Origin of the sequence: Pseudosulfitobacter pseudonitzschiae, from assembly GCF_900129395.1 — a bacterium.
Taxonomy (GTDB): Bacteria; Pseudomonadota; Alphaproteobacteria; order Rhodobacterales; family Rhodobacteraceae; genus Pseudosulfitobacter; species Pseudosulfitobacter pseudonitzschiae.
Genome location: NZ_FQVP01000002.1, coordinates 229,797 through 286,942 on the forward strand (window position 1 = coordinate 229,797; position 57,146 = coordinate 286,942).

Consider the following 57,146-nt stretch of genomic DNA (forward strand, 5'->3'; position numbering starts at 1 on the left):
GATCAAGGCAGACGAGACCGGGTTCTACGACCCCGCGCTGATTGCCGCCACGGTTGAGACGCTGCGCGCCTATGATCTGGTATCACGCACGGTTCTGCACAGTTTCGACACCGGCGTGTTGCGCATGATCCGCGACACGGCACCGGAATGTGCGCGCAAGATCTCGGTCAACCGCGATTGGGTCGACCGTCAGGGTGGCGTCGCGGCGTTCTTTGACGGGCTGGGTGATCTTGCCGGTTTGGTGGCCGTGCATCACGCGCTGTTCGAGGCTGAATTCGACCTGATCACCCGCTTGTTTCCGTTGGAGCAGCTGGGCGTCTGGACGTTGAACAATCCTGACCTGATTGCACGTTGGTTGGGCCGCGGTGTCGGGTTTCTGACCACCGATGACCCGCGACTGGCGCACAGGATCATGGCGCAGGAGATGGCGATATGACTGCCATAGAGCTGGTCATTTTCGACTGTGACGGTGTGCTGATCGACAGCGAGGCCATGGGGGCCACTGCCTTGGCCGGCGCCATTTCCGATGCGGGCGTGCCGATGACGACGCAAACCGCCGAGCGGACGTTTTCCGGCGCAGGACGGGATGAAACCCACGCATTGATCGCCGGACTGGGGCTGAATGCCACGCACGTCCTGACCGACGCGGGCGCACGGCTTGAGGCCTTGTTCGCCCAAGGCGTTCCGCCCGTGCCCGGGATGCACCGCCTTCTGGCCGCGCTGGATGTGCCGGTTTGTGTCGCGTCCAACAGCGGCGTTGACCGTTTGCGCGCAAGCCTTGGCCGTACCCCGCTGGCCGCTTTTTTCGGCCCTCATATCTACAGCGCCGACCACGTCGCGCACAGCAAGCCGGCGCCCGATCTGGCCCTGCATTGTCTGGCGCAGATGCACACCGCCGCAGATTGCGCGGTGTTCATCGATGACAACATTCACGGCATCCGCTGTGCCCGCGCGGCCGGTGTTCTGGCCATCGGCTTTGTCGGGCCGGCTGACCATCGCGCGAACCATGCCGACACGCTGCGCGCGGCAGGGGCCGACCACGTGGTGCACGGTGCCGAACAGCTTGGCAGTCTGCTGGCCCGCCTGACCCAACCCAGCGTCGCTGCCACTGTTTAAGCTTTCCCCTTCACTCAACACGCAAGGACCACACCATGACCGATCTTCCGCTGCTGGGCGCCGCTATGCCGACGGCCACGCTTGAAACGCTTCAGGATTTCATCCTGTCCGAAAACCGCGATCTGGAAATTCAGGATTTCTGCGACGGCGATCTGCTGAACGACGACTGGAAAACAGTCGCCGACCACGCCCGAAACCTGCTGACCGGATACACCGGACGGCTGGGCATTCACGGGCCGTTCTGGGGCCTGAACATCGCCAGCCCGGACACCGAAATGCGCGCGCTGAACAAGCGCAAGCATTTGCAGGGCATCGAGGTGTGCGAATATCTGGGGGCCACCCAGATGGTCATTCACAGCCCCTACACCACGTGGAGCTTCAACAACCTGGACAACGCGCCCGCGCGCAAGGAATACGACCGGCTGGTGGAAAACTGCCATGACACCATGGACGAAGTCGTGAAACGCGCCGAGGATTGCGGTGTGACCATGGTGATCGAAAACATCGAGGACATCGACGCCGACATCCGCTGCGCGCTGGCCGACAGCTTTAATTCGCCCGCCATGGCCGTGTCGATTGACACCGGGCACGCGCATTACGCACACGGCACGAATGGTGCGGCACCGGTGGATTTCTACGTGCGCCGTGCCGGTGACCGGTTGCAGCACATCCACCTTCAGGACGCGGACGGATACGCCGACCGTCACTGGTCCATCGGGCAGGGCACCATCCGCTGGGAGGCCGTCTTTCGCGCGCTGGGCGAGTTGGGCAGCAACCCGCGCCTGATCCTGGAACTGCGCGACAAGGACGGCATTCTGCCTTCGGTGGAGTATCTGCAATCGCTCGGCCTGGCCCGCTGAGCATTGACCGCCCCCCGCCGCCGCAGCGCGGGGGGCATCGTTTTTCAGGTCTCCGGTCTGGTTCTGACTTCCGCAGGTCCTACCGACAGCCGAACTCTGCCTTCAGGTCCTGCACCCGCGCCAGCGACGCAGGCGTGCTTTGACCGCAAAGCTTTTCACAAGGCACCCCGTCGTGATCGCCATCTGCACGGGCATAGCCGCAGACGCACCATTGATAGACAGCCTCGCGGCAACTGCCGACCTGACCACAGGTTCGCCCGCAGGAATAGGATTGTGCCACCTGATATGCCTCAGGAAGAGGCGTCGAAAGCTGTTGTGCAAAACAACAGACAGGCAACAGCATCACCAGACATGCGATTGCGGCATATGCTTTGGCGGGCACGGCTGTTGTCCTTTGATGGTCACGCTTGCACGGGCATAATTGTCGCCTGCATTTACCATCTGTTAACGCTTTTGCGCCTAAATGAAAGGGCGGGATGCGTTCGTACAGGCAATTCAGGCCACCCTGTCCGGGCAGCCCGCAAACCTTGGCACCTGGGGTCGGCCGTCTAAACCGCGGTTGCCTGATCCCATGACACGGCGGAACTGACGTTCATGATCGCGGCCTGCGTGTTGTCGCCGCTGATGTTCAGCTTGGGGCCCATCGGGACTGCGCTGAACCCCAGACGCGTCATCCACCGCTGGAAAATGGCGGGGACAATGCCGATGACGAACTTTGCGCCCTGGGCATTGGCCGAACTGGCCATCGCCTGCATCAGCTTGGTTTGCACAAGCATCCGCCGCTCTGCCGAAACATCGGGCGTGATGAAAAGCCGGGTCGCCTCGATCACATGGGGCGCAACGGGCGCTTCCTGGTACAGAACCGTTTCCGGGATGTCCTGCAACAGCCCTCGCTGCGCGTCCTTCAGCATGTAGGTATAGCACCCGCAATAGGCCGTGGTCGGCAGCAACCGCACACCGGCCAGCACCCGCCCGAACTCATGCACCACCACGGCCGAGCTTTGTGGCGTATCGTATTGGTCGAATTCCATGCCGTCGGTGTTCGGCAGGTCCCATTTCTTGTGATCGATAAAGACACGTTTCCTGGCCCGCAGGAAATCAACATACAACTCGCCAAACCGGTGCTGGTTGGCGACGGACACCGTCGTCGCCATGATCCGGTTGGCCGGCGCGTTCACGGCTTCGACGTTCAGATATTCGGACCGAGGCTTGAAAGACCGATCATTTCGGGCAGGTTTCTCTGGAGCCTGCGGACGTAGACCGGGAAAGTGAGCGGCCGCGGTTCCGTTGTGTGCAGAGGATTCCATCGTCTCGTTTGCCTTTTAGGTTGAGTGGTTCTACCAAGAACAACTAATACGATTAGACCCATATTTTGCCACTTTACTGACAATATTTCCCGTTAGGGTGGTTTTGTTGATCTTTTTGCAACAATAGTGGGCGCGCTCCGGCGCATTAATCGAATATGGAAATGACAAAAATTGTTGTTCCTGACACGCCGCTCGGCCTGAAAGCACACGTGACCTGGGCCGATAGGCACCGGCTGCGGGACTATGCTCAGATCGGCCAAAAGCTGTTCATCCAGCGTTTTGTTATCTATTCGGCGGCCATTCTGCTCACGGGTTTTTACTATGACTGGGGCACGGCAGCGTTCTATTTTGCTGCCGTAATTCTGTGTGAACTCTTTGATTTCAAAGTGTTTAACACCGTTCTAAAGCGCAAGTCCCTGACGCCGCGCGTGTTCCGCAGGGACATGGTAAAAGTCTATATCGGCACTTTCTTAAGCGCCCTGACGATCTCGATGTTCTGCATCTCGATCGCCCGGCTTCAGGGTCTGGGCGGCGGGCACTTTTTCCCGCTGTTCATGCTGGTCTCGGCTTCGATTTTCGCGGCCATGAACAATCATCACTTTCTCTTGGTACTCGCCTTGCGATTGTTCATTTACGTGGCGGCAATCTTGTACATACCGATTCGGGATGTCGTCATCGTTCAACCTCCCCTGAACTCGGAAATCTGGATGAGCCTGTTCACGGTGCTCTTTGTCTTGGGGTTCATCGTGGAACTGGCGCGAAATTTTCTGGTCGGCTATTCGGTCCAACTGGCCAGCCGGATCGAGCTTGAGAACGAACACAAACGGGCGCTGTCCGCCGTCGACGCAAAAACCCGCTTTCTGGCGACGGTCAGCCACGAATTGCGCACGCCCCTGACCTCGATCAAGGGGGCGCTGGACATGATCAATTCGGGCGTTCTGGGCAAACCACCCGACAAGATGGGGCGCCTGCTGGAAATGGCGGGGCGCAACAGCGACCGTTTGGGAGATCTGGTGGGTGACCTGCTGTTCCTGCAATCTTCGGATGCAGGTCACATGACTCTGAACAAGGAACGGCTGGACCTTGGCCGCCTCGCGCATGAGGCGGTCGAGCAGACCTTGCCTTATGCCCAGCGGGTCAACGTGACCATCCGCGTCGATGCCACGCCGGATGAACATTGGATCGAGGGCGACAAGAAGCGGATTGAACAGGTGCTGCTGAACCTTCTGTCCAATGCCGCCAAGTTTTCCAATGTCGGTGGCGACGTGCGCGTCACTGTCGAAACGCTGGACGATCAAGTGTACCTGCGGGTCAGGGATGAGGGCATCGGAATTCCCAAGGGGACCGAAACCCATATCTTCGAAGAATTCTTCCAGATCGACAGCCAGGACGACCGTCAGTTCGAAGGCTCGGGCCTGGGGCTCAGCATTTCCAAGCGCATCGTCGAGGCGCATGGCGGCGAGATCACCTATGACAGCGAACTTGGCGTCGGCACCACATTCGTCGTGGTCTTTGATGCGGCTGATACTGCGCCGTAAACCTGTCCATCGCACCCCCTCCAGTTTCATACATTTAAGTAAGCTTCGGACAAACTGGAGGCCGGACCTCTCCGTCATACCAAACTCAAGAAGTATCGCCGTTTCACGCGATACCGGATGGAGTTTGATGCGATGGCAGAAATCAAGGAACATATCGTCCTGGTCTTGCAGGGCGGCGGGGCGCTGGGTGCTTATCAGGCCGGGGCCTATCAGGCGCTGGCCGACTCCGGTCTCAGGCCGGATTGGGTTGCAGGCATTTCCATCGGTGCAATCAACGCCGCTCTGATCTGCGGCAATGAACCGGAAAAGCGGCTCGCGGCCCTCCAGGGGTTCTGGGATCGTGTCACGTCGCGGCTGGCCATCGCCCCGTGGTTTGTCGGCCCGTTCGGCCGCATGATCTATGGCGAGGCGGCCGCAGCCACCGTCATGGCGACGGGGGTTCCGGGCTTTTTCAAACCGCGCCCGCCCGCTGCGTTCCTGCCGCTTTCCCACCACTCCGCAATCAGCGTCTATGACACCACGCCGCTGCGCGACACGCTGCTGGAGTTTGTGGACTTCGACCACCTGAACACCACTGGCCCGCGCCTCAGCGTCGGGGCCGTGGATGTCGAAACCGCAAACTTCGTCTACTTCGACAGTGCGAAAACGCGCATCACCCCCGAACACATCATGGCCAGCGGTGCCTTGCCGCCGGGGTTCGCCCCGGTCGAGATCGACGGGCGGTTTTACTGGGATGGCGGGCTGGTCTCGAACACGCCGCTGCAGTTCGTCATGGACAACCTCGGTGTGGACCCGGCGCTGATCTTCCAGATCGACCTGTTCAGCGCCCGCGACACGGTGCCCGCCGCGATGACCGATGTGGCACAGCGTCAAAAGGACATCCAGTATTCCAGCCGCACCCGCCTGACCACCGACCGCTATCGCCAATTGCACGACATCCGCATGACCGCGAACCGACTGGCCGCCGCGCTGCCGCAGGATCTGCGTGACAACCCCGACCTGCGCGCCCTGCAGGCCACTGGCCCCGATTGCCCGATCACATTGGTCGAGCTGATCCACCGCAAGCAAAGCTTCGAGGGCGGTGCCAAGGACTATGAATTCTCACGCCTGTCCATGACCCAGCACTGGAACGAGGGCCAGCAGGACGTGGACCGCACCCTGAACCACAAAGACTGGAAATCGCGCGTTGCAGGGCAGGACGGCTTGCAACTGTTCGACCTCGGCGCGCCTGACACACCGACCAAAGGAAAATCGAAATGAAAGTTACAGATGTCACCGCCCGGGCCTTCTCGATGCCACTCACCAGCCCGTCGTACCCGCGCGGCCCCTACCGTTTCGTGAACCGTGAATTCCTGACCATCACCTATCGCACCGATATGGACGCCCTGCGCGCCGTGGTGCCCGAACCGCTTGAGGTCACCGACCCGCTGGTCAAGTTCGAGTTCATCCGAATGCCGGATTCCACCGGCTTTGGCGACTACACCGAAGCGGGACAGGTGATCCCGGTCACCTACAAGGGCCAAAAGGGCGGCTACGTGCATGGCATGTACCTGAACGACGACGCCCCCATCGCCGGGGGCCGCGAGATCTGGGGCTTTCCCAAAAAGCTGGCCGAACCCGCGCTGCGCGTCGAAAGCGAAACGCTGGTGGGCACGCTGGACATGGGGTCGGTGCGGGTGGCCACAGGCACCATGGGCTATAAACACCGCTCACTGGACCATGACGCGGTGTTGGAAAACCTGACCGCCCCCAGCTTCCTGCTCAAGATCATCCCCCATGTCGATTGCACGCCGCGCATCTGCGAACTGGTCCGCTACTACATGACGGACATCACGCTGAAAGGCGCATGGGAAGGGCCCGCCGCATTGGACCTGCATGCCCACGCACTCGCCCCGGTCGCTGACCTTCCGGTGCGCGACGTCGTCAACGCCGTGCATCTGGTGGCCGACCTGACGCTGGGTCTGGGCGAAGTCGTCCACGACTACCTGGCCAAACCCTAAGACCTGGAACCAACAAGACAAAGGCACATACCCATGTTCGAACTCATTCAACCCACACCGCAAAACCTCATCGCCGTCAAAGCCGTCGGCAAGATCGAGGACGCGGATTACAAAACCGTCCTGGCCCTGGCCGTGGACAGGATGGTGGCCGAGCAAGGCAAGGCGCGACTGGTCTTTGAAATCGGCTACGAATTTGACGGCTTCACGGCCCATGCCGCTTTGGACGACGCGGTGCTGGGCATCGAACATTGGCGCGATTTCGAAAAGATCGCGCTTGTGACGGACCACTCATGGATCGCGGGCGCAGTGCGGATGTTCGCGCCCTACATGCCCGCCCAGGTAAAGCTCTTCGGCTTGCACCAGCGCGATGACGCGCTGGCGTGGGCTTCCAACTGATCAACATGCAACCGAAAGGAACCAGATCATGAACCTCAAAGACAAAGTCTGCATCATCACCGGCGCGGCCAGCGGCATCGGCCTTGGCATCGCCAAACGCTACGTGGCCGACGGCGCGCGCGTCGTCATCGCCGACCTCAAGCTGGACGCGGCTGAAAAAGTGGCCAAGGACCTGACCGCCCAGGGCCCGGGCAAGGCGATGGCCGTGGAAATGAACGTCACGGACGAAAAACAGGTGAACGACGGCGTGGCGCAGGTGGTCAAGGCCTGGGGTGGCGTCGATGTGCTGGTCTCCAACGCCGGCATCCAGATCGTGCATCCCTTGCAGGACTTCCCCTATGACGAATGGAAAAAGCTGCTGTCGATCCATCTCGACGGCGCCTTCCTGACCTCCAAGGCGTGCCTGCCGCATATGTACAAGGCGGGCAGCGGTTCGATCATCTTTATGGGGTCGGTCCACTCGAAAGAGGCATCGCCGCTGAAGGCGGCCTATGTCACCGCCAAACACGGCCTGTTGGGACTGGCCCGCGTCATCTCGAAAGAGGGCGGCGATAAAGGCGTGCGCGCCAACGTGATCTGCCCCGGCTTTGTGAAAACCCCGCTGGTCGAAAAACAGATTCCCGAACAGGCCCGCGACCTTGGCATTTCCGAAGAGGATGTCGTGAACAAGGTCATGCTGGGTGAAACCGTGGACAAGGAATTCACCACAGTCGAGGACGTGGCGAACGTCGCCTGGGTCTTTGCCGCCTTCCCGACCAATGCGCTGACCGGGCAATCGCTGAACGTCAGCCACGGCTGGTCGATGACCTGACCGCGCTGGCCTGACACTGCATCGGAAACCGCAATCTGAACACGAATGGAGAGAGAAAATGAATGAACTGATCGTCATTGGGTACGACACCCCCGACGCCGCCGAAGCGGCCCGTGCCGAACTGTTTGGCATGTCCAAGGAATATCTTGTCGAAGTGGCCGACGCTGTCGTCGCCACCGCCGATGCGGATGGCAGGATCAAGCTGAACCAGATGGTCAACACCTGGACCGTCGGTGCCACCGGCGGTGCCTTCTGGGGGCTTCTGGTGGGCCTGCTGTTCTTCAACCCGCTGCTGGGCGTCGCCGTGGGGGCAGGGGCCGGTGCGCTGTCGGGCGCGCTGACCGACTATGGCATCAACGACGACTTCATGAAGGACGTATCCAAGGTGCTGCAACCGGGGCAGGCGGCCTTGTTCATGATGATGCGCACCGACGCCAGCGACCGCGTGATCAAACGTCTGGGCATCAAGGGCGGGCATATCCTGCGCACCAACCTTGACCGCAGCAAGGAAGAGCACCTGCGCCGCGCCTTCAACGAGACCCACGCAGGGATCAGCGTAGAAACCGCGGCCTGATCCGCTCATGCGGGGCGCAGCAGGCCTCCCGCCAGACAGCAAAAAGCCCGGGCGAGCCGGGCTTTTCCTTGGGCAATTCGCTTATCAGGCCCGGCGGACCAGCCGCAGCAGCAACAACAGGATCACTGCCCCGATGGTGGCATGAATGATCGACGCCAGAATACCGCCGCCCAGCGCCAGCCCGAACATCGGGAACAACAGCCCCGCGATAAACGCCCCAAGGATACCGACCGCGATATTGCCGATCAGGCCAAAGCCGTAGCCGTCCACCAGCAAACCGGCCAGCCAGCCCGCGATTGCGCCGATCAGCGCGATGATAAGAAGTGATTGCAGTGCCATGACGAACCCCTTTCAAGGATGTGTTGCAATGGCTTGAATGCTACACCCGCCCGCGTGCCTGCAACTGTCCCAAATCTTACAAATCGGACAATTTTCCCGCACCCTTGCGCGGAAACACCACCCGCACCCGCAGCCCCGGGTCATTGTCGGCCAGCGTGACCGTCGCCCTGTGCCGGTCCGCCACGCTTTTGACCAGGGTCAGGCCCAGCCCGTTGCCATCCGTGCTGCGGGCCTCTTCGGCGCGGAAAAAGGCGTCGAACACCCGTGCCTGATCGGCCTTGGCGATGCCGGGTCCGGTGTCGGCAACCTCGATGGCGGGGCCTTGATCCGTGTCGCTCAGGCTCAGCGTGATCTGGTTGCCGTCCTGCCCGTGGGTCACGGCGTTCTGCAGCAGGTTGGCCAGCATCTGCGCCACCATGCGCGCGTCGCCCTGTATCACCAGCCTGGGCACATGCGGCAGCGACAGCGTCATCGCCTGTCCGCTCTCCTCGGCCACCACCTGATAGGTCTCGGCAATGTCGCGCACCACCTCGACCAGATCCACATCCCTTGGCTGCGCCATCCCATGATCCGCGTCAATGCGCGCGATCCGCAGGATTGCGTCGAAAATGCCGTTCAGGTTGGTCAGCTCGTGCAGGCTGTCCTCCAGCGCCTCCTGCGGTACATGTCCTTGCTCGGCCAGCGTCAGCGCATGTTCCATCCCCAGCAGCGCCCGCGCCAGCGGCCGCTTCAGGTCGTGGGAAATGGCAACGGCGCTGGTGCGTGTCTCGGTCATCAGCACCGACAGCCGGTCCAGTTGCGCGTTCATCGTCTGCGCGATCCGGTCCACCTGGTCGTTGCTGGTGGCCACAGGCAACCGCGCATCGGTGTCGCCACCGGCAAAGGCGCGCAAGGCCTGCCCCATCCGCTCCAGCTTGCGCTGCACGCTGCGGCTGGTAAGATATCCCAGCGCGATAAAGGCCAGCGACAGCACACCCCCGATGATCATCAGCGTGCGGATGAAAATGATCTCGACCCGCTCCAGCGGCGCCAGCGCCTCGCCGATGACAAAGCGCAACCCGCCGATCTGCTCAACGCTCAGGTAGTAAGAGGCGTGCCCCCCATCGGTGGGGACGTCCTGCACCTGCCAGCCGCCGGGGGACAGCGACAGATCGAACTGCCCGGCAATCTGCGCGCCGCTTGCACCGCGCACGCTCAGCAGCCGGTCGGTCGTTCCTGCCAGCCCCGCCGTCTCGTTCAGATGTGAGACCACCGCGGCGTCCCCACCGCGCGCCTGAATGTCACGGTACATCTCGATCACCGGTGCGGCGCGGGCGCGAACCTGTTCGTATTGTTCGTCCTGAAGATAGGTGTATCCGGCAATCGCCGTGGCGACAAAGACGATGGCCAGCACCAGCGTTGCATAGACCGTGACCCGGAACGCCCCGCCCGAAAAGACGTTACCGCGGTCCATGCATCGAATACCCGGTGTTGCGAATGGTGTGGATCAGGGGCACGTCAAACGGCTTGTCCACCTTGGACCGCAGGCGGCTGATGTGGGTTTCGACCACGCTGGTGTTGGGATCAAAGTTGAAATTCCACACCTTCTCCAACAGCATGGTGCGGGTCACGATCCGCCCCGCATTGCGCATCAGGATTTCCAGCAACGCGAATTCCTTGGTCTGCAACTCGATCAGCTGATGTTGCCTGCGGGCGGTGCGTGCCAGCAGGTCCAGCGTCAGGTCATGCACCTCAAGCTCGGTCTGGGTGACATGATCCGTCCGCCGCCGCGTCAGCGCCAGAACCCGCGCCATCAGTTCGGAGAAATGGAACGGCTTGGCCAGATAGTCATCCGCACCCGCCTGCAACCCCTCAACCCGGTTGTCCACATCGCCAAGCGCCGTCAGCATCAGCACCGGCATGTTCTGGCCCGCCGCCCGCAAGGCCTTGAGCACGTTCAACCCGTCCATGCCCGGCATCATCCGGTCCAGAACCGCAACTTCGCAGTCGTTGTACATGCAATAGCTCAGCGCGTCGCGCCCGTCGGTGACGTGATCGACACTGTGGCCGCTTTCCTCGAACCCGGCGATGATGAATTTCGCGACCTCGGCATCGTCCTCGGCCAACAGGATTTTCATATGGTGTCGCTCCTAATTCAGCCCGGCCCTTGGTGTCGCCCATAGCCCCGCACCCCGATCATCCGTGGCAGGGAACCCCCTGACAACCCCGCATGACGTTTCTGAAAAATATGTAAGGTTCGCACAAGGGTGGGGCGGGACAGCGCGCCTAAATACACTGCAAGAACCACAACCCCGTCAAAGGACAGTTTCATGATCCGCCGAACCCACACCCCGACCACCCCCGCCAGATCCTTTCGCACGGTCGGCATCGTCTTTGCCGGTCTGGGTGCCTTTGCCATCCTGGTCCCTGCCGCCGCCACGGTGATCGTCGAACAGCTGGTGGCTTGGCTGATGCTGTTCTGGGGCATCGCGGGGCTTTTGTTCGCACGGTCGTTCCGCGCCTTTTCAGAGTGGAAAATCGTCGCCGCAGGCTTTGCCGTCGTGGCGCTGATCGGGCTGTTCTTCGTGGTCTATCCGGGCACGGGGGCGGCGTTCATGACGGCAATCCTGATCGCCGTGTTCCTGATGGAGGGCATCCTGTCGATCCTGCTGGGCCTGCGGATGAGCGGTCAGGTCACCCACTGGCAATGGATCGTGGCCAGCGGCGCCTGTTCGTTCATCCTGGGCGCTGTGATCCTGTCGCAATGGCCGCAAACGGCGAATTGGGTCGTGGGCTTTCTCGTTGGCCTGAACTTCCTCAGCACCGGCATCGCGATGCTGCTGGTGTCGCGGGCGGCACGCAGGTGACGCCGCACCGCGCCCGCGCCAAACCACTTGGCCGCAGACTGCAAAAGCGGTGATACTGGCGCGACCGGCTCGAAAGCAACGCAGGGGGACACCATGATCGAACGCTATTCGGAACACGCCTCGAACGAACGCACCTTCCTGTCGTGGGTGCGCACGGTGATCGCCATCGTGGGCTTTGGTCTGGGGGCTGCACGCCTCAGCCAGACCCGCGCCGACATCTGGTCCGAGGTGGTGATGCTGGCCGCCGGCGCTCTGGTGATCCTGCTGGCTTTCCTGCGTATGCGCCACGTGCGCCGCAACATCGCCTCGGCCGAACCGATCGACGACACCGCCCTGACCGCCGATGCCTTCCTGCTGGTGCTGGTCGCGGCCCTGTTCGGGCTGATCGCGGCCTTTGGCATCCACGTCACCCCGCAATAGGAACCACCTGGCCCGAAGCCGCTAGTCAAAGGCCAAAGGTTTCGACATCTGGAAGTTGGTCAGCCGGACGCCATCCTTGACCACGGTCTGTTCGGCGTCCACCTGCCACCCCATGCGCTCGAAGAAGGGCCTGGCCTTCTTGCTGGCCTCGGTGGTCAGCCGCGCAATCCCCTCGGCCCGTGCGCGCGCTTCGATCCGGTCGTAGATCGCACGCCCCACGCCCCGCCCCGACAGGTCCGATCTGACAAAGGCAAGGTCGATATAGCCGTCTGCATCCAGGGTCATGAACCCCGCCATCACGCCGTCAACCTCTGCCGCAACCCCTGAAACATCCGCAAACCTCTTGCGCCAGCGCGTAGGGCTAGGGGCCGCTCCGGCCCATGCCCGGCGCTGGGCCGCCGAATAGACATCCGCCGTGCCCTTGTGCACCGCGTCAAAGAAAATCGCGGCGGCGGCCTCCCCGTCTTCGGCGGTAAGGGGTCGAATGTGTATTGCCATGGTCTTTCCGTTCAACATGCGCGGTTAAAACCCCACTGCCGCCCCGTCCTTGCGCGGGTCCGACCCGCCCGCATAGCCACCGCCGTCAAGCCGGTGAATCAACTGCGCCCCGCCAAAGCCAAAGGCGTTGTCAGGTGCTTCCAGTGTGATCTGGTGCCCCAGATCGCGCAGCGCCTGCAAGGTCGCGGCGGGCAGCGTGGTCTCACAGGCCACGCCCAGCCCTTCCGTCACCCGCCAGCGCGGCGCATCTGCCGCCACCTGCGGATCATTGCCCCACAGTTGCGTGCGCAACACCATCTGCACATGCCCCTGCGCCTGCATCGGCCCGCCCATCACGCCAAAGCTCATGCGCGGCCCTTCCGGCCCCATCAGAAACGCCGGAATAATCGTGTGAAAGGGCCGCTTGCCACCCGCCACCACGTTCGGGTGACCCGGGTCCAGCACAAAGCCCGCACCACGGTTCTGCAAGGCCACGCCGGTCCCCGGCACCACCACGCCCGAGCCAAAGCCCGCATAGTTCGACTGGATGAACGACACCATCATCCCCGAGGCATCCGCCGCCGCCAGATAGACCGTGCCGCCCCGCTTGGGCGCGCCTGCGCCAAAATCCTGCGCCCGCGCGGGATCAATCAGCGCCGCCCGCGCCGCAAGATAGCCATCGTCCAGCATGTCCTGCGTGGTGACATCCACCATATGCGCGGGGTCGGCCACATAGGCCTCGGCGTCGCGCAGCGCCAGCTTCATCGCCTCGATCTGCAAGTGCAGCGCCTGCGGATCATCGGCGGCCATCTCGCGGATCGGCGTGTGGGACAGAATGCCCAACCCCATCAGCGCCGCGATCCCTTGGCCGTTGGGCGGAATCTCGTGCAACGTCGCGTCGTCGAATTCGGTGCTGATCGTGCCGCACCACTCGGGCCGATGGTTGGCCATATCCGCAAGGCTCAGCGCCGCGTCATGCTCTTTTGCATAGGCGACAATGGCCTCGGCAATCTCGCCTTCGTAAAACGCCCGCCCCTTGGTCTGCGCAATCGCCCGCAGGGTGCGCGCATGGCCCGGTGCGCGAAACCGCGCGCCGGCACGCGGGGCGCGGCCATCGGGCAGGAACGTCTCGGCAAACCCGGGCTGGTCGCCCAATTGCTCCGCCGCCCGCGCCCACAGCGCCGCAATCACCGGCGACACCGCAAACCCGTCCTCGGCATAGCGGATGGCAGGCGCAAAGAGATCGGCAAAGGGCAGGGCACCGAACCGCTCGGACAGCGCCACCCAACCTGACACGGCACCGGGCACGGTCACGCTCTCCCAGCCGCGAAAGGGCATCTCGCCCCGACCGCCAAAGCGCTGCGCGTTCCACGCCGCAGGTGCCGCCCCCGAGGCGTTCAGCCCGTGCAATTCCTGCCCGTCCCACAGGATGGCAAAAGCATCGGACCCCAGCCCGTTGCCCGTGGGTTCCAGCACCGTCAGCGCAATCGCGGTGGCCAGCGCCGCGTCGACCGCATTGCCGCCCTGCGCCAGCATCGCCAGCCCCGCCTGCGCCGCCAGCGGCTGCGAGGTCACCACCATATTATCGGCCAAAACCGCAGAGCGGCGCGAAGGGTAGGGAGATTGGGCGGCGATTTGCATGGGCTGTCCTTTCTGCCTGCGATGACCGGACCATCGCTTTTGTGACAGCGGTGTGACACAGCCCCTGTGCCCTTGGCAAATGCCGCGTCTTTTGCCATCAGTCGGGCACCGCGCATGAAAGGCTGCCCCATGTACCACCGCTACGCGATCTATGTCACCGCAGCACCTGACACGGCGCTCGCGCGCTTCGGGGCCGCATGGCTGGGCTGGGACAGCGCCACCGGCACAGCCGTGCCGCAGCCGCAGGTGCCGGGGCTGGACATGCCCGCGATCACCGCAGCGCCGCATCCCTACGGCTTTCACGGCACCATCAAACCGCCCTTCCGGCTGGCCGCGGGCAGCACCCCCGACGCGCTGCTGGCCGACCTGACGGCGCTGTGCACGCGACTGCCCGCCGTGACCTTGCAGGGGCTTGAACTGGCACGGCTCGGCGGCTTCTTTGCGCTGGTGCCACAGGGCGATGCAACGGCCCTTGCCGATCTGGCGGGGCAGGTGGTGCAATCGCTGGACCACCACCGCGCCCCACCGACCCAGGCCGAGCTGGACAAACGCCGCGCCGCCCGCCTGAACCCGCAGCAAGAGGCGCATTTGCAGCGATGGGGCTACCCTTACGTGCTGGACCAGTTCCGCTATCACATGACCCTGACGGGACGGCTGGACCCGGACACCCGCCCGACCGCACAGGCCGCAATGGCCGACCGCATCGCGGCGCTGCCGCTGGCCCCGTTCACCATCGACGCACTGACACTGCTGGGACAGGACGACGCGGGCCGTTTCCACCAGATCGCCCGCCTGCCGCTGGCAGGCTGACCAATCGGAATCACAGTCCCTGTAAACAACGGCAGCCTGCATAATCGCTTGTGAGGTCAACCTTGGGTGGAGCCGCTCAGGAAAATGTCCTTATCTTTCAGACAACTTGCCAGTTTATTGTTTCGTCAAGCTTGCACCGTTCCGACCCGCGCCGTAATTTGTTCACAATATTTCCAGAACACATTTGATGCATTTTGATAGGACTGCGCACATGGCACTTTACACCGGAACTCACCCCACCACCTACATCGGCTATGACACTGATCCGAACGACGCCGATCAGGACATTGACGCGCTGATTCAGGGCTATGCATGGGATGTGACAGCGACACGCACGCTGGCCTTCAGTTTCCTCAAGTATGAAGAGGAAAAGCACTATACCGACAGCGCCTATAACGAGACCGAGTTTACCGAGACCTGGAAAGCCCAGGCCCGTCTGGCTCTGCTGGAGTTCACCAAAGTTATCGACATCGACTTTGAGGAACAGGCCCAGCCCACAGATGTGACCGACGCCACCAACAACGGTTCGGACGGCGTGCTGCGCTTTGCCACCGCCGACGGCATGGGCACGGCCTTCGGCTATTACCCGAACTCGGGTGAATCCGGCGGCGACATGATGTTCAACTATTCGAACTATGACGACGATGCGAACATCGGCACCTACACATATGCCACCATGATGCACGAGATCGGTCACACAATGGGGCTGGCCCATGGTCATGAAACGTCGCGTGGCGGGGCCATGACCGCCGATAAGGATTCGATGGAATATTCCATCATGACCTACAATTCGCACACCGGCGATCCCGCACCCTTTTATACCAACGCCGACGGACACTATGCCCAGACGCTGATGATATATGACATTGCGGCCCTGCAACGTCTGTACGGTGCCGACTTTACCAAGGAAGCGGGCGATACCGTCTATACCTTCGACACCACCACCGGCGAGATGTTCATCAACGGTGTCGGTCAGGGTGCTGCGCGCGACGATTCCAACAACCTGTCGAACGTGACCTTCCGCACCGTCTGGGACGGTGATGGCAAGGACACCTATGACCTGTCAAACTTTACCAATGACTTGTTGATCGACCTGACACCGGGCGGCTATTCCGACTTTGACGTGAACGGCAACGACCTGCGCGCCATGCTGAACCAGGGCTGGGACGAATCTGGCAACTACGTCGGCGCTTCGGCATTTGAATATGCCCGCGGCCACCTGTTCAACGCCCTGCAATACGAAGGCGACGCGCGCTCGCTGATCGAACGCGCCATCGGTGGGACCGGTGACGACACGATGATCGGCAACGTCGCCAACAACAGACTGTATGGCGGCGAAGGCGAGGACATGCTGCTCGGAAACAATGGCCGCGACGACCTGCGCGGAGAGGCCGGTTCGGATATCATCTACGGCGGCAACGGCTACGACTTTATCCGGGGCGGCAAGGACCGCGACTACATCTATGGCGAAAACGGCAACGATAAGATTGATGGCAACAAGGGCCGCGATATCATCACCGGCGGCAAGGGCGAAGACACCCTGACCGGCGGGGCAGGGGCCGACAAGTTCAAGTTCGCCAAGAACGACGGCAACGATCACATCACCGATTTCGAGCTGGCCTTTGACACGCTGGTCATCGACATCGACAAATCCGCCAGCCCGATCACCGGCAGCACGGTGGGCGGCGATTTCGTGATTGATTACGGCTATGGCGAAACGATCACGCTCGAAGGTCTGGCAGGCATCACGCTGAATGACATCGACATCATCCTGACCTGATCGGGGCAAAGCACAGATCAAGGCCCCGCGCGTTTCCTGACGCGCGGGGCTTTTTCATGCGGCGACAGGGGGCAGCGTGGAATGCGCCAGGTAAAACGGTCTTGCGTGTCAGATTGCTGACCCACATCACATGGGAAATAGGAATGTGACCATTCATGCCGCGCGCAGCGAATGACCGAAAAGGGCGCGTTCCGCATTCCACCAAGCGCGGAATCGAGGCCGAAGGCCGCCGCGCATCGACGGGCACCCCACGGCACGGCGATTTGGCTGCTGTTGAGCGTGACGGATAGCTCGGATGTGTTTGGCTGCCATTAAGTGGCAGACACTAAAGTTGCATCGCCGCACCTCGGCCCGTCGATGCGCGGCTTTGCTAACGACAGCATCGTCCGCTTACCTGACCTTCACGCGCGTCGCAGCGAATGTCCGGTTTGGGTCGGAAATGCCAGGCATCTAGAATTGCTGTGGCGAACGGCCCCCCGACAAGCTTCAGATAATCCGGGGGATCGCGTCGCTTTAACATAGCACCCAACACAGGGCCTAAACCGTCTCCGGCACACCCTGCAAACTGCGCAGCGCCTCGGCGGCAATCTCGAACGACCGCACCCGTGCGGCGTGATCGTGGATCATGCCGGTCACCATCAACTCGTCCGGCTGGTGCGCCTCGATGATCCGTGCCAGCCCGTCGCGCACGTTTGCAGGCGATCCTTGGGCCGAGCACGACATCGCCTGTTGCACCCCTGCCATCACCTGCGGCGGGATCTGGTCCTCGACGTTTTTCACGGGATAAGGCAGCTTGCCCGGACGCCCCGTGCGCAGCCGCGCAAAGGACAACAGCTGCGACGACCGCAGATACTCTGCCTCGGCATCGGTCTCAGCCGCACAAACCCCCGCCGCGACGATCACATAGGGCTTGTCCAGCCACGCCGACGGCTTGAAGTCCCGCCGGTAGATCGCCAACGCCTCGTCCAGCATCGCAGGCGCGAAATGCGAGGCAAAGGCATAAGGCAGCCCGAAATGCGCCGCCAATTGCGCACCATACAGCGACGACCCCAAGATCCAGACCGGCACCTTGGTGCCCTCGCCCGGAAAGGCACGCACAGCCGCGCTGCCGTCACCCTCTTCCATGTATTGGATCAGCTCGGCCACATCCTGCGGAAAGCTGTCCTCGGGCGCCATGTACCGGCGCAGGGCGCGGGCGGTGGCCATATCGGTGCCCGGCGCACGGCCCAGCCCCAGGTCAATACGGTCGGGGTAAAGCGTGGCCAGCGTGCCGAACTGCTCGGCCACCATCAGCGGCGCGTGGTTGGGCAGCATGATGCCGCCTGCGCCCACACGAATGCGTTTCGTGGCTCCGGCGACATGGCCGATCACCACGGCAGTGGCGGCGCTGGCAATGCCCGGCATGTTGTGATGCTCCGCCAGCCAATAGCGGTGATAGCCCACAGCTTCGGCCGCCTGCGCCAGCTTGACGGTGTTGGCCAATGCATCGGCGGCGGTGGACCCTTCGGGCACGGGAGAGAGATCAAGAAGCGAGAAATGTTGCATATCGGAAGATACCTTTCGTTGGTATCAATCTAGGTATCCGCATCGTCGGAACCAACCACCTGTTTGCATTCGACCTGTGGCAGCAGCACCGACACCGTCGTGCCACGCTGGCTCGACCGGATCAGGACGCCGCCACCCAGGCTTTGCGCGATGGAAAGCACCATCGCCAGCCCCAACCCGGTGCCCTTGCCTTCGGGCTTGGTGGTAAAGAACGGCTCGACCACCTGCGCCAGATGTTCCGCAGGAATACCTTCGCCGGTGTCGCGCACATCATAGCTGACATAGCGTCCCTGCGGCAGGGATTGGCCGCCTGCAACGGTCAATGGCGCGCTGATGGTGACCAACCCGGCCCGGACAATCACGGACCCACCCTTGGGCATCGCATCATTCGCATTGACGATCAGGTTGAGCAACGCGGTGACAATCTGCCTGCGGTCCGCCTGAACGCAGGTCGGATGTTGCAGGAACCCGATTGTCATCTCGACCTCACGCGACAACAGGCGCCGCGCCAGCAGGTCAATGTCGATCAACGGTGCGTTGGCATCAAGGTTGACCAGCCGCATCGGCGTCCTGCGGGCAAAAAGCAAAAGCTCGTTCACGATCAGCGCGGCCTGATCCGCAGCCGTCCGCACGGCATCCAGACAATCGGCACGTCCCTTGGGGTCTTCCAGATCGTCATACAGCTCAAGGCTGCCGCTGATCACGGTCAGATGGTTGTTGAAATCATGGGCAATACCGCCCGCCATCTGCCCGACCGCCGCCAGCTTTTGCGCTTGCGCCGCATTGTCGCGCGCCTGTTGCTCTGCCAGTTTCAAGGCCCGGCTCTGCAACATGGATTGCGCAAAATAACTGACCAAAGCCATCCAGCAGATAACAAGGCCGATGCGGCTGACCAGCCCATTGAATTCCGGCAGGACCTTGATCAGAACACTGGTCATCGTCCCCCAGATCACCACGATCTCGCTGACAATCACATACAACGATACGTCATTGCGCCGGATCAGATAGACCAGCACGCAACCGAACAATCCGGCTCCGGACAGGCTGACGGCACGGCTTTCCTGTGCGACCATCCAGGCGGGTGCCCAAACGAAACTGATCAGCACCACCAGGAACAAGGTCTGCGCGATGCGCAGCTCTCGCATGGTGGCGGATTTCAGATTGCTGCGCAGAAACAAATAATAGACCAGATGCGCCAGCCCAAAGCCCACGCACCACAGCAACACAGGGGATTTGTGCGTCAACTGGGCCAGCAGCACACTGCCAAGCGTAATGCCGAACAGACGCGCAATCCATTCGGGCTTGTCTGAATATTCCAGATTAATCAGACGGGATATTTCTTCGGTTGGGTTCATTTGCCGATAATGTACATCGTAATAGCCAAAGGTCACCGAATTTCCGTCTTTCCATAAGCGAATTGACACCGGTGCGGCGACTTTGCGCTGCTTGCAGTGGCAGCAGTCTACAAGGGCGATTCGCCGCAAAATCAGGCGCTACACCAGTTTTCCACCCTTTCACAGGGGCACGGGTTGCACCCGGCGAAGCAGGCTCCATAATCGGGGGACTGTTCGGGCGGCCCACGCTCAAAATGTCCAAGTCGCAGGGATTGCGATGACAGGCAGACGCAATGCCAAGTTCGAGAGCGCAGCCAGATGAGCCAAAGCACCCAATCCCTCAGCCGTCGTATCCAGGACCTGGTCCAGCAGATCTATCCCGAACTGGATGCCACCATCCTCGCCAGCCTGATCGTCGACGCCTTCTGGCCTGCGGGCACCCAGCGCCGCAAGCGGGCGCGCGTGCGCGGCAACACGCTGTGGTCGGAACGCGATGCGCTGGTCATCACCTATGGCAACTCGATTGTGGACGGGGCACACAAGCCGCTGGACCTGCTGAACGATTTCCTGCACCGCTACCTGCGCGGCGCGCTCAACAGCGTGCATATCCTGCCGTTCTTTCCCTACACCTCTGACGACGGCTTTGCCGTGTCGGACTTTCGCGCGGTGAACCCGCAACTGGGCGACTGGGCCGACATCAACCGCATCGCGCGCGATTTCAAACTGATGTCCGACCTGGTGCTCAACCACGTCTCAAGCCAGGGCAACTGGTTCAACGCCTACCGTCAGGGGCAGGCCCCCTTTGACAAGTTCTTTTTCGAAGCTGACCCAACGGATGACCTCAGCATGGTCGTGCGCCCGCGCACCACGCCACTGTTGCGCCGGGTCGACACCTCGAACGGGCCGCGCCATGTCTGGTGCACCTTCAGCCACGACCAAATCGACCTGGATTTCCGCAACCCCGAGGTGCTGCTGGAATTCCTGCGCATCATCCGCCTGCATGTGGACAACGGGGTCGAGATCATCCGGCTGGATGCCGTGGCCTTCCTGTGGAAGGAAATCGGCTCGCCCTCGATCCACCTGCCGCAGACCCATGCCGTTGTGCAGCTGATGCGCCTGCTGTGCGACTTTGCCAGCGAAAAGATCATCCTGCTGACCGAAACCAACGTGCCCAAGGCCGAAAACCTCAGCTATTTCGGCGCAGGAAACGAGGCGCACGCGATCTACAACTTTCCGCTGCCGCCGCTGATCCTGCACGCGATGATGTCCGGCTCGGCGCAATACCTGCGCCGCTGGCAGCGCGGGATGCCGCCTGCACCGATGGGCTGTGCCTATCTGAATTTCACCGCCAGCCACGACGGGATCGGAATGCGCCCCGCCGAGGGGCTCTTGCCCGAACACGAGAAACAACAGGTCATCGACACGGTGCGTGCGACCGGCGGGCTGGTGTCCATGCGCGCAATGCCGGACGGCAGTCAAAGCCCCTACGAGCTGAACACCACATTCTACGCCGCACTGGAACGCACGTTCAAAGGCGCAGACCAGTACCATTTCGAACGCTTCATCTGTTCGCAAACCATCGTCATGTCGCTCGAAGGTATCCCCGCGTTTTATATCCACTCGCTGCTGGCCACGCCCAACGACCACGAAGCCGTTGAACACCGCGGCATGAACCGCGCGATCAACCGCCACCGCTGGGACTATCCCACGCTGCGCGGCCTGCTCGATGACCCCGCCAGCCCGCAGGCACGGGTGCTGGACGCGCTCACCGGGCGGCTGAAGCTGCGCGGCAAGCAAACCGCCTTTCACCCCAACGCGACCCAGTTCACCGTGAACATGGGCGACGACCGCATATTCGGCGTCTGGCGGCAAAGTCTGGACCGCCACCAGTCGATCTTTGCCCTGCACAACATCAGCGACGAAACCGTGACAATCTCATCCGAGGCGCTGAACCTGATCGAGGACGTGGCCTGGTGCGACCTGCTGTCCGGCGAAACGGTCGATCCGCTGGCCGCGCAGATCACGTTGACCCCCTATCAATGCCGCTGGATCACCAACCGTGCCTGAGGCGCAGGCCATGAACCCCCGCTATCGGCGAAATTGCGCCGGCCAAAAGCCATTGCCTCGAACCCCGTGCGAACTACGTTCAAACTTCAAACAGTCGCATCGCCCCGTTGCGCCAAGATTTTGTTTGAATACCGGATGGTGACCCGCTTGGCGGTTGGTTATGGTCTTTTCAAATGCCCTGTCATTCTGTGGTTATTAAAAACGTGACGAAACTCCTATTCAAGGCAACCATAACTGCGGTTTCGACCGTCCTCGGCCTGGTCCTGCCTGCCGCCGCCCTCGAAATCGGCAGCTTCAATGTCTCCACCACCGACAAGGACCTGCGTGAGGCGCTCATGCAGGCCTCGTTGACCGTGGCGGCTGCGGACGATGCGGAAACCACCCCGCGCGGCGCGCTGGCCGCCGCCAATGCCGACTATGCCCGGCTGGTGCGCACGCTTTATGCGCTGGGCTATTACAGCGGCGTGGTGACCATCAAGCTTGATGGCCGCGAGGCCGCGTCGATCCCCACGTTCAACCTGCCCGCACAGATCAATCAGGCCACGGTCTCCGTCGACCCCGGCCCGCAATTCTCGCTCGGGGTGGCGCAGATCGCCCCGTTGGCCCCCGGCGACACCCCGCCCGAAGGCTTCCGCGCAGGCGCACCGGCGCGCAGCACCGTGTTGCAGGAAACCGTGGACAGCGGCGTCAAGGGCTGGCGCGAGGCCGGTCACGCCAAGGTTGCCCTGTCCGAACAAAGCGTCACCGCCAACCACAGCCAGAACACGCTGTCGGTGCGCCTGGGGCTGGCTCCCGGCCCGCGCGTCACCTTTGGCCGCCTGGTCCAGACCAACGACAGCGCCGTGCGCTCCGCAAAGATCGCCCGCATCGCAGGCTTTCCCGAAGGCACCGTGTTTTCCCCCGAGGAACTGGAAACCGTGGCCAAGCGCCTGCGCCGCACTGGCGCCTTTTCCTCGGTGTCCCTGACCGAGGCCGAAACCCTGCGCCCCGGCGACGTGATGGACGTGAACCTCGCACTGGTCGACGAGAAACCCCGCCGTTTCGGGTTCGGCGCTGAAATCTCGTCGTTCGAGGGGGTGACCCTGTCCAGCTACTGGATGCACCGCAACCTGTTTGGCGGCGCGGAACGGCTGCGCATCGACGGCGAAATATCGGGCATCGGCAGCCAGACCGGCGGCATCGACTACAGCCTGGCCGGACGCCTGAACAGCCCCGCCTTTTTCGGCACCGACAACGACGGATTTGTCTACGGCTCGATCTCGGACGAGGAAGAAGAAAACTATGACCTGCAACAGGTCCGCATCGGGGCAGGGGCATCGCGCATCTTCTCCGACCACCTTCAGGCCGAAGCGGCGCTGGAACTGCGCTATGTCAACACATTTGACGACTTCTACGGCGAACGAGATTTCTTCTTTCTGAACGTGCCCGTGTCGGCGACGCTGGACCACCGCGACGACGTGCTGAACCCCACGACGGGGTATTACGTCAAGGCCGAGGCCATGCCCTTTGTCCGGCTGGACGACTCCGACGCAGGCCTGCGGTTCTTTGCGGACGGGCGCATCTTCCGCTCCGTCGGCGCGGAAAAACGTCTGGTCTTCGCGGGCCGCTTGCAAATCGGCTCGACACTCGGTCCCGATCTGGCGGACCTGCCGCCTGACTTCCTGTTCTACTCGGGCGGCGGCGGCACCGTGCGCGGACAACCCTTCCAGTCGCTTGGCGTCGATCTGGGCGGCGGCACGCTTTCGGGCGGCAAATCCTTTGTCGGCGTCTCGGGTGAGGTGCGCGCATCGATCACGGACAGCATCGGCATCGTCGGTTTCGTGGACGCGGGCATGATCGCGGCGGACACACTCTTTGCCGAAGCCGGCGACTGGCACGCAGGCGCGGGTCTCGGCCTGCGCTACAACACCGGCATCGGCCCGATCCGTCTGGACGTGGCGGCCCCCGTGGGCGGCGACACCGGCGACGGGGTGCAATTCTACGTCGGCATAGGACAATCGTTTTGAAACAGTTACTGATCATCCTGTCGGCGGCCCTCTTGCTCTGCCTGCCCCATGCTTCCGTCGCGCAATCCGATGACGATCGCGGCTACCTTCAGGCCTTCCTCGAGGACAGCCTGTCCGGCGCGGGCCGCCAGGTGCGCATCGTGGGCTTTGCCGGGGCGCTCAGCTCGCGGGCGACGATTGACGAACTGACCATCGCCGACGACGAAGGCATCTGGCTGACCCTGCGTGACGTGTCGCTGGACTGGAGCCGCTCGGCCCTGCTGACCGGCCGGCTCGAGGTCACGGAACTCTCCGTGGCCGAGGTGCTCTTGCCCCGCAAGCCGGTCACCCCCGACACCATCGACGTCCCCGCCCCCGAAGCCTCGGGCGGCTTTTCGATCCCGGACCTGCCCGTGTCGGTGAACATCGAACAGGTCAAGGCCGGCCGCGTCGAGATCGGCGAGCCGGTCTTTGGACAGGCGGCGGTGATCACCCTGAACGGCTCGGCGAAACTGGCCGACGGCGAAGGCACCGCCAGGATCGAGGTCAACCGCGTGGACGGCACCAAGGGCGAGGTGACCCTTGCCGCGACCTATGCCAATGCCACCGATGTGCTGGACCTGGAGCTGACCGTGTCCGAGGACGACGGCGGTATCCTGTCCACCCTGATGGCGCTGCCCGACAATCCGTCGATTGACCTGACCGTCGCAGGCTCGGGGCCGCTGGACGATTTCGTGGCCGACATCACGCTGGCCACCGACGACACCCCGCGCCTTGACGGATCGGTCACGCTCAAGGGCACGCCATCCGACACCGCAACCGGCGACGACGGCACCACCACGGCCCCCGCCACCGACCGCAGCTTTGCACTGGACCTTGGCGGCGACATCGCCCCGATGTTCGCCCCGCGGTATGGCGCGTTCTTTGGCGATGACATCACCCTGAAATCCTCGGGCACGCTTTTTGCCGATGGCCGGCTGACGCTGGACACGCTCGACCTGAACACCCGTTCGCTGACGCTCTCCGGCAACCTGGCGCTGGCCTCCGGCGGCTGGCCCACGGTCATTGCACTGAACGGGCGCATCGCAGACGCCGAGGGCACGCCGGTCCTGCTGCCGCTGCCGGGCGAACAGACCCAGATCGACAACGCCACGCTTGGCGTCCGCTTTGACGCGGCATCCGGCGACGGCTGGGACGCAGACATCGCGGTCAACGGGCTGAACCAGCCGACGCTGAAACTGGGCACCCTCACCTTGAAAGGCGACGGCACCCTGACCCAGGGCGAAGGCGCAAGTCTTGGCGGTGTGATGGGACAACTGACCTATGCCATCGACGGGATCGAACTGACCGACACCGCACTGGCCGAAGCGGTCGGCCCCCGTATCGACGGCGGTCTGAATTTTGACTGGACCGAAGACGCACCGCTCAAGCTCAGCCAGATCGACCTGACGGGGGCCGACTACGGCCTGACCGGACAGGCCCAGCTCGATGGGATGACCCAGGACCTGAACCTGTCGGTTGCGGGCAACATGACCCTGACCGCCGCCAACCTTTCGCGGTTCTCGGAAATCTCGGGGCAAGACCTGCAAGGCGCGACCAAGTTCGACGCACAATTCACCTTTGCCCCCATCACCGGCGCCTTTGACGTGGACCTGCAAGGCACCGGTGACAATCTGGCCGTAGGCATCCCGCAGGCCGATCCGCTGATCACAGGCCAAAGCCGCCTGACCCTGACCGCCGCCCGCGACGAAACCGGCACCCGCATCGACAATTTCGAGATCGCCACAGACCAGTTGAACGCCACAGTCAGCGGCACCCTGTCCTCCGACGCCAGCGACCTGCAAGTCGCGGCACGCGTCAATGAAACATCGCTGGTCCAGCCGGGGCTGAACGGCCCGGCAACGCTGAACGGCGCGATCCGTCAGGCCGGCAACGACTTTACCGTCGACGTGCGCGCCACCGGACCGGGCGGGGTGGACCTGAACGTGGACGGCACGCTGGCGCTGGTCGAGGGAGCCTTGGGCCGCATCAACGCGGACATCAACGGATCGGTGCAATCGCTCGAACCCTATTCGCAACTGGCGGGGCGCGACCTGTCCGGGTCGGCCAACATCACCTCGCAAGGCTGGGTGGACCTGCGCGACTATACCTTTGATTTGAAAACCGACCTCACAGGCCGGAACCTCTCTGCCGGTATCCCGCAGGCGGACGGGCTGCTGCGCGGCGACAGCACGCTGAGCGTTGTCGCCCGCCGCGACGGCACCGTGACCAATATCGAAACCTTCCGTCTGGCCTCTGACCACATCACCGCCAGCGTCACCGGCACGCTGGGCACTGACGACGGGTCCCTGCGCGTCGATGCCCGCGTGCCCGATGCCTCGGTCGTGGCTCCGGCCCTGACCGGCGCGGCAACGCTGAACGGCACCCTGCGCCAGACCGGCACAGACTGGGCCGTGGACATGCGCGCCACCGGTCCGGGCCGCGCCGATGTGCGTGTCGCGGGTGTCGTGCCCATCGTCGACGGTGCGCCCCATCGCATCACCGGCACCGTAGAGGGGGCCGTGCAGTCGCTTTCGCCCTATTCCGCGCTGGCAGGCCGCCAGCTTGCCGGTGCGGTGAACATCAACGCCAAAGGCTGGTACGACCCCCGCGATGCGACCTTTGACATCACCACCGATGCCACCGCGCAGAACCTTGGCACCGGCATCCCGCAGGTGGACCAGCTGTTGCGCGGGGCCAGCTCGCTGGACCTCGCGGCGCGCAAAGCGGCGGACCAGCCGCTGATCGTGGACCGGCTGAACCTGAAAACCTCGCAGCTTCAGGCGGCAATCACCGCTTCGACCTCGGGCGCGGACACCACGCTGAACTTTGATGCCAGCCTGCGCGACATCGGCCTTTTCACCGACGGCATCAACGGTCCCGCCACCGCCAAGGGCACCGCCGAGCAGGTGGGCGACAACTGGCGCGTCAACATCGACGCCACCGGCCCCGAAGGCACCACCGCCACCGTGCGCGGCGAGGTCGCCACCGATGCCAGCCGTGCCAACATCGACGTGGCCGGGGCCGCGCCCATCGGGCTGGCCAACACCTTTATCGCGCCCAACATCGCCGCCGGACAGGCGCGGTTCGACCTGTCGCTGAACGGCCCGCTGGCGCTGGCTTCGGTCTCGGGGCGGATTTCGACGGACAATGCCCGCCTTGTGCTGCCTGAACAGAACATCACGCTGGCCCCCATCGTCACAACCGTGAACCTGGCAGGCGGCCGCGCCACGCTGGACACCACCGCGACCGTGTCGACAGGTGGCACCATCCGCATCAGCGGTCCGGTCTCGCTGGACGCGCCCAACACCGCCGATCTGGCGATTGCCGTCAACAACGTCCGCATCACCGACCCCAAGCTTTATGACACCACGATCAACGGCACAGGGTCGGTGCAGGGCGCGCTGACCGGCGGTGCCGCGATCAAGGCTGACCTGACGCTGGGCACCACCGAAATCCGCGTGCCCGAAGGCGGCGCCGAAGCCGCGCCGCTGCTGGACGGGCTGACCCATGTGAACGAACCCGCCGCCGTGCGCGCCACCCGCGCCCGCGCCGGGCTGATCGAGGAACCGGACGACACGGCAGCGGGCGGCAGCAACAGCCGCATCGCCTTTCCCATCGACATCACCCTGCGCGCGCCCGCACGTATCTTTGTGCGGGGCCGGGGGCTGGACGCCGAACTGGGCGGCACCCTGCGCATCACCGGCACCACCGCCAACGTTGTCCCCATCGGACGCTTTGACCTGATCCGCGGCCGCTTTGATATCCTGACCAAGCGTCTGGACCTCATCGAAGGCTCGGCCCAGCTTCAGGGCGGGTTCGACCCCTATATCCGCTTTGTCGCGGAAACCAGCGCCTCGGACACCACCATCCGCATCACCGTCGAAGGCCTGGCCTCGGCCCCCGAGATCACCTTCACCTCGACCCCGGACAAGCCCGACGACGAAATTCTGGCACAGCTGCTGTTCGGACGCGGCCTGGACAAGATTTCGCCCTTGCAGGCGGTGCAACTGGCCGCCGCCGTCCGCACGCTGACCGGCAAAGGGGGCGGCGGGTTGCTGAATGGCATCCGCGAACGCTTTGGGCTGGACGATCTGGACATCGTGACCGACGAAAACGGCGAAACCGGCGCGCGCGTGGGCAAATACGTGACCGACAACATCTACACCGATGTCACCGTCGGCGCGAAAGGCGACGCCGAGGTCAACCTGAACCTCACGATCTCCCCCTCGCTCACCGCACGGGGCAGCGTCGCATCCGACGGGGAAACCGGGCTGGGGCTGTTCTTCGAGAAGGACTATTAAGCGCGGCGGGTTTAGCCTTCCCCACGCGCCGCGCACCTCGGAACTTGCGCACCCGTCCTAACCGGCGTTCAGCGCACCAATCCCCGAGGCTACACTAATCAGACCGGTACGTTGTCGATCAGCCGCACACCCTCAAGCCATGCCGCAACCAAAAGACGCCCCGGCGCGCTGGGGGTTTCCAGTGGGGCAAGGTCGCTGTCGCGCCGGTATTCAAGGTAATCAACCGGCCCGAACCCGGCCTGCTCCAACCGTGTCCGGGCGGCACCCAGTGCCTGCGACGCAGGCGTGCCGGCCACAATCGCGTCCGCGGCGGTGCGCAGCGCACTGTGGATGTCGCTGGCGCGTCGGCGCGCCGCATCGTCAAGGCGCAGGTTGCGCGACGACATCGCCAGCCCGTCCACCTCGCGATAGGTGGCGCAGCCGACGATCTCGACCGGAATATCCAGATCGGTGACCAGACGGCGCACCACTTTCAGTTGCTGGTAATCCTTCTCACCGAAAAAGGCGAAATCCGCATCGGTTTGCAGCAGCAGCTTGGTCACCACCGTCGCCACACCGTCAAAATGGCCGGGCCGGTCGCCACCGCACAGACCATCGCTGACACCGCCGACCGAAATCGTGGTGGCAAAGCCGTCGGGGTATATTTCTTCCGGGTCGGGCACATACAGCACATCCACCGCCAAAGGAGCCAGCTTTCGCGCGTCGTCCTCTTCGGTGCGTGGATACTTGGCCAGATCCTCCGCGTTGTTGAATTGGCGCGGGTTGACGAACAGCGTCACGATCACCCGGTCGGTGCGCGCCTTGGCGGCCTCGACCAGGCTCAGATGCCCCGGATGCAGCGCCCCCATCGTCGGCACCACCCCGATGCTCTGCGCAGCGGCGCGCCATTTGCGGGTCAGGGCGCGCAAGGCCGCCTTGGTACGGATGATCTGCATCAGGTCGCTCCTGCATCGGTAAACACATGTTCGGCGGCGGGGAACTGGCGCGCGCGCACCTCCTCGGCATAGGCCTGCACCGCTGCCGTGGCATCAGCCGCCAGGTCGGCATAGCGTTTCACGAACCTGGGCTTGAAATCGGCAAACAGGCCCAGCATGTCGTCGATCACCAGGATCTGCCCGTCGCATCCCGCCGATGCACCAATCCCCACCGTGGGAATGTCGATCTCGGCGGTGATCTGGTCGGACAGGGCCGCAGGCACCTTTTCCAGCACCACCGAAAACGCGCCCGCCTCGGACACCGCGCGGGCATCGTCGCGGATGCGCGCGGCGTCGTCGCCCTTGCCCTGCACCCTATAGCCGCCCAGCGTGTTCACCGATTGCGGCGTCAGCCCGACATGGCCCATCACCGGAATACCGCGCTGCACCAGAAAGCCGATGGTCTCGGCCATATGCCGCCCGCCCTCCAGCTTGACCGCGCCCGCGCCGGTCTCGGCCATGATCCGCACCGCATTGCGCAGCGCCTGCTGCGGGCTTTCCTCGTAGCTGCCAAAGGGCATGTCCACCACCATCAGCGCCCGTTCCAGCCCGCGCGCCACCGCCTGACCGTGCAGCACCATCATCTCCATCGTCACCGACAGGGTCGATGCCATGCCATGCAGCACCATGCCCACGCTGTCGCCGACCAGCACCAGATCGCATTGCGTGTCGGCAATCCGCGCAACCGGCGTGGTATAGGCCGTCAGGCAGACCAGCGGCGTGCCGCCCTTGCGGGCGCGAATGGCGGCAGCGTCCAGCGCTTTGAGAGGCCGAGAAGTGCTCATGTCGGTTGTCCTACCTTCGGTGCAGTCCCGCGCGTTTTAGGCGGATGGCGCGCATTGTGCAAGTGCAGCGTAATATTGTTGCGCAAACGGGGTGGTTTGCGCCAGATTAAAAATCCAGACCCAAATCCAGCGTCTGCGCCGAATGCGTCAGCGCCCCGGACGAGATGTAATCGACCCCGGTCGCCGCCACCTCGGCAATCCGCTCCAGCCGCATGTTGCCCGAGGCCTCCAGCGTGATGCGCCCCGCCGCCATCGCCACGGCCTCGCGCAGGGTCGGCGTGTCCATATTGTCCAGCAACACGACATCCGCGCCGCCTTCGTCCAGCACCTCGGCCAACTGGTCCAGCCGGTCCACCTCGATCTCGGTGCGGATCATATGCGACGCACCCGCCTTGACCGCACGCAGCACCGGACGAATGCCCCCGGCGACGGCGATGTGGTTGTCCTTGATCAGGATCGCGTCCGACAGCGAAAAGCGGTGGTTGAACCCGCCGCCATGCAGCACCGCCTGCTTTTCCACCAGCCGCAGCCCCGGCGTGGTCTTGCGGGTACAGGTGATGCGCGTGTCTGTCCCTGCCGCTTCGGCAACGAACGCAGCCGTCAGCGTCGCAATCCCGCTCAGCCGTCCGGCAAAGTTCAGCGCCACCCGCTCACCCGACAGGATCGACGCGGCACTGCCTTCGATCTCCATCAGCAGGTCACCGGCAGCGATGGTGCTGCCGTCGGGACAATGACAACTCACCTTCAACTGCGGATCGACCAGCCCAAAGGCAATCTCCGCGATCTGCATCCCCGACACCACGCCCGGCGCCCGCGCCCGCAACTGCGCGCGATACCGCGTGCCCGCAGGGATCACCGTGCGCGTGGTGATGTCACCATAAGTGCCCAGGTCCTCCATCAGCGCAGCGCGGATCAGCGGTTCCAGGATCAGGTCGGGCAGGGGCGGCAGTTGGGTCATACAAGGTCCGGTTCGTATTGAGCGCGCAGGGCCAGCGCCTGCGTCAGGGTCATGCGCGACCGTGCGCCCTCGGCGCCGTCGGTCTGGGGATAATCGGCGCGGAAATGCGCGCCACGGCTTTCGGTCCGCTTCAGCGCTGCGGCGGCAATCAGCGTCGCGGTGGCGGTCATGTTGTGCAGCACCATACAGGCAGGCTGCGCCGCCTCGATGGCGGCAATCTCGCCCAGGCAACGGGTCAGTCCGGCGGCATCGCGGATCACGCCCGCGCCATCGGTCATCGCCTGACGCAACCGCGCGACCAGCGCGGCGTCAGGCGGCGTATCGGCGGCGAGGGCGGGCAGGGTGACAGGCTCCGCATCGGCCCAGGGGCCCAGCGCGGCCTCAAGGTCCAGCGCACAGCGCCGCGCATAGACCAGCGCCTCAAGCAGCCCGTTCGAGGCCAGCCGGTTCGCCCCGTGCAACCCGGTGGATGCCGCCTCGCCACAGACCCACAGCCCGCCCAGCGTGGCACGCCCGTCTGCGTCCGTCTCGATCCCGCCCATGTGGTAATGTGCGGCGGCGGCCACCGGGATGGGCTGCGTCACCGGGTCAATCCCCGCCTGCGCACAGGCCAGGGCGACCGCCGGAAACTCTTCCAGCACCCGCACACCCAGCGCCGCGCGCGTGTCCAGCATCGGTGTCAGCCCCGCCTGCGTCTGTGCGTAAACGCCGCGCGCCACGATATCGCGTGGGGCCAGCTCGGCGTCGGGGTGCAGCCCGACCATGAACCGGTCGCCGTCCCGGTTGATCAGAACCGCGCCCTCGCCCCGCAAAGCCTCGGTCGCCAGCGGCGCGGGATCGACCCCGCTCGCCACTGCCGTGGGGTGGAACTGCACGAATTCCGCATCCGCAATCACCGCCCCGGCGCGCGCCGCCATGCCGATCACCTGTCCGCGAATGCGCGGCGGGTTCGTGGTCAGCGCATACAGCCCGCCCGAGCCGCCACCCGCCAGCAGACAGGCCGCCCCGCGCAGGCGGATGGGCACGCTCAGCCCGTCGTCACATCGCGCCACGTCCACGGCCGCAACGCTGCCGTCCTCGCTGTGCAAGGCCACCGCCAGCACACCCTCCAGCACCTGAATCGATGGCGTTGCACGCACTTCCGCAATCAACGCGCGCATGATCTCGGCCCCCGCCTGATCGCCGCGCACCCGCACCACCCGCGCATAACTGTGCGCCGCCTCGCGTGACATGACGTAACCGCCGTCCGCCGTGCGATCAAAGGGCGTGCCCAGCGCCGTCAGGTCCAGAATATGCGCCCGCGCCTCGGCGGTGACCTGATCGGCCACGCCTGCGTCCACCGTTCCCGCCCCGGCCCGCACCGTGTCGGCGGCATGGGCCTCGGCACTGTCGGCGGCATCCATCGCGGCAGCCACCCCGCCCTGCGCCCAGGCCGAACTGGCCCCTTCGCCCAGCGTCTCGGGCGAGATCATCAGAACCGGACGCGGCGCCAGCTTCAGCGCCGCATAAAGCGCGCCCAGACCGGCCCCGACAATGATGATCCGACCGGTTTCAATCTCTTGCATCGCGGTCAGGCCGCCTGTGCGCGCGACACGTCGATCATCCGCTGCACTGCCACCCGCGCACGGTCAGCGACCTCCGGGTCCACCTCGACCGCGCCCTGCATGCTGTGCAGGGTCCACAGCACCTTTTCCAGCGTGATCATCTTCATGAACGGGCACATGTTGCAGGGGCCGACGAAATCCACATCCGGCATCGCGTTGGCAATGTTCGACCCCATCGAACATTCCGTCACCAACAGCGCCTTTTCAGGCCGCTCGCTGTTCACATAGTCGATGATCCCGCTGGTCGAGCCGGAGAAATCCGCCTCGGCCACCACATCGGGCGGGCATTCGGGGTGCGCGATGATCCGCGTTGTCGGCTCAGAGGCGCGGAAATCGCGCAGGTCCTGCGCGGTGAACTGCTCGTGCACGATGCACGCCCCGTCCCACCACACGATCCGCTTGTGCGGCACGTCCTTGGCCACGTTCTGCGCCAGGTACTTGTCCGGCGTCATGATCACCGTGTCGCTCTCCTGCGCCGCCACGATCTGCGCGGCATTGGACGAGGTACAGCAAATGTCCGACGCGGCCTTCACCTCGGCCGTGGTGTTCACATAGGTCACCACCGGCGCACCGGGATATTTCGCCCGCATCTCGGCAATCCCCTCGGCGGTGATGCTCTCGGCCAGCGAACAGCCCGCGTCCATGTCGGGGATCAGAACCGTCTTGGACGGGTTCAGGATCTTCGAGGTCTCTGCCATGAAGTGCACGCCGCACTGCACGATCACATCCGCCTCGACCCTGGTCGCCTCGATCGCCAGTTGCAGGCTGTCGCCCACCACGTCGGCAATGCCGTGGTAAATCTGCGGCGTCATGTAGTTGTGCGCCAGAATGACCGCGTTGCGCTCTTTCTTCAGGGCGTTGATCGCCTTGATGTAGGGCGCGTAAATCGCGAAATCGGGGGGCGACACCACGCGGTCCATACGCGCGTAAATCTCGGGCATTTCGGCTGCCAGGTCGACAGAAGGGGCCAGGTCATAGTGATTGCCCAGTTCGGAACGGATGTCGGTCAGGTCAAGCATCTGTGCAGCCTCGTTTTGGGGCGCGCCACGGATCGCGGCGACAAGCTGGCACTTGTTAGCCACCTGCGACCGTGCTGTCCAGTCGCACGCTTACCTAGGGTAAACCTCTTTCTGCCCTTGTTTGCGCTACCAACCACACCAATCGCCTCTGCCACGACGCACGGCCCCCGCGCAGCAGGGGGGCTTGTGCCAAACCAATCCTTGCTTTCGGCGCGGATTTTCCATAAGTCTTTGTTTTGTAAAGCCGCATCGCGGCGCGCGACCGCCCTGCCGACTCTCTGGGGCATCATCGGCCCGGCCTCCTGTCTCCGGGCGCTGAAATTCCCGCCGCCTTTCGCCCCAGACCACACCACGCGACCCTTGCCACCGATCTGACGGCACCCTGCACGCGCCCTCCCTCCACCGCGCAGGACCGCCGCGCCCCCACGGCCCGCGCACGCTTGTCGATCACGGACCCATTGCCGCCCGACCCCGCGGCCCGAAAGGACAAAACACATGAGCAACGACATCAAACGCGCGCCCGTGGCCGTGATACTGGCCACAGGCACCGGCGCGCACTTTGGCGCGGCAGCCGACAAAAGCCCCGCCTGCCTGCGCAGCGTCGGCGGTTCGGTCATCCTGGAACGCACCCTGCGCAACTGCCTCAGCTGCGGCATCTCGCAGTTCGTGCTGGTGCTGGGCCACCGCGCCGAAGAGATCAGGCAATTTGTCGACAAAACCTTCCGTGGCATCCGCGTCACCTATGTGACCAACACCCGCTATGACAACAGCGGCTCCGCCCAGGCGCTGCTGCTGGCCCGTCAGGCCACCGGCATGTCCGAATTCGTCAAATTCGACGCCAGCGTGGTGTTCGAAGTCCGCATCCTGCGGCGGTTGCTGGACAGCAATGACACCAATGTGCTGTGCATGAACAGCACAACTCCCTCTGTTGACAACATGGTCAGGGTGATCACGGACGATCCGGCACCGGACATCGAAGCGGACCGGGCCATCACCCCCGAACGGGCCTTTGCCGCCGCCATCGGCATCGAAAAGATCGGCGCCAAAACCGGTGCGCGTCTTTTTGCGGAACTGGCGCAGATCATGGACGACCCGCTGCGGTCGAACGATCCCGACACCGTGGCCTACGCCCGGCTGTCAGCGGCCGGCACGCCCTTTCATGCGCTCGACATTGCGGGGCTGAACTGGGTCCGCATCGACACCAAGGCGGATTTTGACGCGGCCAACGCGATGTTCGGCTCTCCGGTCACCACCGTGTCACGCGGGCAGGAACGCGCCATTGATGCCGCCGCGCACAAACATACAGAATCGCTGTAGCCCCGCGATCGCAGGCCCTGCATCGGTCGCGGCGGCCAACCGCGCCCCGTGCTGTGCCGGCCCTCTTGACCCTCGGACCCAGGCGTCCGCATTGTCCTATCGACAAGGCCCCGCATCCCTGCCAAGCCTTGCGCGAACCACCCCTCCATCTCAGGATGCCGCCATGACCGACGAACCCGAAAGCGCCTTCAAGGTCCATTACATCTGCCAGACCTACACCGAGAAAAAGACCGGCCGCGCAGGCCAGGTGGCCTTGGTGGTCGACAAACAGTTTCAATACACCACCGCCGAACAGGCCCGCGAACGCGCCGAACGCGAAAACCGCTCGGACACCTGCGCGGGGGCCGACGCCTACAGCGTCACCGAAGATGCAGGCTCGGGCGAGGTTTCAGAGCCGACATTCCTGGTCCGGCTGGGCAACGTGCCCGAATTCGACGCATTCTGAACGGGCAGGGCGCGGGCCTCAGGCCCGCGCAAGATCCCGGTCAAAGCTGAGATCGTCATAGGTGAGCGATCCGGCACCCGGCACCGTCGCAATGACCCTGTCGAACAGCAGGATATTGCTGCCTTCGCCATTCTCCCAGGGCTCGACCGTGACTTCCGTTGCCGACGGTCCCGAAAAGCCGGAAAAATCGCCGAAATAGCCAATGTTGATCACGTCTTCGCTCGGATCGAAATCGGTGATCAGGACCGGCTCGGGGAACAGGTTGTCGCCATCATAGGCGTCATTGTCCACGTAGCGCATGTTGTGGTTGATCACGAACACGTCCTCGCCTTCGCCACCGGTCAGAATGCCGCCATCGTTTGCAACCAGCGTATCGTTCCCTTCACCGCCGTTCAGCGTATCGACGTGCAGATCGTGGACAACCTCGATGGGCGAGGTGCCATCATTATACGCCGTATAGGTGGCGCTGTTGGCGACGATGTAATCGTCCCCGGCACCGCCATTCAGAACGTCGCTGCCACCGTGATGGTTTTCGCCCGCGTAATCGCCACCGACATAGCCCGCGAAAATACTGTCATTGCCATCCCCGCCGTTGATCACATTGTCGGAATGGTTGCCCTCGATGATCGAACCGGCCTCGCCGTCGGTGTAATCAATGTCACCCGCGTTCTGTTCCAGAACGAAAGCAACATCCAGATCATCAAGCGTCATGCCCTGACCGCCGGTGATTTCCGCCACCAGCGTGTCGCCCATGTACACCTCGGCGCCCGTGCCATCGGCGCTGTCCTGAATGGTCAGCGGACCGGTGTCGCCTTCGCGGATGATGATGCTAAAGGCCAGCGTGTCCTGTCCCTGGACAAAATCGGTGATCTCGGTGACCCCCTCTTCGCCAATGTCGGCATGGATGAAAATGCTGTCATTGCCATCCCCGCCGGTGATCGTGCTGCCGCCATCGACACGGATGTCGTCATCACCGGCACCCCCATCCACGACCGACCCGTTCTCGATGCCTTCGTTCCGGCTCAGGTCATAGTCAACGATCAGATCGTCGCCGTCGCCCCCGTGCAGCGTATCGACACCGCCACCGCCATACAGCCGGTCATCGCCCGCGCCGCCATCCAGGAAATCCGCCCCGTCCGTCTCCGAAGACGTGCTGATCTGCGACGCATCCCCGTACAGTATGTCGTTCCCTTGCCCCCCGTACAGGCTGTCCGCACCGCCGTCGCCGGAAATGTCATCCCTGCCGAACTGCCCGAAAAGCTGGTCATCACCGGCACCGCCGCTCAGCGTGTCGCTGCCCGCCCGCCCGTACACGATGTCATCACCTTCTTTTCCCAAAAGAAGATCCGCGCCGCTTGTCCCTTCAAGGGTCAACGACGGGTCAGGGATCGGGTCAACCGGATCGACCGGGTCCGTGGGCGTTTCAGGCGGAAGCGGATCAGGTGTATCCTCTGTGTCAGACGCAGAATCGTCGCTATCAATAAATGCGACAGCGCCCAGCATTGCCGCCATCATGAACAAAAGTCCCATGGTATTGCTCCGGTCAGAAAGGTTCGTAATAGAGTTCTAATATATGTAGAAACATTTCTACTATGGGTTGGCGATATTCGGTTGTCCATAGCCGTGCGAGTTAAATGCCAATTGAATCAACAGCCCCGGCCCTCGGACTCCGACACCCATCGCCGCCACGGGCAGTCCCGCAAAAGCAACCAGCCCGCGCAGACGCATAATCACGCATCAGTCGAGAGACCGCGCTCGCCAAGGCCGTAAACATCACTGTCGGGTGATGATTCACGGTGCTGCTGGAGGGAATTGAACTCTGAATATAAATCAGTGTCTTAACTGGGGCTTTTTGACATCCTTCCTAGGCGCTCAATTGTAACACAAACGAATATCGTTCCGGCAGTCCGCAGTTCGCAAGGCAATTGTGCTTCAAAGACGGCCACCCCCTCATTGTTAGCACTTCGCGAACAACAGGTGACATGTGCTCTGCGACAAGAGCACCATCCAAGCGACCAAAACGCCGACAATGCCATGGCGAGACAACCAGGTCATGCATACATTCGGGTGTTTATGCTCTATAGCCAACGCAATTGTGACAGGGTGCCGTGTGGACTTACCGCCTTCGCTTACACACTTATCAATTATGATGGATCGTCGCACATTTATACTCTCGGCCGCCGCACCACTCGCGGTGCCGCATATTCTTCGCGCTCAATCAGACAATCTGACCGGAGCCGTCCAGCGCCTGTCGCAACTGCATTCGCTCCAGATCCGGCGCGGCGATGACGTGATCTTTGCCGATGCGCCGCGTGGTCCAGGGCTGGATCGTCCCGCCAACATCAAGTCCTGCTCAAAGAGCATCGTTGCCCTGCTTCTGGGTGCCGCGATCGAAAGGGGCGAAGTCACATCGGTGACCGCAACAATCGGTGAGGTGGCGCCCGGCATCTTGCCAGCCGATGCCACGCCCGGCGCGGCGGACATCACGATGGAGGATCTGGTGACGCTGCGGGCAGGCTTGGAGCGAACCTCGGGTGCGAACTACGGCGCCTGGGTGAACTCCGACGATTGGCTGACTGACGCGCTGACACGCCCCATGGTCGCAGAACCCGGTGGCCGGATGCTGTATTCGACGGGCGCAACCCACATACTCGGCGCAGCGCTGGCCGAAGCGACCGGGCAAAGTCTTCTGATGCAGGCCCGCGCGCGGATTGGGGAACCGATGGGTCTGGAAATTCCCGCCTGGACGCGCGACCCGCAGGGGTATTACCTCGGCGGCAACGAAATGGCGCTGCGCCCGACCGCCATGCTGGATATTGCGACCATGATGCGTGACGGTGGCCGGTTCAAAGGGAATCAGGTTCTCCCGAAATCCTGGATCGACGCGTCGCTCCAACCCCGTGCGCGGTCGCCCTGGTCGGGGCTGTCGTATGGATATGGCTGGTTCCTGTCACCCTCCGGCTACGTGCTCGCAAGAGGCTACGGCGGGCAGATCATCGCCGCGCATCGCGAGAAAAACCTCGCCGTGGCGATCACGTCCGACCCGACGCAACCGGCCCGGTCCGAAGGCTATTTCGGAGATCTGATGCAGTTGCTTGATGGGCCGATCCTGAACCTCACGTAAGTTCTGCCGAAGGAGGGATTGGGTCAGCAACGAATACTGACAACTGATCAGGACATCCTCATCACAACGGACGGCGAGCGGACCTTCGCTGCGAACCTGTCCATTTTGTAACGCAATTGGCAACTGCGAGATGGACAAAGCCCCAGACAGTCAAGGTGTTGTAACGATAACAGCGGGCTAACATGGTGCTGCTGGAGAGAATTGAACTCTCGACCTCTCCCTTACCAAGGGAGTGCTCTACCTCTGAGCTACAGCAGCGCCAGTGTGCGGGGTGATTAGACGCAATCGCGCGCCCGTGCAACCCCTTATGACACCAGAAATGCAACCCATTCTGGACGCCCCCGCGCCCCTGCGCTAACAAGGCCGCATGGCAGAAAACAACCGCACCAAACCCCAACAGCCCAACGCGCGCGAGGCGCGGCTCAAAGCGGCGCTCAAGGCCAATATGGCCAAGCGCAAGGCACAGGCCCGCGCACGGGCCACCGCGGGGCAACAGACGGCGCAGGCAAAGGACAAAGATTGATGGATTCGATTCTCGTACGGGGCGGCGGACCGCTCAGGGGGCAGATCCCCATCGCCGGCGCCAAAAACGCCTGCCTCACCCTGATGCCCGCGACCCTGCTCAGCGAGGAACCGCTGACGCTGACCAACGCGCCGCGCCTCAGCGACATCAAGACAATGACCGCCCTGCTGGGCTCGCTGGGGGCCGAGGTCACCAGCCTGCAGGACGGCAAGGTGCTGGCCATGTCCAGCCACAACATCAACAACCACACCGCCGACTATGACATCGTGCGCAAGATGCGCGCGTCGATCCTGGTGCTGGGCCCGATGCTGGCGCGCGACGGCCATGCCATCGTGTCGCTGCCCGGCGGCTGTGCCATCGGCGCGCGCCCGGTCGATCTGCACCTCAAGGCGCTCGAAGCCATGGGCGCCGAGCTTGAGCTGAAAGACGGCTATGTCCACGCCAAGGCGCCCAAGGGCCTGCGCGGCGGCACCATCGACTTTGCCTTCGCCTCGGTCGGGGCCACCGAAAACGCCCTGATGGCCGCCACGCTGGCCAAGGGCACCACAGTGATCAACAACGCCGCCCGCGAGCCGGAGATCGTCGACCTGGCCGAATGCCTGCGCAAGATGGGCGCGCAGATCGAGGGCGAGGGCACCTCGACCATCACCATCCAGGGCGTTGACCGGCTGGGCGGGGCCACGCACCCCGTGGTCACCGACCGGATCGAACTGGGCACCTATATGCTGGCCCCCGCCATCTGCGGCGGCGAGGTCGAGCTTTTGGGCGGGCGCATCAACCTCGTCCAGGCGTTCTGCGAAAAACTGGACGCCGCGGGCATTTCCGTCGCTGAGACCGCGAACGGCCTGACCGTCAAACGCAACGGCGGCGACGTGCGCGCCGTGGATGTCACCACCGAACCGTTCCCCGGCTTCCCCACCGACCTGCAAGCGCAGATGATGGCGCTGTTGTGCACCGCCAAGGGCACCTCGGTGCTGGAAGAGAAAATCTTTGAAAACCGCTTCATGCACGCCCCCGAACTGATCCGCATGGGTGCCGACATCGAGGTCCACGGCGGCACAGCCACGGTCAAGGGCGTCAAAAGGCTCAAGGGCGCGCCGGTCATGGCCACCGACCTGCGCGCTTCGGTCTCGCTGATCCTCGCGGGGCTGGCCGCCGAAGGCGAAACCAGGGTCAGCCGCGTCTATCACTTGGATCGCGGCTACGAACATGTCGTCGCCAAACTCTCGGGCGTGGGCGCCGATATCGAACGGGTCAAGGACGCATGACCGAAGACGCAACCTTCGAGGACGGCGCGGAGCGCCCCCTGAACCTCGGCGCGCTGGATGCCGACGACCTGTCGGTGATCTCGTCGCTGGCGCAGGACGCCGTGTTCCCGATCACCGAGATGAAATGGGCGATCCGCCAGCGCCGCTTTGCCATCCTGCTGAACCGCTTTCGCTGGGAAGACGCCGCCAAACGCACCGAGCGCGTGCAGGCGCTGCTGTCCTTCGACACGGTGCTCGAGGTCGCCAGCCAGGGCATAGACCGCAGCGACCGCGACACGGTGCTGTCGCTGCTGTCGGTGACATTCGAGCCTACCGGCGACGGCGCGGGCCACATCCTGCTGACCCTGGCCGGCGACGGGGTCATCCGCCTGACCGTCGAGGCCATCGAGGCCAGGCTGAAAGACGTCACACGCCCCTACCTCGCCCCGTCGAAGAGCACGCCCAAGCATCCCGATTGAGGGCAGGGCGCTGACCCGACAACACAGGACAGCGCCCGCCTTGCGAACACCAAAGGGGCCGGCGGCCCCGCGTCCCTGAGCCTACAGGGTGCGGACATGCGTGTTCCAATACCCGTGCAGCGCTTCGATATCGCCGCTGGTCAACAGGGGCATCGCGGTGTGCAGACGGTCTTCGGACCATTCCCACCACTTCAGTTCAAGCAACAGGTCGATGTGCTGCGCGCTGAAACGCGTTCGAATGTCCCTCGCCGGATTCCCGCCGACGATGGTGTAGGGGGCAACATCACGCGTGACCACCGCGCGGGTGCCAACCACGGCCCCATCGCCGATCTTGACCCCCGGCATCACGATGGCTTCCGACCCGATCCACACATCATGCCCGATGACCGTGTCACCGGCTGCTTCGAATCCGTTCCTGGCAGTCCTGAACGCCGGAACCTCAGACATCCAGTAAAACGGAAACGTGCTGATCCAGTCATTCCTGTGGCCCTGGTTGCCAGCCATGATGAATGCCGCACCTGATCCGATAGAGCAAAAGCTGCCGATCAGCAGGCGGTCAACCCCCTCATCCGGCAAGAGATATCGCGCGCAGTCGTCGAAGCTGTGACCGTGGTAATAGCCGGAATAGTAGCTATAGCGCCCGACAACGATGTTTGGATTGGTGACCTGTTTGTCCAGGGGGATGCCCCGGAACGGGCTTTCGAAAAAGTTTTCCATCTGAAACCTCTGAATGATTGGCGTGTTCGCGCAAATGCGAAAAGGACGCGACCGCAATGCGCGGCGCGTGACAGCCCCGCGCTTTGGCGACGGGGCGTTATTCAGATGCTTCGGTCTGCTGACTTCATTGTGTGTCTTGCCATATCAAACGGCTGCAAGAGTTAGCAGTTCAGCCTCTGAACGCAAGCCTGATCATCGGCATTACCTGCGCCCCCCTTCATCTTGCCCCCCAAACTTCGGGATTTGGTGGTTGGTGAGGTTGCGGCGAAGGGCAGCGCCCGACCGCGGGTGGGCATCACAACACCCGTCAGCACCACTTTATTTCCATGCCTTGGCGTGGGGCTGAAGAGGCGCAAGCCGGTGAAAAAGCGCCCGCCCGTCGCACCAAAGGTGCGCCGATTATCTTAGGCACGCCTCTGGCGTGACGGGCGGTCGGGCGCTGCCTCTCACACATTGCAAAGCAATGTGTTGCCGGCAGGTGTTCGCTTTGCGAACACCGAGAGGCCGGCGGTGCTTCGCACCTTGTTCCGGGCTTGGTGGGTGGGGCTGGTGTTAGGTGAGCTTGCGGCGAAGGTCGGGTTTGACCCCCTTGCGCATTCCCCCGCGCGGATTCAAGGCCGCAGGCCGCCGCGCATCGCCGGGCCGCCCCACGGCCCGGCGATTTGGCTTCTGTTGCGCGTGACCGATAGCTCGGATGTGCTTGGCTGCCATAAAGTGCCAGACTCCAAGGTCGGATCGCCGCACCTCGGCCCGACGTTGCGCGGCTTCGCTCGCCATTTTAAACGGCAAGAAAGTCCGCTCACCCGCTATTCACCCCCCTTCATCTTGCCCCCTAAACTCCGGGGCAGGCGCGCCAGCCCCCCCCGCCCCCATCCCCCGCTTGAGCCTGCCGCCCGCGCCCGCTATGTCACGACCGACACTGCAAGCGAGCCAGCCATGCCCCAGTTCCTCGATCACGCCGATGCCGACTTTGAAACCCGCTTCACCGCGCTCTTGAATGCCAAGCGCGAGGACAGCCCCGATGTCGACGCCACCGTGGCCGACATCATCGCGCAGGTCCGCACCCATGGCGACGCGGCTGTCATCGACCTGACCGCGAAATTCGACCGGCTCACGCTCACCCCCGCCACCCTGGCGATCACGGATGCCGAGGTGGACGCCGCCATCGCCACCGTCAACGCCGCCGACCGCGCGGCCCTCGAACTGGCCGCCGACCGCATCCGCGCCTATCACGCGCGGCAACTGCCCGCCGACGACAGCTGGACCGACGACACCGGCGCGACACTGGGCTGGCGCTGGACACCCGTGTCGGCGGCGGGCCTTTACGTCCCCGGCGGGTTGGCGTCCTACCCCTCATCCGTCCTGATGAACGCCATCCCGGCCAAGGTCGCGGGCGTGCAGCGGCTGGCCATCACCGTGCCCACGCCCGACGGAATCCTGAACCCGCTGGTGCTGCTGGCGGCGCGTCTGGCCGGCGTCGATGAAATCTACCGCATCGGCGGCGCGCAGGCGATTGCGGCGCTGGCCTATGGCACCGAAACCATCCCGCCGGTGGACAAGATCACCGGCCCCGGCAACGCCTTTGTCGCCGCCGCCAAACGCCGTGTGTTCGGCAAGGTCGGCATCGACATGATCGCAGGCCCCTCGGAAATCCTGGTGATTGCCGACGCCGACAACGATCCCGACTGGATCGCGCTGGACCTGCTCAGCCAGGCCGAACACGACGAAAGTGCGCAAAGCCTGCTGATCACCACCGACGCCGCGCTGGGCCGCAAGGTGGCGCAGGCTGTCGAAACCCACCTGCAAACCCTCGAACGCCGCGCCATCGCGGGGGCCAGCTGGCGCGACTTCGGCGCGGTCATCACCGTGCCGGATCTGGCCACCGCCGCCGCCCTCAGCAACCGCATCGCGCCCGAGCATCTGGAGCTGATGGTCGCAGACCCGACAAAACTCAGCGAACAGATCACCCACGCCGGCGCCATCTTCCTGGGCGCCTGGACGCCCGAGGCCATCGGCGACTATGTCGGCGGCCCCAACCACGTGCTGCCCACCGCCCGCTCGGCGCGGTTCTCGTCAGGCCTGTCGGTGATGGATTTCGTCAAACGCACCACGCTGGCGCAGATGACGCCCGATGCCCTGCGCGCCATCGGCCCCGCCGCCGAAACGCTCGCCACCTCGGAAAGCCTGCAAGCCCACGGCCTGTCCGTCACCGCCCGCCTGAACAAACTGAACCGTAAAACCTGAAACATGACGCAGTGCAGCGATTGAACCTGCCGCCCCTCATGGGCTAACCTTGGCCAGACTCACACGCAAAGGATGCGACATGTCCCGCATCACCCACATCGACCTAGACGACGGCAACCTGCCGCCCCCCACGCCCGAGATTGAACAGGAACGCAAGGTCGCCCTGTTCGACCTGCTGGAAGAGAACAGCTTTGCGCTGCCCGCCCGCGATGACCGCGACGTGCCGCCGGGGCCGTACCACCTTGGCCTCGCGATCCGCGAAAACCGGCTGGTCTTTGACGTGACCACCGAAGCCGCCGACAAAGCCGCCGAATTCCACCTGTCGCTTGGTCCCTTCCGCCAGGTGGTCAAGGACTACTTCCAGATCTGCGAAAGCTACTTCGAGGCGGTCAAGAAACTGCCCCCCAGCCAGATTGAAACCATCGACATGGCCCGCCGTGGCATCCACAACGAAGGCTCCCGCGTCCTCCAGGAACGCCTGGCCGGCAAGGCCGACATCGACGAAGGCACCGCCCGCCGCCTGTTCACCCTGATCTGCGTCCTGCACTTCGGCGGTTAGGATGGTCGCACCCTTGCCCCAATCGGTACTGTTTTGCTGCGACCACAACGCAGTGCGCTCTCCGATGGCCGAGGCGATCATGAAAAAGTTTTACGGCACAGGCACTTACGTCCAATCCGCCGGGGTCAAGGCTGACATGGAAATCGACGGCTTTTCCATCGCCGTCTGCCAGGAAATCGACGTCGAGCTGTCGCGCCACCGGTCGCGCAGCTTTGACCAGATGGAAGACTGGGGCGACGACCTGGGCAGCTTCGACCTGATCGTGGCGCTCTCGCCCGCCTCGCAACGGCGCGCGCTGGACCTGACCCGCTTTTACCACCTGGAAATCGCCTATTGGCCGATCATGGACCCCACCGGCCTGGGCGAAACCCGCGAGGCCAAGCTGGCCAACTACCGCAACGCCCGCGACCAGATCATCGACCACCTGCGCGAGCGCTGGGGCGACCCCACCGTGCTGACCTGAAGGACCCCCCTATGACCGTGGTGAACCGCTATTTCGACGCCTTCAATGCAGGCGACACCGACGCCATGCTGGACTGTCTGACCGACGACGTGGCCCACCACGTGAACGAAGGGCAGATCCGCACCGGCAAGGCGCTCTTTGCCGACTTTTGCGCCCACATGACCCGCTGCTACGCGGAAAACCTGACCGACATGGTGGTGTTCGTGAACGCCGACCAGACCCGCGCGGCCGCCGAATATGTGGTCAACGGCACCTATCTGCAAACCGACGCAGGGCTGCCTCAGGCGCGGAACCAGACCTACAAACTGCCTGCAGGCTCGTTTTTCGACCTCAAGGACGGCAAGATCGCCCGCGTCACCACCTATTACAACCTGGCCGACTGGACGGCACAGGTCGCGTGACCCAATGCCACGTGCTGACCGGGGCGGCGCTGGACGCGGCGCTGGGCGATGTGGCGCGCCTGCGCATCGCGGTGTTCCGCGAGTGGCCCTACCTTTATGACGGCGACCTGGACTATGAACGCCGCTACCTTGCCGCCTTCCGTGCTTCGCCGCAGGCGGTCGTGGTGGGGGCCTATGACGGCAACACGCTGGTGGGGGCCGCCACCGCAGCCCCCCTCAGCGATCACGCCGACGATTTCGCACAGGCGTTCGACGGCACCGGGGTGGCCATCGACGATGTGTTCTATTGCGCTGAAAGCGTGCTGCTGGCCGACTATCGCGGGCAGGGGATCGGGCACCGGTTCTTTGACGCCCGCGAGGACGCCGCCCGCGCCTTTGGCTACAGCAAATCCGCCTTTTGCGCCGTGCAACGCCCCGACGATCACCCCTTCCGCCCCGCCGGTTACCGCCCGCTCGACACCTTCTGGCGCAAACGCGGCTATGCCCCGCTGGACGGGGCCATCGCGCAGTTCACGTGGAAAGACGTGGACGCGGATGCGCCCACGGCCAAACCGCTGCAGGTGTGGATCAAGGACCTGTAATCAGCCGCAAAGCTGCCCGGCCTGATCGCCGAACGCCTTCCAGCGTTTCCAGAACGCCTCGTTGCTCGAAGACGAAGAGGTGCGCATCTCCTGCGCGCTGTGCGGGTCGTTGAAAAAGCCGACCCCGCGCCGCTGGTCCGCATTGCTCAGCGACATGTCAGCCACCGCCTGAACGCAGCCACAGCGTTCCCGGTTCGCCTGCTTGCGCCCCGACGCCTCGCAGGCGTTTGCAATCGGTCCGCGCGCAAACAGCTTGGGCGCAGGCTGCCCCAGGGGCGTGGACATGCGCGCGCCGGGGGACTGATAGGTCGTTGCATTGTAACTGGAATACCTGGTGCCCCCGCCGCCACAGGCAGCCACAAGGGCCAGACACGAGAATAGGGCCGTCAATCGGATCATGGTTTCGCCTCACACCATCGCGGCATTCTTTGGCCGCTGCTTACTGCTGGAACGGATTATGCCGCAAATCGGAGCAGGGGGCAATTCACGAGTGTGCGGGTCAAACGGTCGCGGGGGAGGGGGCAAGGCTGGCCCCAAAGCAAGGCGCGCGGGCCCACCGCAAAGGGTAACGTCAGGCACAACAGCCGCCCCAGAGCACCAAAGCCCGGAATCAAAGGTGCGTAGCACCGCCGGGCAGCGCCCGACCGCCCGTCACGCCAAAGGCGTGCCTGACATTACCTTCGGTGCGACCGGCGGGAGCGAGTCCAACAGGTAATTTCAGGCAAAACAACCACCCCGCCCACCAAAGCCCGGAATCAAGGTGCGCAGCACCGCCGGGCAGCGCCCGACCGCCCCATGGGCGGGCGCTTTCTCACTGTATTGCGGTTCATCACCCCCACGCCAAAGATCAGAAATAAAGTGGTGCTAACGAGCGCCCCGATGCCCACCCGCGGTCAGGCGCTGCCCTTGTGTTGTGGGGAGGAAGGGGCGAAAGCTTACAAGGTAGTTAATTTTGCTGTCTGGCTATCCGAGCGGCCCGCTGCCTGACATTAATTCAATCACATACTCGATCAAATTATGTGCGCGCATTCCAATTTTGGTTGCAGACATAAAACCTGATCCCTCAGCGCGTTTTGCCCGTTCAGCCAAGCTGATCTTGCCTGCGCGATAGCCACTTTGCTTGATGGCTTCTGCCACGGCATTGGCGCTTTCCCCATCGCGCGTTACTTCAGCAGCCAGCCCGAATTCTTGGTTCAAACGACCCGTGGTACCTTCGCGCAACCCGTCGATGCTTGTCGCAACTGCCAGCCGTTTGCTATCGTCGATCTCGCGCAACCGTTGCTTTGTGCGCGTGTTGGCTGCTTCTGCCACGTCAGGATGGTCTGCCCTTAACTGCAATGCTGCTTCGTCTATCGCCAAGATCAAAAAGGCTGTTTCATCGTCATCAGCCAGCCTGCCAGAGGCGACATCTGATTTAATTTTTGCGCTTGCAGTCCGCAGGTAGAATTCAAACGAATTCGCGTCACTGTCTGCAACCCGAATGGCTTGGCGTAACGCCTTGCTCGCAAGGTTCATCTCGCTCAGGTCGCAGACATTGCTTTGTATTGCTGTATCAAAAGCAAAATTGACCCGTTCAAGAATGCTATCAATCAATTGGCTGGGGTTTAAGGCAACGCCGCGCACGTCATACAGGCCATCGTTTGACTCGAAGATTTCTTCGATTTGCGGGAATTTCTCTATAACGAGATGCGCTTCGATTTCACGGATCGCATCCGCCACGGCCTCTGGCCCTTCTTCCCAAACGTCGTCAGGAATAAGAGAAACGGCAACCAATTGATCCACATCAATCGGTGTACCGTCTAACACATACGTGTACCAATCTTGCCAAAACCGCCAGATTTCAGGGTCTCGCGCGAAAAAGCCCTCCAGCCTATCAATCGCGGCTTGTGGCAGATCAGGCGTGCCCAACTGCCCCCACAATGGTCCCCATGAGCCGAATACGTCTTGTTGTATCCACTCACGCTGTTGGCTCAGATTTACAGCTTTCAGTGCACTAAGATTTTGTTCTTTTTGAAAGAAAAAGAAAGCGAGATCACATAATGATACTACTTTTTGAACATCGGATTTACTCGCCCAGGGCGTCACTGCGATACTATGCACTTCTCGAAACGCATAGTAGGCTTTGTCTGATGCCCCCGACGATTTGCTCCGTAAAGCGCGATCACCGGCGATTGAAATAGCCGATTTCAAAGCCTGACTATTTTCCAATCGAGCTTCAACAATCGCCATCGCAGTAACAGCAAACCGCATAGCCCTCAGCATCAGCATATCTATCGACGATTCATCGGTTTCCGTCGCGATGATCGGAAGGGACCGCAAAGCTGCGCGCGATGCCTCGCGAACCCACTTCCGCTGATCTTCGCTCCCGAAATACGCCTGACCGTGTGGCCCATATTTATCAATGTGATCTGGCATCCATGCGCCCCCTGAAACACCAGTCCTAACATGGCCAGATGCTTCTGTAAGGCCATTTTCAGGCTGATTTTTCCGTGGACCTCAGCGCAGCATCTTTAATTGAGCTTCTGGAGTGACCACCCCATCCCCCCGTGTCCCCCCAAACCCACCTCACACAACAATCCACCGCCCCCTCCATGCTCACTTGACCAACCCTCAAATCCCCTACATATCCAGCCCATGACACCGCTTTCACATATCCGCAATTTTTCCATCGTCGCGCACATCGACCACGGGAAATCCACGCTCGCAGACCGTCTGATCCAGTCGACCAACACCGTGGCCGACCGGGACATGAAGGCGCAGATGCTTGACGCCATGGACATTGAACGCGAACGCGGCATCACCATCAAGGCCAACACCGTGCGCATCGACTATGTCGCCGACAACGGCGAGGCCTATGTGCTGAACCTGATCGACACCCCCGGCCACGTCGATTTCGCCTACGAGGTCTCGCGCTCCATGCGCGCGGTCGAAGGCTCGTTGCTGGTCGTCGACTCCACCCAAGGGGTCGAGGCGCAGACGCTGGCCAACGTCTATCAGGCCATCGACGCCGACCACGAAATCGTGCCGATCCTCAACAAGATCGACCTGCCCGCCGCCGACTGCGACCGCGTGGCCGAACAGATCGAGGATGTCATCGGCATTGACGCCTCCGGCGCCATCCGCGTCTCGGCCAAGACCGGCATCGGCATCCACGAAACGCTCGAGGCGATCGTGCACCACCTGCCCGCGCCCAAGGGCGAGGAAAACGCCGACCTCAAGGCGATGCTGGTCGACAGCTGGTACGACAGCTACCTCGGCGTCATCGTCCTGGTCCGCATCATCGACGGCCGCCTGAAAAAGGGCGACCGCGTCAAATTCGTGTCCAACGGCACCGTGCACCACGTCGACCGCATCGGCGTGTTCCGCCCGCAGATGCAGGTCATCGACAGCCTCGGCCCCGGCGAAATCGGCTTTCTGACCGCCTCCATCAAACAGGTCCGCGACACCCGCGTCGGCGACACCGTGACCCACGACAAGAAAACCGTCACCCCGCTACCCGGCTTCAAACCCGCGCAGCCGGTGGTCTTCTGCGGCCTGTTCCCCGTCGACTCCTCGGAATTCGAGGACCTGCGCGACGCCATCGACAAACTGGCCCTGAACGACGCCTCGTTCAGCTTTGAGATGGAAACCTCCGCCGCCCTCGGCTTTGGCTTCCGCTGCGGCTTCCTTGGCCTGCTGCACCTCGAGGTCATCCGCGACCGGATCGAGCGCGAATATGACATCGAGCTGATCACCACGGCCCCCTCGGTCGTCTACCACGTCTACATGCGCGACGGGTCCATGCAGGAACTGCACAACCCCGCCGACATGCCCGACCTCAGCGTGGTCGACCACCTGGAAGAGCCGCGGATCAAGGCGACCATCCTCGTCCCCGACGACTACCTCGGGGACGTCCTGAAACTCTGCCAGGACCGCCGAGGCGTGCAGCTTGACCTGACCTACGCGGGCAGCCGCGCCATGGTCGTCTATAACCTGCCGCTGAACGAGGTTGTCTTCGACTTCTACGACCGCCTGAAGTCGGTGACCAAGGGCTATGCCTCCTTTGACTACCAGCTGACTGGTTACCAAACCGATAACCTGGTGAAAATGTCGGTGCTGGTGAACGACGAACCCGTCGACGCCCTGTCAATGATGGTCCACCGCGACCGCGCCGAAACCCGTGGCCGCGCCATGGTCGAAAAGCTCAAGGACCTGATCCCGCGCCACATGTTCAAGATCCCGATCCAGGCGGCCATCGGCGGCAAGGTCATCGCCCGCGAGACCCTGTCGGCCATGCGCAAGGACGTGACCGCCAAATGCTACGGCGGCGACGCCACGCGCAAACGCAAGCTGCTGGACAAGCAGAAGGCGGGCAAGAAGAAGATGCGCCAGTTTGGCAAGGTGGATATTCCGCAGGAAGCTTTCATCTCAGCACTAAAGATGGACAGCTAAAAGCTGTGCATCTTTAGTGGCGGTGGGGTGAGAGTCCCGCGCAGCGGGGCGCGGCCCCACACAGATGCAGTATTCTTCACTGGCTATTTTAAAGTTTCCGTTCCTCAATTGCGTGTTTCTTGAAAGAGAAGGGTCTAGCTATTTTAGCGGGGATTGTTCATTTTAATGATAGAAAAAACACTAATTTTTCTCATTTCCATTTAAGGTCTCGTTAATACTGTATATTACCTTCTTGATATTTTCGACAATAGCTTTCGCGCGAAAGTGTAGCTTCGTTTCAATTTTTTGATCTTCACTAAGATACTCGTACTCCCAGAGCATTGCTGAAATCTTTCGGTAGATTATGTCTCCCTCAGTTGTTCTTTTTGTGAATGATGTAGGCACGAGGCCGAGTACAGAAATGCCCACAACGCCAACTGTTTCGATCAGAGGATCTACAATCAACCCTCGATCACAAAGAGATTTAAGGATCAGTTTTACTTGCGCAAGATCTTCGCCTCCCTCGGCTAGATTTAGTGCGTGAAAAACTCTGCTATCTATGTTGAAAGCATTGTTGCTGGTCTCGAGACTCGGCGTTTTATTAGAAAAAGAGTCCAGAAACGCCTCTCTTAACTGCGAAGTTAAATACTCTACGTTGTCTCCAAAAGCCTCGTCAGCTTCTTCGCCGTCGTAGTTTAGCATATCTATTATGACTGGGATGTAATAGTATACCTCAGTAGAGGTCAGTATTCTGAAAGGTTGTTCTTCGCTTGAGTTTGCCCAGTCTTTTGGATTTGTGAGTGCCAAGACGGCGAGTTCAACTGGAGTTATACCTTCGATTTCAGGATGCTTTATTGAATGACTCAAGTTCAGATTTAATTGATTTGCATCTGTATACTCCGCCTCGAAAAATAAATTATTGGTGGACAGGCGATCAAAGTCAAGGGTTTTTCTGTGGATTTTATTGAACACTTTTCTTAGTGTTTCCTTGGGTACTGGTCTTTTCCCCTGCCTAATGTTGTTTAGTGCTCTTCGAGTGATGTGAGCATCTCTGATTATCTCGTTATCGGAAATTCCCATTTCCTCTAGATGCTTTGAGAAGTTAAAGTAATAACCCTTTTTTTCAGATGTATCGTTTTCCAAATTTATCTCCAGTAAGATATATTAGTTATTAAAAATGGTACTTCACTGTCGGTTTATGTGCAATAAAATTAGTATTTAAGCTACTAGCTTTGCCAAATCTTCGATTTGGCAGCGCCCGAACCGCCCCCGTCGTGCTGAAAGCACGCCTGCGGCGTGACGCGGGCGCTTCGCACCAGCCCCTCGGTCCGGGCGCGGCATATCACTTAGGTCACCACCCCAACTCCCACCCCCTGGGCTCCGCCCGTCGTCCCCTCAATTGATCCACCGGACCCATTGCCCCGCTGCGCGGGGACCGGCGGCGACCCCCTCGGTCCGGGCGCGGCATCCTGATAACGCACCACCTAAACCCACGCCCCCTGGGCTCCGCCCGTTCGACCCTGAAACTGTCCACCGGACAGTTTCCAGGACGGGTCTCACTCCTTCGGCCACTTCTCGTCAAACCGGTTCGGCCGCCCGTATGCCTCCTCCCTGATCGGCATCGTCCACTCCTCGGGCCGCAATTCCATCCGGTCGAACGTCTTGTCCAACCGGGCCGCCCCGACCCGGCGATTGGCCTCGACCTGCAACTGGTGGATGATCTCGTTCACGTTCCGCCCCTGCACCGATCCCAGCACATGGGCGTCGCGCATCGAGATCACGGCACAGACCGGTCGGCGATACCGTGTCAGCCACAGGTTGCCGTTCTCGTGGGTCACGAACCGCAGCAGCGGGCCGCTGTTCGCACGGAAATCTGAAAAAGAAACTGCATGAATGGCCGGCAGCATAATGTCGCACCTCGCGGGTCTGTTGCGTTTTGTACGCATCTGCCCCGAATATGTACGACATCGGCCAAACCGGGGCGAAACCGCCGCTTTGGCCCCTGTCTGTCCTGTACGAAAACGGGCGGAATATGTACGCATTCCACCCTACAGCAGCGCGCCGCAGGTCCGGTTAACCCGCCGCGCGCCCTGTTAGATCAGTGCCCGAAGGCCCCGTTTTCCATCCACTCGGGCGCATCCTGTCCGGCGCGCATATGCAGGCACGCGGACCCCGTGCGCTGGAAATACACTGCCTCCAGCGCATACCATCCGGGCGTGGGCACATTGACCTCGACTGCTTCGGATTCCTCGCACGGATGGCGCCCGTCAAAGAACACCACTTCCTGCCCGCCGATGCTGGCTTTCAGCCCATCATTGCTCAGGAAATCAATGACATAGGTGCCGGCCTCGTCAAAGCGGACAAAGCCGGAAATCCCCGCCACAACGTGATGCGCGCGGGTGGCTGTCAGGGTCATATCCCCGTCCGCCGTGTCGCGGTAATCCAGCCCTTCCAACGGCTCACCCGGCTGGGCATCGGACAGGTAATTCTCCGCCTGCGCCAGTGTTTTCACATCCGGCGGATAGGCATAGCGCACCGCCAGCCCGTCGCTCAACCCCGTCGGCTGCGGGTCCGCAGGGGTCAGTTCCAGCGGCGCCGCCCATGCCGGAACGGACAGGCAAGCGGCTGTAATCATTGGGATAATCAGTTTCAAGCTGGGCTCCTTTTCAGGCGGATTTTGTCCCAGACTAAGCACTTGGCGCAGACACGCAAATCAATTCTTCAAAGCTGCCCCAATGTCATGGGGCACCGCCCCGCCGTCCTGCATCTCGGCAATGAACCGCGCGGAAAATGCCCAGACGTCAGGCGTATGCACCAGGTGGTGGGTCAACAGCCCCAGCGGCTCCGACGTGCCCGACCGGATATGCGCGACGGCGGTGTCGATCAGCCACTCCGTATCCGCCAAGCTTCTGTTTCCGCGCCAGAAAATCGGGTCGACATGGGTGTTGATCACGCGCAACCCATGGGTGGTTTCCGCGTCCCGCGCGCCAAAGGTCGACAGCCCCCGATACCCCTGCGCGGCCAGTTGCGCCGTCAGCGCGTCACTGATCCGGTTCCACGGCGGCACGAACATCGGCACCAGCGTCGTCCCGAACAACGCCCGCATCCGCGCCAACCCCTGCGCGGTCTCTTCCAAGGCCTCCGGACGGTCCCGCTGAAACTCGGATTTCTTGGCCTCCGGGGCCGATGTGTCGGCATGGGCCCAGCCGTGGACGACAGGGATCAGAAACTCGGAAGCCGTTGAAATATCAGCCAGTTCCGGCGTCGCATGGGCGGGGATCACGGCGATGTGCACCGGCAATTGCGCGTCCCGTGCCAGCCCCTCCAGCCGGTCCAGCGCAAGCGTCGGGGCAATGGCATCATCGTCCCGCCACCAGAACCGCACAGGCCGATCCGCCGCGCGCAAGGCCGCGCGCAATGGGCTCCAGTCAACCTGCATGGCGGTCCTCCACAATCCGGTGCGCAATCCGCACGCTCTCCGCCGCCCCGTCCAAGCCATCAACCAGCGGCGCACGGGGGCTTGCGCCCGCGACACCGCGCACTGCATCCAGCAGGCTCTGCGCCGTCAATTCCCCGGCCCGCAGCACCTGAATTCCGGCCTGTTCCGCCAGCGCATCGGCCCGCAATCCCTGCTCGACCTCGTCGCCCGCGTCAAATGGCACGAACACCGCCCGCACACCGGTTTGCAGCACGTCCAGCGCGGTATTATAGCCGCACATCGACACCGAAACCGCCGCCCCGCGCAGCATCTGGCGAAAGTCGGGGCGGGCCGCGTCAACAGTGCAATTGGCGGGCGCGCGCGCGCGCAAATCCGCCACCCGCGCCGCATTTCCACCGACCAGCAACCGCCAGCGCCGCCCCTTGTCCAGTGCCGCCGCACCCAGGGCCGCGTCAAACAAATGGTCGCCCACGCTGCCACCGCCCGCGCTGACCAGAACTTCGCCCGCACCGATGCCATCCGGGTGGGCTTCTGGTGCCGCCGGGGCGACGAAACCCGTGTAAAACAGGCGTTTGCGCATGGCATCCGTGACCGGCCAGCTCAGCTCCAACGCGGCGATCTCTGCGACCGAATGCACCAGAACCCCGCTGTAAAAGGTCGTGATCAAGGCCTCGGCCATCGCCGCTTTGGCGGGTTTCGATGGCGGGGCAAGGATGTCCCGGACCGAGGACAGCACCGGCACATCACCGGTTTGGGCCGCCAGCAGAAGGGCAGTGAACTCGGCCCGCAGGATGCGACGCCCAAAGGGGAACAGCTCGGTGATCAGCAGGTCGGGGCGGGCATCGGCAAAGGCATCCAGCAAGGCCCCTTGCCGCGCCTCCAGATAGGCCGCATCCGCAACAACACCCTCCGCCGTCAGAACGCGGCTGAAATCCACGCCGTCCGATTTCAGCGGCGGCAGTTGCACCAGTTCCACGCCTGCAAAGTCCAGATACCCCACCGGCGCACCACCGCTGACCAACACCACCTGATCGCCCGCAGCGGCAAAGGCACGGCCCAGCGTCAGGGCACGGGTCAGGTGGCCGGTGCCCAGCAGATGTGTGACGACGATCATGACTTTCATGGGCGTGCCTCCATCCGCACGGGCGTGCCATCGAATGACCAGCCCTTTTCGGAAATGTTGATCACAAACAACCGGTTGCGCTTGACCGCGAAGGGTGCAGGACCATCAAAATCCCAGCCCGTGGCATGGGCCAGCAGCACCCGCATCACGCCGATATGGCAGACCGCGACGCTGTCACGGGTCAGCGCATTGGCCCACGGCACCAGCCGCGCGCGCAGATGGGCGGGGCTTTCGCCGCCGGGCGGGGCATAGTTCCAACCCCAGTCTTCGATGTCGCGAAACCCGCTGGCGGGATCGGCGCGCAATTCGGTGCCGTGCTGTCCCTCCCAATCGCCCCAGTCCATTTCCATCAGCGCCGGATCGGTCCTTGGCACCCGTCCCGCAACCAGTTCGGCGGTTTGGGCGGCCCGTTGCAGCGGGCTGGACCACAGTTGCGCCCTGTCCCACGGGGGCGGCAGGCGCAGTGCGCGCAAGCCCGCAACCGCCTGATCGTCCAGCGGAATATCGGTGCGCCCCTGAATGCGGTGGGCGCGGTTCCATGCGGTGTGTCCATGGCGCAGAAGGGCAAGGCGGATCATCGGGCGCAGTCCTGCAATGCCTGTGCCAAGGTGCGCGCGGCGGCGGGCAGCAGGTGCTGTGCGGCCACCTGCGTGCGCGCGGTGGCCCCGGCGGCGGCGCGGGCAGCGGGGTCGGCCAACAGGGCGTCGATGGCGTGGGCCAGTGCCGTGGGGCCATCCTCGGGCGTGGGATGCCGGCCCACCACCACGTCGCGCACGCCATCACGGTCCTGCGCAACGACAGGGATGCCAGCGGCCTGCGCCTCCAGATAGGTCAGGCCAAAGGCCTCGTTCACGCCGGGCCACAGCAGCAGGGACGCGTGCGCGTAACAGGCGTCCAGCGCGGCGCCGGTCTGCATGCCGCGCAATTGCACACGGCTCCCAAAGGGGGCCATCAGCGCCGCCACATCGTCGCGCGCAGGGCCGTCGCCGACGATGTCAAGTTGCCAATCGGCCGTGACCTGTTGCAGCGTCTCGGCGATCAACCGGTAACTGGCCAGCTTGTCGCCGTGGCGCATCATGGCGACCGACAGCATCGGGCCGGTTTGGTCCGACGGCGCGGGCAGATCGGCGCGCGCCAGAAACGGGTGCAGGTGGATCAACCGCTGGCCTGCGGGGGCATCGCGGCGCAGGGCCTGACTGTCGCGTTCGGTCAGGTACAGCACCGCGTCGGCGGCATCTGCGGCGGCTTCGGCGGCGGCGGCAAAGCCGGCCCATGGCCCCTCCAGCCGCTTGCTGGCACGCGTCGATTCCACTTGCAGGTAAGGGATACCAAGCGCGCGGCAGACCGCAGGGCCGATCAGATCGGGGGCCTTGTAATAGTTGTGATAGGTCAGCCAGTGGGTCCAGCTTGCGGCGTCCTCCGAGGCCAGCAATCGGTCCACTTCCATCTGCGCCTTGGCCGCCAGGTCGGCCTGCAATCCGGCATTGCCGCGCCCGTCATAGATGCGCAGGCCCGAGGTCACTTGCGTGTCATATCCGGCCAGTTGCAGCGCCGCGATCAGCGCACGTGCCATGGCGCGATCGCCCGAGGGCACCGGATGGTCGGGTGCCTTGAGCGGGGCATAGACGGCGACGGTCACGCGTCCCCCGACAACAGTGCGGTCAGGCGGCGGGCCAGGTGGTCGATGCCGGGTTGCATGGTGAATTCGGCGTGCAGACGCGCGTGCGCTGCCTCGGCCATTTGCGGCCCCAGCGCGGGATCGTTTGCCACGCGTTGCATCGCATCGGTCAGCGCCTGCGGGGCGTCATCGCTCAGGATGCCGTGGGTGCCGTCGGTGATAAACTCGGGGATGGCCGACACCGGCGTGGACAGGATCGGCAGCTTTTGACTGGCGGCCTCCATCAGCACGTTGGGCAGCCCGTCGCGGTCGCCGTCTTCGGCCACCCGGCTGGGCAGCACGAACAGGTCGGCCTCGCGCATGGCGGCGATCACCTCGGGCTGGTCGCAGGCCCCGCGCCATGTGATCCGGTCGGCCACGCCTGCGGCCTCGGCCTGTGCGCGCATCACGTCCTTCAGGTCACCGCCGCCGATGTGCGTCCAGTGCCATTGCATCCCGTCCGGCAGCAGGGCCAGCGCCGCGATCAGCCGGTCAAAGCCCTTCTTTTCGACCAGCCGCCCGACGCTCATCATCCGCAGCGGCGCATCCGGCGCGCGCGGGGGGCGGTCGGGGGCAGGGGGGAAGCGGTTCAGATCCAGCCCGTGATAGACCAGATCGACAGGCGTCCCCGCCGACAGGCTGTTCAGATGGTCCGCGCCAAAGGCGGTGCAGGTCGCACCGAAGGCCGCGCCATGGGTGGCGGGCGACAGCTTGTCCCGCAGGTCCCACTCGGGCGAGGTCCAGATGTCCTTGGCATGGGCGGAAAAGCTCCACGGCAGGCCGCGCAGGATGGCGGCATAGCGCGTGACGGATGCAGGTGTGTGCAGGAAATGCGCATACAGCGCCCCGGTGTCGCGGGGCAGTTCGTGCGCCATGACACAGGCCTGA

Annotated in this window: 54 protein-coding genes and 1 tRNA gene (2 of these 55 cut by a window edge); 28 read left to right on the forward strand and 27 right to left on the reverse strand. The window is 63.1% G+C overall.

The features are described 5' to 3' along the window. The 3 genes in view from BUC08_RS05500 to BUC08_RS05510 are tightly spaced (at most 35 nt apart) and all read left to right on the forward strand, a layout consistent with a single transcriptional unit that may run on beyond the window. On the forward strand, nt 1–436 hold the 3' portion of the coding sequence (locus tag BUC08_RS05500; RefSeq protein WP_037926543.1) for a glycerophosphodiester phosphodiesterase family protein. The gene continues 323 nt to the left of window position 1, outside the view; only the last 436 of its 759 coding nucleotides appear in the window; its start codon lies beyond the left edge, outside the window; it ends in the stop codon at nt 434–436. Further along, complete coding sequence (locus BUC08_RS05505; RefSeq protein WP_037926540.1) at nt 433–1,116, forward strand: HAD-IA family hydrolase; 684 nt, start codon at nt 433–435, stop codon at nt 1,114–1,116. Before BUC08_RS05500 ends, BUC08_RS05505 begins: the two co-directional genes overlap by 4 nt. A 35-nt stretch (nt 1,117–1,151) precedes the next feature. Beyond that, nucleotides 1,152–1,976: a sugar phosphate isomerase/epimerase family protein gene (locus tag BUC08_RS05510; protein WP_037926537.1), complete on the forward strand. Its 825-nt coding sequence runs from the start codon at nt 1,152–1,154 to the stop codon at nt 1,974–1,976. Nucleotides 1,977–2,055: 79 nt separating this feature from the next. Here BUC08_RS05510 and BUC08_RS24745 read toward each other — a convergent pair whose 3' ends face one another. Together BUC08_RS24745 and BUC08_RS05520 are read right to left on the reverse strand one after the other, a co-directional pair. Beyond that, nucleotides 2,056–2,358, reverse strand: a complete 303-nt coding sequence (locus BUC08_RS24745) for a hypothetical protein (RefSeq protein WP_037926535.1) — start codon at nt 2,356–2,358, stop codon at nt 2,056–2,058. A 166-nt stretch (nt 2,359–2,524) separates the two neighbouring features. Then, complete coding sequence (locus BUC08_RS05520; RefSeq protein WP_224555536.1) at nt 2,525–3,154, reverse strand: acyl-homoserine-lactone synthase; 630 nt, start codon at nt 3,152–3,154, stop codon at nt 2,525–2,527. A gap of 290 nt (nt 3,155–3,444) precedes the next feature. On the opposite strand from BUC08_RS05520, the gene BUC08_RS05525 reads away from it, so the two are divergent. The 6 genes from BUC08_RS05525 to BUC08_RS05550 all read left to right on the forward strand — a co-directional run bounded on the left by BUC08_RS05525 (nt 3,445) and on the right by BUC08_RS05550 (nt 8,602). Next, a complete protein-coding gene (locus tag BUC08_RS05525; RefSeq protein WP_081855398.1) occupies nt 3,445–4,821 on the forward strand; it encodes a sensor histidine kinase in 1,377 nt (458 codons plus the stop codon). Nucleotides 4,822–4,953: 132 nt separating this feature from the next. Continuing rightward, entirely contained in the window at nt 4,954–6,081 is a 1,128-nt protein-coding gene (locus BUC08_RS05530) for a patatin-like phospholipase family protein (protein WP_037926988.1), read from the forward strand. Next, nucleotides 6,078–6,821 carry an acetoacetate decarboxylase gene (locus BUC08_RS05535; protein WP_037926532.1) on the forward strand — a complete coding sequence of 248 codons (744 nt, stop codon included), beginning with the start codon at nt 6,078–6,080 and terminating at the stop codon, nt 6,819–6,821. Before BUC08_RS05530 ends, BUC08_RS05535 begins: the two co-directional genes overlap by 4 nt. Before the next feature lie 33 nt (nt 6,822–6,854). Continuing rightward, nucleotides 6,855–7,217 carry a SpoIIAA family protein gene (locus BUC08_RS05540; protein ID WP_037926529.1) on the forward strand — a complete coding sequence of 121 codons (363 nt, stop codon included), beginning with the start codon at nt 6,855–6,857 and terminating at the stop codon, nt 7,215–7,217. Between the two features lie 28 nt (nt 7,218–7,245). Then, the gene (locus BUC08_RS05545; RefSeq protein WP_037926525.1) at nt 7,246–8,028 is read left to right on the forward strand and encodes a 3-hydroxybutyrate dehydrogenase; all 783 of its coding nucleotides are present in this window, start codon (nt 7,246–7,248) and stop codon (nt 8,026–8,028) included. A 58-nt stretch (nt 8,029–8,086) separates the two neighbouring features. Further along, entirely contained in the window at nt 8,087–8,602 is a 516-nt protein-coding gene (locus BUC08_RS05550) for a DUF1269 domain-containing protein (protein ID WP_037926522.1), read from the forward strand. 84 nt (nt 8,603–8,686) lie between these two features. Here BUC08_RS05550 and BUC08_RS05555 read toward each other — a convergent pair whose 3' ends face one another. From BUC08_RS05555 to BUC08_RS05565, 3 genes are all read right to left on the reverse strand, one after another. Beyond that, nucleotides 8,687–8,941, reverse strand: a complete 255-nt coding sequence (locus BUC08_RS05555) for a GlsB/YeaQ/YmgE family stress response membrane protein (protein WP_037926519.1) — start codon at nt 8,939–8,941, stop codon at nt 8,687–8,689. A 76-nt stretch (nt 8,942–9,017) separates the two neighbouring features. Then, the gene (locus BUC08_RS05560; protein WP_037926516.1) at nt 9,018–10,394 is read right to left on the reverse strand and encodes a sensor histidine kinase; all 1,377 of its coding nucleotides are present in this window, start codon (nt 10,392–10,394) and stop codon (nt 9,018–9,020) included. Beyond that, on the reverse strand, nt 10,381–11,058 hold the full coding sequence (locus BUC08_RS05565; RefSeq protein ID WP_037926512.1) for a response regulator: 678 nt from the start codon (nt 11,056–11,058) through the stop codon (nt 10,381–10,383). Before BUC08_RS05565 ends, BUC08_RS05560 begins: the two co-directional genes overlap by 14 nt. Before the next feature lie 192 nt (nt 11,059–11,250). On the opposite strand from BUC08_RS05565, the gene BUC08_RS05570 reads away from it, so the two are divergent. Continuing rightward, nucleotides 11,251–11,787: an HdeD family acid-resistance protein gene (locus BUC08_RS05570; RefSeq protein ID WP_037926509.1), complete on the forward strand. Its 537-nt coding sequence runs from the start codon at nt 11,251–11,253 to the stop codon at nt 11,785–11,787. Between the two features lie 93 nt (nt 11,788–11,880). Further along, the gene (locus tag BUC08_RS05575; RefSeq protein ID WP_037926506.1) at nt 11,881–12,207 is read left to right on the forward strand and encodes a YidH family protein; all 327 of its coding nucleotides are present in this window, start codon (nt 11,881–11,883) and stop codon (nt 12,205–12,207) included. A gap of 21 nt (nt 12,208–12,228) precedes the next feature. Here BUC08_RS05575 and BUC08_RS05580 read toward each other — a convergent pair whose 3' ends face one another. Together BUC08_RS05580 and BUC08_RS05585 are read right to left on the reverse strand one after the other, a co-directional pair. Continuing rightward, a complete protein-coding gene (locus BUC08_RS05580) occupies nt 12,229–12,705 on the reverse strand; it encodes a GNAT family N-acetyltransferase (RefSeq protein WP_037926985.1) in 477 nt (158 codons plus the stop codon). A gap of 24 nt (nt 12,706–12,729) precedes the next feature. Further along, entirely contained in the window at nt 12,730–14,325 is a 1,596-nt protein-coding gene (locus tag BUC08_RS05585) for a gamma-glutamyltransferase family protein (RefSeq protein ID WP_037926503.1), read from the reverse strand. 129 nt (nt 14,326–14,454) lie between these two features. Between BUC08_RS05585 and BUC08_RS05590 the strand changes: the two genes are divergently transcribed. Further along, nucleotides 14,455–15,135 carry a DUF1045 domain-containing protein gene (locus BUC08_RS05590; protein WP_037926500.1) on the forward strand — a complete coding sequence of 227 codons (681 nt, stop codon included), beginning with the start codon at nt 14,455–14,457 and terminating at the stop codon, nt 15,133–15,135. Nucleotides 15,136–15,346: 211 nt separating this feature from the next. Next, entirely contained in the window at nt 15,347–16,915 is a 1,569-nt protein-coding gene (locus BUC08_RS05595) for a M10 family metallopeptidase C-terminal domain-containing protein (protein WP_037926498.1), read from the forward strand. A 537-nt stretch (nt 16,916–17,452) separates the two neighbouring features. Here BUC08_RS05595 and BUC08_RS05600 read toward each other — a convergent pair. Both BUC08_RS05600 and BUC08_RS05605 read right to left on the reverse strand, forming a co-directional pair. Beyond that, the gene (locus BUC08_RS05600) at nt 17,453–18,460 is read right to left on the reverse strand and encodes an LLM class flavin-dependent oxidoreductase (protein WP_037926495.1); all 1,008 of its coding nucleotides are present in this window, start codon (nt 18,458–18,460) and stop codon (nt 17,453–17,455) included. Nucleotides 18,461–18,489: 29 nt separating this feature from the next. Next, nucleotides 18,490–19,884 (reverse strand): sensor histidine kinase, encoded by a 1,395-nt coding sequence (locus BUC08_RS05605; RefSeq protein ID WP_143186683.1) that lies wholly within the window; start codon nt 19,882–19,884, stop codon nt 18,490–18,492. A gap of 228 nt (nt 19,885–20,112) precedes the next feature. Between BUC08_RS05605 and BUC08_RS05610 the strand changes: the two genes are divergently transcribed. The 3 genes from BUC08_RS05610 (at nt 20,113) to BUC08_RS05620 (ending at nt 28,189) form a co-directional block, all read left to right on the forward strand. Next, a complete protein-coding gene (locus BUC08_RS05610; RefSeq protein WP_037926493.1) occupies nt 20,113–21,861 on the forward strand; it encodes a sugar phosphorylase in 1,749 nt (582 codons plus the stop codon). Between the two features lie 203 nt (nt 21,862–22,064). Beyond that, on the forward strand, nt 22,065–23,867 hold the full coding sequence (locus BUC08_RS05615; RefSeq protein ID WP_159436678.1) for an autotransporter assembly complex protein TamA: 1,803 nt from the start codon (nt 22,065–22,067) through the stop codon (nt 23,865–23,867). Beyond that, a complete protein-coding gene (locus BUC08_RS05620) occupies nt 23,864–28,189 on the forward strand; it encodes a translocation/assembly module TamB domain-containing protein (protein ID WP_051694359.1) in 4,326 nt (1,441 codons plus the stop codon). The genes BUC08_RS05615 and BUC08_RS05620 overlap by 4 nt, the downstream gene beginning before the upstream one ends. 98 nt (nt 28,190–28,287) lie before the next feature. On the opposite strand, the gene panC is transcribed toward BUC08_RS05620, so the two are convergent. The 5 genes from panC to nadA all read right to left on the reverse strand — a co-directional run bounded on the left by panC (nt 28,288) and on the right by nadA (nt 33,529). Further along, nucleotides 28,288–29,124, reverse strand: coding sequence for a pantoate--beta-alanine ligase (gene panC, locus BUC08_RS05625; RefSeq protein ID WP_037926490.1), 837 nt, complete (start codon nt 29,122–29,124; stop codon nt 28,288–28,290). Then, nucleotides 29,124–29,948, reverse strand: a complete 825-nt coding sequence (gene panB / locus BUC08_RS05630; RefSeq protein WP_037926487.1) for a 3-methyl-2-oxobutanoate hydroxymethyltransferase — start codon at nt 29,946–29,948, stop codon at nt 29,124–29,126. Before panB ends, panC begins: the two co-directional genes overlap by 1 nt. A gap of 106 nt (nt 29,949–30,054) precedes the next feature. Further along, nucleotides 30,055–30,906 carry a carboxylating nicotinate-nucleotide diphosphorylase gene (gene nadC, locus BUC08_RS05635; RefSeq protein WP_037926484.1) on the reverse strand — a complete coding sequence of 284 codons (852 nt, stop codon included), beginning with the start codon at nt 30,904–30,906 and terminating at the stop codon, nt 30,055–30,057. Further along, entirely contained in the window at nt 30,903–32,471 is a 1,569-nt protein-coding gene (locus BUC08_RS05640; protein WP_037926480.1) for an L-aspartate oxidase, read from the reverse strand. Before BUC08_RS05640 ends, nadC begins: the two co-directional genes overlap by 4 nt. 5 nt (nt 32,472–32,476) lie before the next feature. After that, nucleotides 32,477–33,529, reverse strand: a complete 1,053-nt coding sequence (gene nadA / locus BUC08_RS05645) for a quinolinate synthase NadA (RefSeq protein WP_037926477.1) — start codon at nt 33,527–33,529, stop codon at nt 32,477–32,479. 495 nt (nt 33,530–34,024) lie between these two features. Here nadA and BUC08_RS05650 point away from each other — a divergent pair, with 495 nt between their 5' ends. Both BUC08_RS05650 and BUC08_RS05655 read left to right on the forward strand, forming a co-directional pair. Then, nucleotides 34,025–34,846, forward strand: a complete 822-nt coding sequence (locus tag BUC08_RS05650) for a phosphocholine cytidylyltransferase family protein (RefSeq protein ID WP_037926474.1) — start codon at nt 34,025–34,027, stop codon at nt 34,844–34,846. Nucleotides 34,847–35,009: 163 nt separating this feature from the next. Beyond that, nucleotides 35,010–35,291: a hypothetical protein gene (locus BUC08_RS05655; protein ID WP_037926471.1), complete on the forward strand. Its 282-nt coding sequence runs from the start codon at nt 35,010–35,012 to the stop codon at nt 35,289–35,291. 18 nt (nt 35,292–35,309) lie between these two features. Here BUC08_RS05655 and BUC08_RS05660 read toward each other — a convergent pair whose 3' ends face one another. Continuing rightward, a complete protein-coding gene (locus BUC08_RS05660) occupies nt 35,310–36,821 on the reverse strand; it encodes a calcium-binding protein (RefSeq protein ID WP_051694357.1) in 1,512 nt (503 codons plus the stop codon). A 616-nt stretch (nt 36,822–37,437) separates the two neighbouring features. Between BUC08_RS05660 and BUC08_RS05665 the strand changes: the two genes are divergently transcribed. After that, the gene (locus tag BUC08_RS05665) at nt 37,438–38,415 is read left to right on the forward strand and encodes a serine hydrolase domain-containing protein (protein WP_037926468.1); all 978 of its coding nucleotides are present in this window, start codon (nt 37,438–37,440) and stop codon (nt 38,413–38,415) included. A gap of 183 nt (nt 38,416–38,598) precedes the next feature. Here BUC08_RS05665 and BUC08_RS05670 read toward each other — a convergent pair. After that, nucleotides 38,599–38,673 (reverse strand) — tRNA-Thr (locus BUC08_RS05670). Nucleotides 38,674–38,782: 109 nt separating this feature from the next. On the opposite strand from BUC08_RS05670, the gene BUC08_RS24750 reads away from it, so the two are divergent. Genes BUC08_RS24750 through BUC08_RS05680 form a run of 3 tightly spaced genes read left to right on the forward strand, consistent with a single transcriptional unit; the run spans nt 38,783 to nt 40,664 of the window. Next, nucleotides 38,783–38,938 carry a hypothetical protein gene (locus BUC08_RS24750; RefSeq protein WP_169741851.1) on the forward strand — a complete coding sequence of 52 codons (156 nt, stop codon included), beginning with the start codon at nt 38,783–38,785 and terminating at the stop codon, nt 38,936–38,938. Beyond that, nucleotides 38,938–40,206, forward strand: a complete 1,269-nt coding sequence (gene murA / locus BUC08_RS05675) for a UDP-N-acetylglucosamine 1-carboxyvinyltransferase (RefSeq protein WP_037926464.1) — start codon at nt 38,938–38,940, stop codon at nt 40,204–40,206. The genes BUC08_RS24750 and murA overlap by 1 nt, the downstream gene beginning before the upstream one ends. Beyond that, nucleotides 40,203–40,664: a DUF2948 family protein gene (locus tag BUC08_RS05680; RefSeq protein ID WP_037926461.1), complete on the forward strand. Its 462-nt coding sequence runs from the start codon at nt 40,203–40,205 to the stop codon at nt 40,662–40,664. The genes murA and BUC08_RS05680 overlap by 4 nt, the downstream gene beginning before the upstream one ends. An 81-nt stretch (nt 40,665–40,745) precedes the next feature. Here BUC08_RS05680 and catB read toward each other — a convergent pair whose 3' ends face one another. Next, the gene (catB, locus tag BUC08_RS05685) at nt 40,746–41,381 is read right to left on the reverse strand and encodes a type B chloramphenicol O-acetyltransferase (protein ID WP_037926459.1); all 636 of its coding nucleotides are present in this window, start codon (nt 41,379–41,381) and stop codon (nt 40,746–40,748) included. Between the two features lie 936 nt (nt 41,382–42,317). Between catB and hisD the strand changes: the two genes are divergently transcribed. The 5 genes from hisD to BUC08_RS05710 all read left to right on the forward strand — a co-directional run bounded on the left by hisD (nt 42,318) and on the right by BUC08_RS05710 (nt 45,629). Next, complete coding sequence (hisD, locus tag BUC08_RS05690; RefSeq protein WP_037925563.1) at nt 42,318–43,625, forward strand: histidinol dehydrogenase; 1,308 nt, start codon at nt 42,318–42,320, stop codon at nt 43,623–43,625. Nucleotides 43,626–43,704: 79 nt separating this feature from the next. After that, on the forward strand, nt 43,705–44,184 hold the full coding sequence (locus tag BUC08_RS05695; protein ID WP_037924733.1) for a UPF0262 family protein: 480 nt from the start codon (nt 43,705–43,707) through the stop codon (nt 44,182–44,184). A 1-nt stretch (nt 44,185) separates the two neighbouring features. Continuing rightward, nucleotides 44,186–44,647: an arsenate-mycothiol transferase ArsC gene (locus BUC08_RS05700; protein WP_037924735.1), complete on the forward strand. Its 462-nt coding sequence runs from the start codon at nt 44,186–44,188 to the stop codon at nt 44,645–44,647. A gap of 11 nt (nt 44,648–44,658) precedes the next feature. Then, nucleotides 44,659–45,048 (forward strand): ketosteroid isomerase-related protein, encoded by a 390-nt coding sequence (locus tag BUC08_RS05705; protein ID WP_037924736.1) that lies wholly within the window; start codon nt 44,659–44,661, stop codon nt 45,046–45,048. Continuing rightward, nucleotides 45,045–45,629 (forward strand): GNAT family N-acetyltransferase, encoded by a 585-nt coding sequence (locus tag BUC08_RS05710; RefSeq protein ID WP_037924739.1) that lies wholly within the window; start codon nt 45,045–45,047, stop codon nt 45,627–45,629. The genes BUC08_RS05705 and BUC08_RS05710 overlap by 4 nt, the downstream gene beginning before the upstream one ends. Here the strand turns inward: BUC08_RS05710 and BUC08_RS05715 are convergent, their stop codons facing one another. Together BUC08_RS05715 and BUC08_RS05720 are read right to left on the reverse strand one after the other, a co-directional pair. Continuing rightward, nucleotides 45,630–46,028: a hypothetical protein gene (locus BUC08_RS05715; protein ID WP_037924741.1), complete on the reverse strand. Its 399-nt coding sequence runs from the start codon at nt 46,026–46,028 to the stop codon at nt 45,630–45,632. It abuts the gene before it with no gap. Between the two features lie 564 nt (nt 46,029–46,592). Next, a complete protein-coding gene (locus BUC08_RS05720; protein WP_037924744.1) occupies nt 46,593–48,044 on the reverse strand; it encodes a hypothetical protein in 1,452 nt (483 codons plus the stop codon). A 219-nt stretch (nt 48,045–48,263) separates the two neighbouring features. Here BUC08_RS05720 and lepA point away from each other — a divergent pair, with 219 nt between their 5' ends. Further along, entirely contained in the window at nt 48,264–50,060 is a 1,797-nt protein-coding gene (gene lepA / locus BUC08_RS05725; protein ID WP_037924746.1) for a translation elongation factor 4, read from the forward strand. A gap of 180 nt (nt 50,061–50,240) precedes the next feature. On the opposite strand, the gene BUC08_RS05730 is transcribed toward lepA, so the two are convergent. From BUC08_RS05730 to BUC08_RS05765, 8 genes are all read right to left on the reverse strand, one after another. Continuing rightward, the gene (locus BUC08_RS05730; protein WP_143186684.1) at nt 50,241–51,182 is read right to left on the reverse strand and encodes a hypothetical protein; all 942 of its coding nucleotides are present in this window, start codon (nt 51,180–51,182) and stop codon (nt 50,241–50,243) included. Nucleotides 51,183–51,595: 413 nt separating this feature from the next. Next, nucleotides 51,596–51,946 carry a hypothetical protein gene (locus BUC08_RS05735; protein WP_037924750.1) on the reverse strand — a complete coding sequence of 117 codons (351 nt, stop codon included), beginning with the start codon at nt 51,944–51,946 and terminating at the stop codon, nt 51,596–51,598. A 191-nt stretch (nt 51,947–52,137) separates the two neighbouring features. Next, nucleotides 52,138–52,692 carry a PA14 domain-containing protein gene (locus tag BUC08_RS05740; RefSeq protein WP_318173661.1) on the reverse strand — a complete coding sequence of 185 codons (555 nt, stop codon included), beginning with the start codon at nt 52,690–52,692 and terminating at the stop codon, nt 52,138–52,140. A 60-nt stretch (nt 52,693–52,752) separates the two neighbouring features. Next, entirely contained in the window at nt 52,753–53,478 is a 726-nt protein-coding gene (locus BUC08_RS05745) for a polysaccharide deacetylase family protein (protein WP_037924753.1), read from the reverse strand. Then, nucleotides 53,468–54,601, reverse strand: coding sequence for a glycosyltransferase family protein (locus BUC08_RS05750; protein WP_037924754.1), 1,134 nt, complete (start codon nt 54,599–54,601; stop codon nt 53,468–53,470). Before BUC08_RS05750 ends, BUC08_RS05745 begins: the two co-directional genes overlap by 11 nt. Then, the gene (locus BUC08_RS05755; protein WP_037924756.1) at nt 54,598–55,179 is read right to left on the reverse strand and encodes a histidine phosphatase family protein; all 582 of its coding nucleotides are present in this window, start codon (nt 55,177–55,179) and stop codon (nt 54,598–54,600) included. Before BUC08_RS05755 ends, BUC08_RS05750 begins: the two co-directional genes overlap by 4 nt. Next, entirely contained in the window at nt 55,176–56,240 is a 1,065-nt protein-coding gene (locus BUC08_RS05760; RefSeq protein WP_234973744.1) for a glycosyltransferase family 4 protein, read from the reverse strand. Before BUC08_RS05760 ends, BUC08_RS05755 begins: the two co-directional genes overlap by 4 nt. Next, nucleotides 56,237–57,146, reverse strand: partial view of a glycosyltransferase family 4 protein gene (locus BUC08_RS05765; protein WP_037924759.1) — the 3' portion only. Its footprint extends 335 nt past the window's final position; 910 of the gene's 1,245 nt are visible here — the last part of the coding sequence; the start codon falls outside the window, past its right edge; the stop codon is at nt 56,237–56,239. The genes BUC08_RS05760 and BUC08_RS05765 overlap by 4 nt, the downstream gene beginning before the upstream one ends.

Coding starts and splice junctions, on each gene's coding strand:
- BUC08_RS05680 (WP_037926461.1), top strand. CDS start 40,203: ATGACCGAAGACGCAACCTTCGAGGACGGCGCGGAGCGCCCCCTGAAC.
- BUC08_RS05705 (WP_037924736.1), top strand. CDS start 44,659: ATGACCGTGGTGAACCGCTATTTCGACGCCTTCAATGCAGGCGACACC.
- panC (WP_037926490.1), bottom strand. CDS start 29,124: ATGCAGATCATCCGTACCAAGGCGGCCTTGCGCGCCCTGACCCGCAAA.
- BUC08_RS05595 (WP_037926498.1), top strand. CDS start 15,347: ATGGCACTTTACACCGGAACTCACCCCACCACCTACATCGGCTATGAC.
- BUC08_RS05545 (WP_037926525.1), top strand. CDS start 7,246: ATGAACCTCAAAGACAAAGTCTGCATCATCACCGGCGCGGCCAGCGGC.
- nadC (WP_037926484.1), bottom strand. CDS start 30,906: ATGACCCAACTGCCGCCCCTGCCCGACCTGATCCTGGAACCGCTGATC.
- BUC08_RS05540 (WP_037926529.1), top strand. CDS start 6,855: ATGTTCGAACTCATTCAACCCACACCGCAAAACCTCATCGCCGTCAAA.
- BUC08_RS05695 (WP_037924733.1), top strand. CDS start 43,705: ATGTCCCGCATCACCCACATCGACCTAGACGACGGCAACCTGCCGCCC.
- BUC08_RS05575 (WP_037926506.1), top strand. CDS start 11,881: ATGATCGAACGCTATTCGGAACACGCCTCGAACGAACGCACCTTCCTG.
- BUC08_RS05565 (WP_037926512.1), bottom strand. CDS start 11,058: ATGAAAATCCTGTTGGCCGAGGACGATGCCGAGGTCGCGAAATTCATC.
- BUC08_RS05550 (WP_037926522.1), top strand. CDS start 8,087: ATGAATGAACTGATCGTCATTGGGTACGACACCCCCGACGCCGCCGAA.
- BUC08_RS05650 (WP_037926474.1), top strand. CDS start 34,025: ATGAGCAACGACATCAAACGCGCGCCCGTGGCCGTGATACTGGCCACA.
- BUC08_RS05610 (WP_037926493.1), top strand. CDS start 20,113: ATGAGCCAAAGCACCCAATCCCTCAGCCGTCGTATCCAGGACCTGGTC.
- BUC08_RS05655 (WP_037926471.1), top strand. CDS start 35,010: ATGACCGACGAACCCGAAAGCGCCTTCAAGGTCCATTACATCTGCCAG.
- lepA (WP_037924746.1), top strand. CDS start 48,264: ATGACACCGCTTTCACATATCCGCAATTTTTCCATCGTCGCGCACATC.
- BUC08_RS05715 (WP_037924741.1), bottom strand. CDS start 46,028: ATGATCCGATTGACGGCCCTATTCTCGTGTCTGGCCCTTGTGGCTGCC.
- hisD (WP_037925563.1), top strand. CDS start 42,318: ATGCCCCAGTTCCTCGATCACGCCGATGCCGACTTTGAAACCCGCTTC.
- murA (WP_037926464.1), top strand. CDS start 38,938: ATGGATTCGATTCTCGTACGGGGCGGCGGACCGCTCAGGGGGCAGATC.
- BUC08_RS05720 (WP_037924744.1), bottom strand. CDS start 48,044: ATGCCAGATCACATTGATAAATATGGGCCACACGGTCAGGCGTATTTC.
- BUC08_RS05640 (WP_037926480.1), bottom strand. CDS start 32,471: ATGCAAGAGATTGAAACCGGTCGGATCATCATTGTCGGGGCCGGTCTG.
- BUC08_RS05530 (WP_037926988.1), top strand. CDS start 4,954: ATGGCAGAAATCAAGGAACATATCGTCCTGGTCTTGCAGGGCGGCGGG.
- BUC08_RS05660 (WP_051694357.1), bottom strand. CDS start 36,821: ATGGGACTTTTGTTCATGATGGCGGCAATGCTGGGCGCTGTCGCATTT.
- BUC08_RS05555 (WP_037926519.1), bottom strand. CDS start 8,941: ATGGCACTGCAATCACTTCTTATCATCGCGCTGATCGGCGCAATCGCG.
- BUC08_RS05535 (WP_037926532.1), top strand. CDS start 6,078: ATGAAAGTTACAGATGTCACCGCCCGGGCCTTCTCGATGCCACTCACC.
- BUC08_RS24750 (WP_169741851.1), top strand. CDS start 38,783: ATGGCAGAAAACAACCGCACCAAACCCCAACAGCCCAACGCGCGCGAG.
- BUC08_RS05585 (WP_037926503.1), bottom strand. CDS start 14,325: ATGCAAATCGCCGCCCAATCTCCCTACCCTTCGCGCCGCTCTGCGGTT.
- BUC08_RS05580 (WP_037926985.1), bottom strand. CDS start 12,705: ATGGCAATACACATTCGACCCCTTACCGCCGAAGACGGGGAGGCCGCC.
- BUC08_RS05750 (WP_037924754.1), bottom strand. CDS start 54,601: ATGAAAGTCATGATCGTCGTCACACATCTGCTGGGCACCGGCCACCTG.
- BUC08_RS05525 (WP_081855398.1), top strand. CDS start 3,445: ATGACAAAAATTGTTGTTCCTGACACGCCGCTCGGCCTGAAAGCACAC.
- nadA (WP_037926477.1), bottom strand. CDS start 33,529: ATGCTTGACCTGACCGACATCCGTTCCGAACTGGGCAATCACTATGAC.
- BUC08_RS05665 (WP_037926468.1), top strand. CDS start 37,438: ATGATGGATCGTCGCACATTTATACTCTCGGCCGCCGCACCACTCGCG.
- BUC08_RS05735 (WP_037924750.1), bottom strand. CDS start 51,946: ATGCTGCCGGCCATTCATGCAGTTTCTTTTTCAGATTTCCGTGCGAAC.
- BUC08_RS05590 (WP_037926500.1), top strand. CDS start 14,455: ATGTACCACCGCTACGCGATCTATGTCACCGCAGCACCTGACACGGCG.
- catB (WP_037926459.1), bottom strand. CDS start 41,381: ATGGAAAACTTTTTCGAAAGCCCGTTCCGGGGCATCCCCCTGGACAAA.
- BUC08_RS05510 (WP_037926537.1), top strand. CDS start 1,152: ATGACCGATCTTCCGCTGCTGGGCGCCGCTATGCCGACGGCCACGCTT.
- BUC08_RS05745 (WP_037924753.1), bottom strand. CDS start 53,478: ATGCAGGTTGACTGGAGCCCATTGCGCGCGGCCTTGCGCGCGGCGGAT.
- BUC08_RS05700 (WP_037924735.1), top strand. CDS start 44,186: ATGGTCGCACCCTTGCCCCAATCGGTACTGTTTTGCTGCGACCACAAC.
- panB (WP_037926487.1), bottom strand. CDS start 29,948: ATGAGCACTTCTCGGCCTCTCAAAGCGCTGGACGCTGCCGCCATTCGC.
- BUC08_RS05560 (WP_037926516.1), bottom strand. CDS start 10,394: ATGGACCGCGGTAACGTCTTTTCGGGCGGGGCGTTCCGGGTCACGGTC.
- BUC08_RS05570 (WP_037926509.1), top strand. CDS start 11,251: ATGATCCGCCGAACCCACACCCCGACCACCCCCGCCAGATCCTTTCGC.
- BUC08_RS05505 (WP_037926540.1), top strand. CDS start 433: ATGACTGCCATAGAGCTGGTCATTTTCGACTGTGACGGTGTGCTGATC.
- BUC08_RS05600 (WP_037926495.1), bottom strand. CDS start 18,460: ATGCAACATTTCTCGCTTCTTGATCTCTCTCCCGTGCCCGAAGGGTCC.
- BUC08_RS05755 (WP_037924756.1), bottom strand. CDS start 55,179: ATGATCCGCCTTGCCCTTCTGCGCCATGGACACACCGCATGGAACCGC.